Consider the following 56,856-nt stretch of genomic DNA (forward strand, 5'->3'; position numbering starts at 1 on the left):
CTGCCGTTCCTGATCGCCTCGCCCGCGTTGTTCCTTCTGGGGGCGGCGTTTGCCCATTTCGTGGTGATCCCGCTGGCGATGGCCTTTTTCCTGGGTTTTTCCGATTTTCCCTCTTTCGTTTCGGCGCTGCTGAGCGGTGAAGAGGCGACGCAAAGCGCCGATCACGGCATCGACATCGTGTTCAACGGCAAGGTCAATGAAACGCTCGACATCACGCTGAAGATGATCGTGGCCTTTGGCCTGTGTTTCCAATTGCCGGTACTGCTGACCCTGATGGGCAAGGCCGGACTGGCGACCGCTGCCGGGCTGCGCAATACCCGCAAATACGCCGTTGTCGGCATTCTGGTCGTGGCCGCTCTGGTCACGCCGCCGGATGTGACCACGCAGATCATCCTGTTCACCGTGGTTTACGGGCTTTACGAGATTTCGATTTTCCTGGTCGCCCGGGTGGAAACCAAACGCGAAGAGACGCTGCGCGCAGAGGGCTATTACGACGACGAGGATGAGGCCGAGGAAGACGATCCGCTGATGGCCGAATTCGACGAAGACGAGGATAGCGACGAGGGCAAGGCGTGAAAAAACGGCTGAAGCGGATTGCCGAGGCGCTGGAGCGGATCGCCCCTGCCCCACTGGCCGCCCCCGATTTCGATGGTGCCGACGCCTTTGTCTGGCATGTCGATCCGGACCGTTTGGAACCGGTGGACAAGGTCAACCGAATCGCACTGGACCTGCTGATCGGGGTTGACCGGACCCGCGACACGTTGCTGGCCAACACGCTGCAATTCGCCCAGGGGCTGCCGGCCAATAACGCGCTGCTCTGGGGGTCGCGCGGGATGGGCAAATCGTCAATCGTCAAGGCGATCCATGCCGAGATTCTGAACCAGGGCCATGCCGTCAAGATTGTCGAGCTGCAACGCGAAGACCTGCCATCGGTGTCGCGGCTGATGAACCTGCTGCGCGGCAGCGGACACCGGTTTTTGCTGTTTTGCGACGATCTGAGTTTCAGCCATGACGACCAGCATTACAAATCGCTGAAGGCGGTTCTGGATGGCGGCATCGAAGGACGGCCCGACAACGTGGTGTTCTATGCCACCTCGAACCGCCGTCACCTGATGCCGCGCGACATGATCGAAAATGAACGATCCAGCGCGATCAACCCGTCCGAGGCGGTCGAGGAAAAGGTATCCCTCAGCGACCGCTTCGGGCTGTGGCTGGGCTTCCATCCCTGCAGCCAGGACGAATACCTGGAAATGATCCGCGGCTATTGCGACGCCTACGGCGTGGCGGTGGACGAGGACACGCTGCGCGCCGAGGCCATCGAATGGCAGGCCACGCGCGGGGCCCGGTCGGGCCGGGTGGCGTGGCAGTATTTCACCGATCTGGCCGGGCGCAAGGGCGTGCGGATCTGAACCGGACGGGCGAAGCAACGCCTAGGCCGGCGCTTCGACCCCAAAGAACGCAAAAGCCCCCTTCCGAAAGGAAGGGGGCTTTGTTTTACCGCTGTCCGGGCACCCTAGGCGAAGACAGCGACAACTGCAGTAAGGATGGATGTCCAGTAATACAAAATCCCGAAACACTATCGGACTAGCTCATAGGTTACTTCTTTGAGATCCCTTCAAGGACCGATCCGATGTTTGCGACTAGCGCTGCACACGACGCCATGTCATTGGCCCAGAGATCATTGTGAACGATAGTGGAGAGGTTGTTTCCTGTTTCTGCTAGGGTTCGCAGGTACAGAGCAGCGTAGCCATCTCTGTTGTCGACAGCCACGTTGACGGCTTCAGCGTCTGTTTTTCCCTCCTGAACTGTCAGAAATATCACCGCAGTCTTCAGGAGACCGTCTGAATTATCTTCGGCACGCGTACGCAAGTCCTGAAGGCGTGCCATTTCCAGGGGATCATCCGTAAACACAAGCGCTTCTGCAATCACAGACCTCGTCGCTGCGTAGAACGCCGAACATCTTTGTAGCTGATCGCCGATATTATCGACGGTCAGATCGGGGAGTGGTGCCAAACTGTTCTGGGAGATCGCTTGTGTCGCGAAGCCAAATAAAATGAACGCTGAAAGTACTGGCGTGCTCTTCAAAGCGATCTCCTAGATGATCTACCTTTTTCTGATGCTAGCCGACCAGGCGGCTGATCACCACGGTGACCTCGGGCTTTTTGCCAATCTCCGATTGCGTGGTCTGGCGCACCGCCTTTTTCAGCGCTGTTTCCAGCTTGTCGTCATCCATCAGCGTCTTGCGGTCGGCGCGGCCGATGAATTGGCTCAGGTCTTCTTCCAGACAATCGACCAGCGGCGCGTTCGAGGTTCCGGTTTCCGCCAGCCCGCGCAATTCGCACCACGGATCACCCAGGGTTTCGTTATCTTCGTCCAGAATCAGCGTTACCAGAACATGACCGTTCAGCGCCATCCGGATGCGATCACGCACGATCCCGTCCATCGCGCCGATCTTGACCGACCCATCCAGATAGGTACGCCCGGTTTCGACAAAACCGCAGACCTTGGGCGCGTGGCCGGTCAGGTCCAGCATGGTGCCGTTGACCGCGATGGTCGAGGCATAGCCATTGCTTTGCGCCAGCTTGGCATGTTCACGCAGATGCCGGTGTTCGCCATGCATCGGAATGACCATTTCGGCATGGACCAGTTTGTGCATTTCGACCAGATCGGGGCGGTTGGCATGGCCCGACACGTGATAGCGCCCGGCGCTATCATCGACCACATCCACACCCATTTGCGAAAACTGGTTCATGATGCGGATCACACCGCGTTCATTACCGGGAATGGTTTTTGACGAAAACAGGAACAGATCGCCCTCTTTCAGGGTGATGCCGTTATATTTGCCATTGGCCAGCTGGGCGCTGGCGGCGCGGCGTTCGCCCTGCGACCCGGTGACCAGCAGCATCAGGTTTTCGCGCGGGATGTTGCGGGCGTCTTCGACCGGCACCACTTTGGGGAAATCGGACAGCACGCCGGTGGTGATCGAGGCTTCGATCATCCGCCGCATCGCCCGCCCCATCAGGCAGATCGAACGCCCGGCGCGTTCGCCGGCCTCGGCCAGGGTTTTGACCCGCGCCACGTTGGAGGCGAAGGTCGTCGCCACCACCATGCCCGAGGCTTCTTCGACCAGCGCTTCGATTTCGCTGCCGATGCTGGATTCGGACCGGCCCGCCACCGCGGTGAACACGTTGGTGGAATCGCAGATCAGCGCCTTGACCCCATCCTTGGCCACCGATCCCCAAAGTTCGGGATCGTAGGCTTCGCCGACGATCGGGGATTTGTCGAGCTTGAAATCGCCGGTATGGACCACCCGGCCCGCGGGTGTGTCGATGACCAGACCAGAGCTTTCCGGGATCGAATGTGAAATCGGCAGGAACCCGACCCTGAACGGCCCCGCCTGTACCGTTTCGGGCCAGGCCGACGTGGTGCGCACCACCTTGTCGGACAGGCCGTATTCGGCCAGTTTTCCGCGGGCGATATTGGCGGTGAAGGCACGGGCATAGACCGGCGCGCCCAGCCGGTCACACAAATGTCCGACCGCGCCAACATGGTCTTCGTGGGCATGGGTGATGAAAATCGCCTCCAGCCGGTCCTTGCGTTCCTCCAGCCAGGCGATATCGGGCATGATCAGGTCAACCCCGGGCGATCCGTCCATATCCGGGAAGGTCACCCCGAGATCGACCAGAATCAGCCGTTCCTTGTCTTCCGGCCCATAGCCGAAGACGTAACAATTCATTCCGATTTCCCCGGCTCCGCCGAGGGGAAGGTAGATCAGGCGATCAGTGCTCATAAGTTGCCCTGGTCCTTGTTATATTTGTGGATCACGGTCAGGCCGTGCATTGTCAGATCGTCTTCGATGGTGTCGAACAGGTGATCGGCCTTATCGAACAAAGGTGCCAGACCACCGGTCCCGACGACTTTCATCGGTTCGCCGTATTCAGCCTTGATACGGGTAATGATTCCCTCGATCAGGCCGGTATAGCCCCAGAACACCCCGGATTGAATACAGCCCACCGTATTGGTGCCGATCACCTTGTCGGGCTGGCTGATATCCACATGCGGCAGCGCCGCAGCGCCCTGATGCAGCGCCTCCAGGCTCAGGTTCACCCCCGGCGCAATGACACCGCCGACATAGGCCCCGTCATCGGCCACGACGTCGAAATTCGTCGCGGTGCCGAAATCGACCACCACCACATTGCCGCCATGCCGGTCATAGGCGCCGACGGCATTGGCCAGCCGGTCCGGCCCCGGCTGGGTGCCTTCGTCAACGCGCGGCACCACCGGCAGCAGGCAATCGGGCCTGCCCACCACCAGAGGCCGGCATCCGAAGAACCGGTCGCTGAAAACCCTCAGGTTGAAGACCACCCGCGGCACCGTCGAGCTGATGATGACATCGCGGATGTCGGCCTTGATGCCGTAATGGTTCACCAGCGTCGAATACCAGGTGAAATAGGCATCCGCCGTGCGCGCGTGATGCGTCGAGGTGCGCAAGGTACAGAGGAATTTTTCGCCATCCCAGATCGAGAAAACCGTATTGGTGTTGCCACAATCGATTGCCAGAAGCATACCCGCCCCCTTCAGAAAAAAATCTCGGCTGCCGGGATCGCGATGCGGCCCCGGGCCGTGGATAGGACAAGATTGCCTGCCGCGTCCACTGTTTCGAATGTTCCGGTCTCTTGGTGACGCAGGGTCCGGGCTGTGATCACCTCGCCCAGCCGGGCCGCACGGTCCAGCCACAGGCTGCGGATCGGAGCAAAGCCATAGGTGCGGAACTGCGCCTCGTACCCGGCATAGGCCGGGGCCAGCAGATCAAGGAATTCCTCGGGATCAAGCGCTATCCCGGTTTCGCCCAACAATGAAACGGGCGGGAAAGCGCCCGGCTCCACCTCGCCACTACCCGGCGCAGTTCGCAGGTTCACCCCGATGCCGATGGCAATATGGCTGACCCCACCCGAATCGCCGGCGCTTTCCAACAGGATACCGGCAACCTTGCCACCGTTCAGCAACACGTCGTTGGGCCATTTCAAAGACAAGCCGTCGCTGCGCCCGGTGGCGGCTACAAAAGCGTCGTACAAGGCCAGCGAGGCCACGAAGGACCGCAGCGCCACCTGATCGGCGGTCTCTGTCGGGCGCATGACCAGGGTGGCGGCGAAATTGCCCGCCGGATCGGACCAGGCCCGGCCACGGCGGCCGCGCCCGGCGGTTTGCTGCAACGCCAGAATCCATTCCGGTCCGGCCAGATCCGGCGCGACCCGCGCCGCTTCGGCATTGGTGCTGTCGATTTGGGCCAGCACCCGCTTGCCATATCCTGCCGGCCAGTCGCTCATTGCCCGTTCCCGTTTTTCATCTTGTTACAAATACTCCCGCCGGAGGCATCGCGCCCCGTCAGGGGCGCCTCTTAAAAATAAAGCGACGCGCCAGAGGCGCGTCACCATTTGATAGCGCTGCGCGAAAACCGGACGTCAGTTGACCAGCGTTGCCGCTGCCGCTGCCGCGATGCTTTCGATCCCGAACAGGTTCACGATCCCCACGACCATCGCCGCTGCCGAGGCCATCAACACCCCCCACAGGATCGGCGACCGGGTCTTGTCCAGAGGTTCGGCCTCGGTTCCGAAATACATGTAATAGACGATGCGCAGATAGTAGAAGGCACCGATCACCGAGGCGACCACGCCCAGCACCGCCAGCCAGATCAGACCGGCGTCATAGGCCGCTTTCAACACGTAGAATTTCCCGAAGAACCCAACCATCGGCGGCACCCCGGCAAGCGAGAACAGCAGCACCAGCATCGCCAGCGCCTTGCCCGGCTCGGCTTTGGAATACATGTTCAGCGCCTTGATATCGGTGACCGGCGCGCCGTCTTTTTCCAGCGACAGGATAAAGGCGAATGTGCCCAGGTTCATCGTCACGTAGATCGCCATGTAGATCAGCAGCGCCTGAACGCCAAAGGCGGTGCCCGCGGCCAGCCCCATCAGCGCATAGCCCATATGGGCGATCGAGGAATAGGCCATCAGCCGCTTGATATCGGTCTGCCCGATTGCCGCAACGGCGCCAACGACCATCGACAACAGCGACAACAGCGCGATCACCTGGCTCCAATCGGCGATGACCCCGCCAAAGGCGTCGTGCAATACGCGCGCCAGCAGCCCCATCGCCGCCATTTTCGGCGCGGTGGCGAAAAAGGCCGTGACCGGGGTCGGAGAGCCTTCGTAGACGTCCGGCGTCCACATGTGGAACGGCACCGCAGACACTTTGAACGCCAACCCGGAAATCACAAAGACCAGACCGAACAGCATCCCCAGCGAGGCATGACCGTCCGATGCCGCCTCGATGATGCCGGAAAACAGCGTGGTGCCGGCAAAGCCGTAAACCAGCGACGCGCCATAAAGCAGCAGGCCCGAAGACAGCGCACCGAGCACGAAATATTTCAGACCGGCCTCGGTCGACTTGACGCTGTCGCGGCGGATCGCGGCGACGACGTAAAGCGCCAGCGATTGCAGTTCCAGCCCCATGTAAAGCGCCATCAGGTCACCGGCAGAGACCATCACCATCATGCCGACAGCGGCCAGCGACAGCAGGATCGGATATTCGAAACGCTGCATTCCCTTGCGCGCCATGTAATCCTGGCTCATCACCAGAACGACGGCGGCAGACAACAGGATCGTCACCTTGGCGAAACGGGCAAAGCCGTCATCGTTGAACATGCCGCCAAAGGCGACATGATCGCCCTGCCCGGTCAGCCCGATCAAGGCGGCCAGCAGCGCCATCACCAATGCGGTGGTCCATGTCAGCAGCCCGGCCAGCTTGTCCTTGCCGGTATAGACCGCCGCCAGCAGCGCCAGCATCGCGTAGACCGCCAGCAGGATTTCGGGAAGGATAACGTTCAGATCAGCCTGGATCATCTCTCAGGGCTCCCGTTTTAATGCGATGCGGCGACTTGGGTCGCGTGGGACGCGTCCGCAAGAGCCAGGTCATGGTTGTGAATCAGCGCCTCGACCGAGGGACCGATGATATCGGTGACAAGCGACGGATAGACGCCCAAGAGCAGGGTCATCGCCACCAGCGGGGCAAAGATGCCTTTTTCCCGCGGGCTCATGTCCTGAATGGTTTTCAGGCTTTCCTTGATCAGATCGCCGAACACCACCCGGCGATAAAGCCAAAGCGCATAGGACGCCGACAGGATCACGCCAGAGGTCGCAACAGCCGCCACCCAGGTGTTGACCTGGAAAATCCCCATCAGCACCAGGAATTCGCCGATAAACCCAGAAGTCCCCGGCAGGCCGACATTGGCCATGGTAAAGAACATGAAGATCAGCGCATAGGCCGGCATCCGGTTCACCAGACCGCCATAGGCGTCGATGTCGCGGGTATGCATCCGGTCATAGATCACCCCAACGCAGAGGAACAGCGCCCCCGAGATGAAGCCGTGGCTGAGCATCTGGAAGATCGCGCCGTCGATCCCCTGCTGGTTCGCCGCGAAGATCCCCATCGTCACGTACCCCATATGGGCGACCGAAGAATAGGCGATCAGTTTCTTCATATCTTCCTGCACCAGCGCGACGAGCGACGTGTAGACGATGGCGATGGCCGACATCCAGAACACCAGCGGTGTCAGCACGTCCGCCCCCACCGGGAACATCGGCAGGCTGAACCGCAGGAAGCCGTAGCCGCCCATTTTCAACAGGATCGCGGCCAGCACGACCGACCCGGCGGTCGGCGCCTGCACGTGCGCGTCGGGCAGCCAGGTATGCACCGGCCACATCGGCATTTTCACCGCGAAGCTGGCAAAGAAGGCCAGGAACAGCATGGTTTGCAAACCGCCCACCACCTGAATACCCAGAATGCCGAAACTGTCGGAGGCGAATTGATGGTTCATCAGCGTCGGAATGTCGGTGGTACCGGCATCGGCATACATTGCCACCATCGCCACCAGCATCAGCACCGAGCCGAGGAAGGTATAAAGGAAAAACTTGAAGCTGGCATAGATCCGGTTCTTGCCGCCCCAGATGCCGATGATCAGGAACATCGGGATCAGGCCCGCCTCAAAAAACAGGTAGAACAGCACCAGATCCAGCGCCATGAACACGCCCAGCATCAGCGTTTCCAGAAGCAGGAAGGCGATCATGTATTCCTTGACCCGCTTTTCCACGCCCCAGCTGGCCCAGATGGTCAGCGGCATCATGAAAGTCGTCAGCATCACGAACAGAACCGAGATACCGTCGACCCCCATCTTGTATTTCAGGCCCATCAGCCATTCGCGTTCTTCGACATATTGGAAGCCGGTATTGGCCGGATCGAATTCAGCGAGGATGAACAACGACACCAGGAAGGTGACCACGGTGGCGATCAGCGCCAGCCATTTGGCGTTGCGTTGCGCGGCCGCATCTTCGCCGCGCAGGAAGATGGCGAGGATCGCCGCCGCCAGCGCAGGCAGGAAGGTGACCAGAGAGAGCAGACTGTCGTTCATTAGTGCGCTCCTCCGCTGAGCGTCATCCAGGTGATCAGCACCACGATGCCGATCACCATGGCAAAGGCATAAGTGAAGATGTAACCGGATTGCGCCCGGCCCGCGAGGCGGGTGAAGAAGGGAATGATCCCCATCGCCACGCCATTGATGGTGCCGTCGATGACATTGCCGTCACCGCGTTTCCACAGGAAGCGGCCGATCATCTTGGCGGGCTGAACAAAGAGGAAATCGTAGATTTCGTCGAAATACCACTTGTTCAGCAGGAACAGATAAAGCGGACGATTGGTTTCGGCCACTTTGGCGGGCAGAGACGGGTTCCAGATATAGAACCACACGGCAATCAAGAACCCGAGAACCATCGCGATGAACGGGCTGATCTTGACCCAGGTCGGCGAGTGGTGCGCGTCATTCAACACCGTGTTGTCGGGATGCATGAAGATCGCGCCCTGTGGAGCCATGCCGTGATCCATCGCGGCGGCGTGTTCTTGCGCCGCTGCCGGGGCAGCCTCGCCATGTCCGGTATCCGCTGCGGCGTGGGAATCCGCTGCGTCGCCATGACCGGCAGTTTCGCCTTCGGCCATTGCTTCGTGATGCGCCGGGATACCAAAGAAGGCATTGACCTTGTTGTGGTCGCCAAAGAACGACCCGTACCAGATCATCCCCGCGAAGACAGAGCCAAGCGCCAGCACGCCCAGCGGCACCAGCATCACGGTCGGGCTTTCATGCGCATGATCATGGGTATGCTTGTTGCCGCGGGCTTCGCCGTAGAAGGTCAGGAACATCAGCCGCCAGCTGTAGAAGCTGGTGAACAGCGCCGCGATGACCAGCATCCAGAAGGCATAGCCGCCTTGGGTGCCCGCCCAGGCGCTTTCGATGATGGCGTCCTTGGACACGAAGCCGGCAAAGCCGATCCAGCCGGTCAGCGGAATGCCGACCCCGGTGATGGCCAATGTGCCGATCATCATCGCCCAGAAGGTATAGGGCAGCTTTTTGCGCAGATTTCCGTAATTCCGCATGTCCTGTTCGTGATGCATGCCGTGGATCACCGACCCGGCGCCAAGGAACAGCATCGCCTTGAAGAAGGCGTGGGTCAGCAGGTGGAACATGGCGACCGAATAGACGCCAACACCGGCGGCGACGAACATGTAGCCGAGCTGCGACATGGTCGAATAGGCGATCACCCGTTTGATGTCGTTCTGCACCAGACCGATGGTGGCCGCGACGAATGCGGTGGTCGCCCCGAGGAAGGTGATGAAGGCCGTCGCTTCGGGCGCGTATTCCATCAGCGGCGACATCCGGCAGACAAGGAACACACCGGCGGTCACCATGGTCGCGGCGTGGATCAGCGCCGACACCGGGGTCGGGCCTTCCATCGCGTCGGGCAGCCATGTGTGCAGGAACAGTTGTGCCGATTTGCCCATCGCGCCGACGAACAGCAGGAAGGCCAGAAGGTTCGCGGCGTTCCATTCGGACCACAGGAAGCTGATCTGGGTTTCGGCCAGTTGCGAAGCCGAGGCGAAGACATCGTCAAACCGGATACTGTCGGTCAGGTAGAACAGGCCAAAAATGCCCAGAGCGAAACCGAAATCGCCAACCCGGTTGACCACGAAAGCCTTGATCGCGGCGGCGTTGGCGCTGGGTTTCTTGTAATAGAAGCCGATCAGCAGGTAGGACGCGACGCCCACGCCTTCCCAGCCGAAGAACATCTGCACCAGATTGTCGGCAGTCACCAGCATCAGCATGGCGAAGGTGAAGAAGGACAGGTAGGCGAAGAAGCGCGCCTTGTAGCTTTCGCCTTCGCCCCAGTTTTCGTCATGCGCCATGTAGCCGAAGCTGTAGAGATGGACCAGCGCCGACACGGTGGTAACCACGATCAGCATGATCGAGGTCAGCCGGTCGAGCCGGATCGACCATTCGGTGCTGAGGCTGCCCGACTGGATGAAGTCGAGGACATGGATGTGTTTCACCACTGCCGGATCATGGGTGAGGAACACCACCCACGACAGCAGGCAGGCCAGAAACAGCAGGCCGGTGGTGAGATATTGCGCGCCCTTCTCGGAAATGACGCGCCAGCCGAAACCGGCGATCAGCGAGCCGACGAGCGGGGCGAAAAGAATGATCGTTTCCATCTGGCTCAGCCTTTCATCACGTTGACGTCTTCGACGTCGATGGTGCCGCGGTTTCGGAAGAAGCAGACCAGGATCGCCAGCCCGATGGCGGCCTCGGCGGCGGCCACGGTCAGCACGAAGAGCGTAAAGACCTGTCCGACCAGATCGCCGAGAAAGCTGGAAAAGGCGACGAGGTTGATATTCACCGCCAGCAGCATCAGTTCGATCGACATCAGCAGGATGATAATGTTCTTCCGGTTCAGGAAGAGACCGAAGATGCCGATGACGAACAGCGCGGCGGCCACCGTCAGGTAATGTTCAATTCCTATCATGTCTGTCCCTCCGGGCCTGTGCCCGTCTTCTCTCTGGAGCCAGAGCCCCGTTTATTCCAGTTCGCCGTTGCGGCGCGACCGCCACCAGCGCAGCACGACCCAACCGAGCCCCGCCTTTACAATCCAGATCGCAGCGATTGCCGCTGCCCCGACCGACCCGATAGCCGATTTGGCCAGGACGATCAGATCGATCATCATACCGCCAGTCCGATGCCGGCGGAGCGGGCGGGGATCACAACCCCTGCCCCGGTTTCACGTCCTTCAGTTCCATCGCCTTGGCCGGATCGCGCCACATCTGGTGCAGCACGTTCTGGCGCTTGATATTGCTGCGATGGCGCAGGGTCAGCACGATGGCCCCGATCATCGCCACCAGCAGGATCAACCCGGCCAGTTGGAACAGCAGGAAATATTTGTCGTAAAGCAGCATCCCCAGAGCGGCCGTGTTGGTCACCCCGTCCGGCGTCACCGCGGCCCGCGCGTCAACGGCGTGTTCAGCGTAATCCCAGGCACCGTAAGCCATGGCGAATTGCATCAGCAGGATGACCCCGATCAGCAGCGCCAAGGGCAGGTATTTCGCCATTTCCGCCTTCAGTTCGGCGAAATCGACATCCAGCATCATCACCACGAACAGGAACAGCACCATGACTGCCCCCACATAGACAATGATCAGAAGCATGGCGACGAATTCCGCCCCCAACAACACGAACAGCCCCGCCGAAGACAGGAATGCCAGGATCAGCCACAGCACCGAATGCACCGGGTTGCGGCTGATCACGGTGAACAGCCCCCCGGCGATGGCGCAGATCGCGAACAGATAGAATGCCAGCGCTGCAATCGTCATGTTTCTTTATCCTCTTTATCGTCCATGATCTCACGGGCCAGTTCCATGCCCTTGGTCATGGCGGGAATGCCGGCAAACATCGACATCTGCGCGATGGTTTCGGCGATTTCATCCTTGGTGGCCCCGGATTCCAGCGCGTGGCGCACGGTCATCCGGATGCCGGTTTCATTTTGCGCACCCTGCATCACCAGCCCTGCCAGCGTCAGCAGCAGCCGGGTTTTCGCATCCAGCCCGTCCTTGCTGATGCCCTTGCCAAAGGCCATTTCCATCATGTCCTTGGGCATGGTCGGCCACAGCGTTTCGAACCCTTTCGGTGAAAAGGATTCCAGCGCAGGGTTCATGGCTTTCGCCATCGCCTGGGCCTGTTTCATCATCAGTTCGAAAGGGTTGGTGGGATCGCTCATCGGTACGGTGCATCCAGTTCGAGGTTGCGGGCAATCTCGGCTTCCCAGCGGTCGCCGTTTTCCAGCAGTTTTGCCTTGTCGTAGAACAGTTCTTCGCGGGTTTCGGTGGCGAATTCGAAATTCGGACCCTCGACGATGGCATCGACCGGGCAGGCTTCCTGACAGAAGCCGCAATAGATGCATTTGGTCATGTCGATGTCATAGCGCGTGGTGCGGCGGCTGCCATCGTCGCGCGGTTCGGCGTCGATGGTGATCGCCTGCGCCGGGCAGATCGCTTCGCACAGTTTGCAGGCGATGCAGCGCTCTTCCCCGTTGGGATAGCGGCGCAGCGCGTGTTCGCCGCGGAAGCGCGGGCTCAGCGGGCCCTTTTCATGCGGGTAGTTCAGCGTCGCCTTGGGGGCGAAGAAGTATTTCAGCCCCAGCCGGAAGCCTTTGACGAAATCCGCCAGCAGGAAGTATTTGGCCGCGCGGCCGTAATCGATCTGAGTCATCTTGTTTACTCCGCTCCAGACAGGACTTGGAGGCCGTTGGTCCAGTTGTCTAAGTTCGCCAAATCCTCAAGGATTTTATCGTTTACGCCTTCAAGCTTTTTACCTTCTACAGCAACTTTGATGGCATCATCTAAAGTCTCGTGGTGTCCCAGATTTTCATTTTGTTCTGTCAGCAAGAAGCGGCCATCATGTCGCCAAATAGTAAAATCCAGATCATTCCGGGAGTAGGAGTAGAATTTAGTGAATGAGGTCATTTAATCAGCCCCCAATCGCCCAGCGGGCATAGGCGCCGCCGAAGGCTTCGAATTTTGCAAGGAACGCCACGATCACCACCCAGCCCAGCGACATCGGCAGGAACACTTTCCAGCCAATGCGCATCAGCTGGTCATAGCGGTAACGCGGCGTGATCGCCTTGACCATTGAGAAGATGAAGAAGACGAAGCACATCTTGCCCACCATCCACAGGATGCCGTCGGGCAGGCCCGGGATCGGCGACAGCCAGCCGCCGAAGAACAGCAGCGTGGTCAGCGCGCACATCAGCACCACCGCCACCAGTTCGCCGATCATAAACAGCAGGAACGGGGTCGAGCTGTATTCGACCTGATAGCCGGCGACCAGTTCGCTTTCTGCTTCGGGCAGGTCAAACGGCGGACGGTTGGTTTCGGCCAGCGCCGAGATGAAGAACAAAAACAGCATCGGGAAATGCGGCAGCCAGTACCAGCTGAACAGCCCGTAAGAGCCATCCTGTGCCTGCACGATGTCACCGAAATTCATCGAACCGGTCGAGATGATCACGCCAATGATGATCAGACCGATGGAGACTTCGTAGGAAATCATCTGCGCGGCAGAGCGCAGGCTGCCCAGGAACGGGTATTTCGAGTTCGACGCCCAGCCGCCCATGATTACGCCGTAAACTTCCAGCGAAGAGATCGCGAAGACATAGAGGATGGCGACGTTGATATCGCTGATCACCCAACCATCGTTGAACGGGATCACCGCCCAGGCGATCAGAGCCATCACAAGGCTGATCATCGGGGCCAGCAGGAAAACCACCTTGTCGGCCCCGGCGGGAAAGACGACCTCTTTCACGATGTATTTCAGAAAGTCCGCAAAACTTTGCAGCAGACCGAAAACGCCCACCACGTTGGGACCGCGACGCATCTGCACGGCGGCCCAGATTTTACGGTCGGCATACATCAGGAAGGCCAGAGCCACCAAAAGCGGAATGACGAGCAGGAACACCTGTCCGATGATCACCAGCGCCATGCCTAGATATGTGTTCGCAAAGAAATCTGCCATTTGGTCCTCACACCATCGGTATTCCGTTTTCCGCGCAATGCGCGACGACGACTTCGGCGTCTATCGTCTTAGATCCGCGGGGCAGCGCGGGCGAGATGGTATAGATCGCATCTGCGCGCCACAGGCCGCCTGTTTCATCGACATTCGTGCGCAAGTGACGCGCGAAGCCATATCCCCGGATCAGCGTATATTGCGCAGCCGCGCATTGTGCATAATCCGCTACATCTTCGCCCGAACGGGCGCCGGTCATTACCACCACGAAGCCGACAAGATCGCCTTCGAGAAGCCGCGTTTCAACGCCCTTGTAATCCGGGCGGAATGCCATCTGTTCCGGCTGCGCCTCGACGCAACCGGCGATTGGCAGCGCCGCCAGAAGGGATATGAACGCGGCCCGTTTCATCACTCGGCGGCCACCTTGGTTGCGCCACGCGCCTTGCTGTTGGCCGAAAGTTCCGCCATCAGCTGGCTCGCCCGCGCAATCGGGTTGGTCAGGTAGAAATCGGCAATCGCCTCAACGAAGGCGGCCGGTTTCAGTTTGGTCACCTCAAGCGGCTGCCAGTCGTTTTCGATCACCTGGTCGATCTGTTTCAGATGCGGCACCTCAGCGACCAGCGCCTGACGCAATTGGGCCAGGCTGTCATAGGGCAGCGCGGCGCCCAGTTCCGCCGACAGCGCCCGCAGGATCGCCCAGTTTTCCTTGGCCTCGCCCGGGGCGAACCCGGCACGCAGGGCCAGCTGTGGGCGGCCTTCGGTGTTGACGAACAGACCGTTTTCTTCGGTATAGGCGGCACCCGGCAGGATCACGTCGGCACGATGTGCGCCGCGATCGCCATGACTGCCCTGATAGATCACGAAGGGGCCTTCGGCGATATCGATCTCGTCGGCACCAAGGTTATAGACCACTTCGGCGCCGTCCAGCGCTGCGGTCATGCCGCCTTGGGTCACGGCACCCAGATCCATCGCGCCGACGCGGGAAGCAGCGGTGTGCAGCACCATCATCTTGCCGCCCAGTTTTTCGGTCAGTTGCATCGCGCGGCCGAGCACGGCAGCGCCGTCGCCTTCGGTGATCGCGCCCTGACCGACGATGACAAGCGCGCCTTCGGTCGCCGCGACCTTGTCGGCGAGTTCGTTCAGCGGTTTGCGACCGGGACCGTGCCATTCGTAATCATAGGTCAGGTCCATGCCTTCGGTGCCGATGACATGCACGTTGGCACCGTTGATCCACGCCTTGCGAACGCGGGAATTCAGCACCGGCGCCTCAACCCGCGGGTTCGACCCGATCAGGTAGATTTCCCTGGCCGTATCGATGTCTTCGATCGCCGCCGTGCCGACATAGGCCGACCGGTTGCCGGCAGGCAGTACCGCGCCGTTGGTGCGGCATTCGATGCTGCCGTCCAGCCCTTCGACCATCTGTTTCAGCGCGAACACGGCTTCGACCGGGGCCAGATCGCCGACCAGAGCGGCGACTTTCTTGCCCTTCATCGCGGCGGCGGCGGCTGTCAGGGCTTCGCCCCAGCTGGCTTTGCGCAGCTTGCCGTTTTCACGGATATAGGGCGTGTCGAGACGCTGGCGGCGCAGACCGTCCCAGATGAAGCGGGTCTTGTCGGAAATCCATTCTTCGTTCACGCCGTCATGGTTGCGCGGCAGGATGCGCATGACTTCGCGGCCCTTGGTATCGACCCGGATGTTCGAACCAAGCGCATCCATCACGTCGATGGTTTCGGTCTTAGTCAGTTCCCACGGACGGGCGGTAAAAGCATAGGGTTTGCTGACCAGCGCGCCGACCGGGCACAGGTCGATGATGTTGCCCTGCATGTTGCTGTCGAGCGTTTCGCCCAGATAAGAGGTGATTTCGCTGTCTTCGCCGCGCCCGGTCTGGCCCATCTGGGTGATGCCGGCGACTTCGGAAGTGAAGCGCACGCAACGGGTGCAGGAAATGCAGCGGGTCATGTGGGTTTCGACCAGCGGGCCGAGATTCAGATCCTCTGACGCCCGTTTCGGTTCGCGGTAGCGGGAAAAATCGACACCGTAAGCCATCGCCTGATCCTGCAGGTCGCATTCACCGCCCTGATCGCAGATCGGGCAATCCAGCGGATGGTTGATCAGCAGGAATTCCATCACGCCTTCGCGGGCCTTTTTCACCATCGGCGAATTGGTTTTCACCACTGGCGGCTGGCCTTCGGGACCGGGGCGCAGATCGCGCACCTGCATGGCGCAGCTTGCTGCCGGTTTCGGCGGGCCGCCGACCACTTCGACAAGACACATCCGGCAGTTGCCAGCAATCGACAGGCGTTCGTGGTAACAGAAGCGCGGGATTTCCACCCCGGCCTGTTCACAAGCCTGAATCAGGGTCATTGCCCCTTCAACTTCGATCTCCTGGTCATCGATGACGATCTTGCGTAGGTCCGACATCTGGCCTCACTTTGCTTTCAACAGGACACCGACTTGGCTGTTTTGCGCGATTTCGGCATGGCCGAGAGTGCACAGATCGCCAGTATCGGCGGGGTTCAACCCCTTGGATTTCACATAGGCTTCGCCGCGGTCGCGCATGCGGGCCTTTTCTTCATCGCTTTTGACGTATTCTTTGATTTCCGCGTCGCTGTAGCCCATCGCCCTGGCGGTGTTCTTCAGCGAATTGAGGAACAGCAGCCCCTTCAGGGTGCGCGGCTTGATTTGGTCGCATTTGTCGCTGATTTCGATGGCCAGAGCCACCCACAGCATATTGTTATCAATCTTAGGCACATCGCGCAGCGGCAGTTTTGCCTCGGCGCTTGCCGCAGTGGTCAGAACCAGCCCCAAAGCCAGCGCGCTCATCGGGATCATTTTCATATCGCATCTCCTTTGCAGATCGGGACGATCCGCGCCGCTTTGCGGCGCGCGCCCCGGTCAGAGATGCGTTTGCACCCGACTGTTATGCAATAACAGCCCGTGTAACGCGTTGATATGACGGCGAAACCGTTCATCCCAAACACCGCCCCGCCAACTGTAGCGTGTCGTCGGCAATGGTCAGATTTTCGGCTTTTGCATCCGGTCCGGCGGACCAGTCGACTTCGGAATTGCCGAATTCGGAAACGCAATACTTGGTCGCTTCGTAGCGGCCTGCTTCGCGTGCGGGGTCCAAACCCTGAGACACCGGGGCGACCGAGATGGTGAAGGCCATCTTGTCATCCTTGTCGGCGTTCAGACGGGCCTTGAAATACATCCCGTCAAAGGCCACGCGGCTATTGGCGCCCTGGATCTTATCCCGCACACCGCACCCGGCCAGCAACCCTGCCGTCAGAAGAAGGATGAAAGCGCCCCGCATTCCCCGTTACTCCGCCGCCATCGAGCCGGTGCGGCCGGTTTTCTGCGCCTTGATGCGGTCTTCGATTTCCTCGCGGAAGTTGCGGATCAGGCCCTGGATCGGCCAGGCCGCCGCGTCGCCAAGGGCGCAGATCGTGTGGCCTTCGACCTGCTTGGTCACATCCCACAGCATGTCGATTTCTTCCGGTTCGGCTTCGCCTTTGACCAGCCGGTCCATCACCCGCATCATCCAGCCGGTGCCTTCGCGGCAGGGCGTACACTGACCGCAGCTTTCGTGCTTGTAGAATTTCGACAGGCGCCAGATCGCTTTGACGATATCGGTGGATTTATCCATCACGATCACCGCCGCAGTGCCAAGGCCGGAGCCCAGTTCGCCACGCAGGTAATCGAAATCCATGATCGCGTCGCGCATGTTTTCACCGCGCACGCAAGGCACCGAGGATCCGCCGGGGATTACCGCCAACAGGTTGTCCCAGCCGCCGCGAATGCCGCCGCAATGCTTTTCGATCAGTTCCTCGAAGGAGATCGACATCGCCTCTTCGACGACGCAGGGATTGTTGACGTGGCCGGAGATCGCGAACAGCTTGGTGCCCGAATTGTTGGGGCGGCCAAAACCGGCGAACCATTCCGGGCCACGGCGCAGGATGGTCGGCACCACTGCGATGGATTCGACGTTGTTCACCGTGGTCGGGCAACCGTAAAGACCGGCACCGGCGGGGAATGGCGGTTTCATCCGCGGCATGCCCTTCTTGCCTTCAAGGCTTTCCAGAAGCGCGGTTTCTTCGCCGCAGATATAGGCCCCTGCCCCGTGATGCAGGTAGAGGTCGAAATCCCAGCCCGATCCGGCGGCGTTCGGTCCCAGCAGACCGGCGTCGTAGGCTTCGTCGATGGCGGCCTGAAGCGCTTCGCGTTCGCGGATATATTCGCCACGGATATAGATATAGGCGGCATTCGCGTTCATCGCGAAGGACGCGATCAGGCACCCTTCGATCAGCGTGTGCGGATCGTGGCGCATGATTTCGCGGTCTTTGCAGGTGCCCGGTTCGGATTCGTCCGCATTGACCACCAGATAGGACGGGCGGCCGTCGCTTTCTTTCGGCATGAAGGACCATTTCAGGCCGGTGGGGAACCCCGCACCGCCGCGACCGCGCAGGCCCGATGCCTTCATCTGGTCCACGATCCAGTCGCGGCCCTTCTGGATGATGCCGGCGGTGCCATCCCAATGTCCACGTGCCTTTGCCCCCGCCAGATTGCGGTCATGCATCCCGTAGATATTGGTGAAGATACGGTCCTGGTCCTTCAGCATGCGTGCTACCTTTGTGCATCCTGGCGCAGACGCCAGAGTTGATAGATGTTGATGATCGCATAGATCAGCGCGGCCATCGCAGCCAGGTCGAACAGAAGCGCATAGCGCCCGGGCAATCCCATCGCCCGACCCAGCCAGTTGGCGCCAAGCCAAAGCAGCATCGAACCGGCAATCACCAGCGCGATATGGCGGCTTTTGCGGGACACTTGCGCGTCCCGGTCATTCGCAGCCATCGCTTTGTTTTTCTTAGCGCTCATGTTTCATGTGCGGGGGCTTATGCCCCCTGTCCTTGGTATTTCCAGCTGCCCTTGCGGGTCGCCAGTTCCTCGCTGCCGGGCAGCAAGGTGTTCAATTTAACTTTCGCGGCCTTGGCCGGCGCGGCCTTGGGGGCCGCTTTGGGGGCTTCGGAGGCCACGGAGGTGTCTTTGACGACTGCTGACTGTGTCACCGCAGAAGTATCTGCCGCTGTTTTGCGTCCCGCATTCAGCCCGACAATCAGGAAAGCCGCGATGCCGATAATGCCCGCAAGGGTCAGCTTCGCGCCCAGAACCAAGAAAATGCCCCCGGAAATGAGGCCTGCAAGGACCGCGTTGGTCCATCCGCGCGATGCGCGGGTCGTGGTATCGGTTGTCTTGGTCATGGTGTGTTCCCTGTGTCAGTTTTGATTAATCGTAAAGTCCGTCCTTCTTGGCCCGCTTTGCAAATTCGGTCTCCTCACCGCTGGCCAGCGCGCTGGCCTGACCGATCCAGTCGTCCCGGGTGATACGGCCTTTGAACTTCAGCCGGTTATCCACCCAGGCAATTTCTGCCTCGGTCCATTTGGCGATCTGGTCGAAGTGATAGAAGCCCAGCTCATTGAGCGACTGCTCGAGCTTCGGTCCAACCCCTTTGATCATTTTCAGATCGTCCGCACCGCCCGAACGTGCCTCCCCCAGCAATTCGGGCTGTGTTTCTTCAACGTCACCGGCAGCAGCCGCCACGGGGGCGGGTTTTGCCGGGGCCGGGGCTGCTGCCCCGGCCGGTTTTTCGTAGGTCCAGCTGCCTTTGCGGCCTGCCAGTTCCTCTTCGCCCGCCAACTTGGCCGATGGCGTCACCTTGGGCGCGGCGGCCGTTGCGGGCGCAGCAGGTTCGGCAGGCTTGGCTGCGGGCTTCGGTTCGGCTTTCGGGGCGGCAGCCGGCTTGGCTTCGGCGGTCTTGGCCGAGGCTACCTCGGCGGCGTCCTTGCCCTTCATCCACGGGGTCAGGATCGGCACTTCGGTGCCGTCGATCCGCTTGACTGTGTCGCCCAGATCGACCGCCAGTTGCGCGCTGGCGTTATACTGGGTCTTGCCGCTGTCGAAGTCTTTCAGCGAGGTCAGGCCGGATTTCGGTTCCGAGGCAAAACGACCGTTTTGCGGTCCCGGCACCGGCACCTTGCCTGCCGACAATTCGTCTAGGATTTCGGCGAAGCGTTCGGTTGTCAGGTCTTCGTAGTAATCCTTGCCGATCTGCACCATCGGCGCGTTGGCACAGGCGCCCAGACATTCGACCTCTTCCCAGGTGAATTTGCCATCCGCCGACAGGGTGAAAGGCTTGTCCGCGATCTTGTCCTTGCAGACCTCGATCAGCTTTTCCGCGCCGCAGATCATGCACGACGTGGTGCCGCAGACCTGAACATGCGCCACCGACCCGGTCGGGGTCAGTTGGAACATGAAATAGAAGGACGCCACTTCGAAGGCGCGGATATGCGCCATGCCCAGCATGTCAGCGACATATTCGATGGCGGGGCGGGTCAGCCAGCCCTCTTGTTCCTGGGCGCGCCACAAGAGCGGAATGACCGCCGATTGAGCCCGGCCAGCGGGATATTTGGTGATCTGAGCCTCGGCCCATTTCAGGTTTTCGGGCAGGAAAGCGAAGCTTTCGGGCTGATCGTGATAGAGACGGCGTAGCATCAGGCACAGGCTCCGAGTGTCAGTTCAATTCCGGTCATCAGCGGTCGATCTCCCCGAACACAACATCCATGGTGCCGATGATGGCGGCGATGTCGGCCAGTTGGTGGCCGGTGCTGACGTGGTCCATCGCCTGCAGATGCAGGAAGCCCGGGGCGCGCAGCTTGGCGCGGTAGGGTTTGTTGGACCCGTCCGATTTCAGGTAGACGCCGAATTCGCCCTTGGGCGCCTCGACGGCGGCGTAAACTTCGCCTTCGGGCACATGGAAGCCTTCGGTGTACAGTTTGAAGTGATGAATCAGGGCTTCCATCGATTGCTTCATCTCGGCGCGTTTCGGCGGCGTCAGTTTCCCGCGCGCCAGCACGTCACCGGGGGTTTCGCGCAGTTTCGAGATGGCCTGACGGATGATGCTGGTCGATTGCCGCATTTCTTCCATCCGGACCAGATAACGATCATAGCAATCGCCATTCTTGCCGACCGGAATCTGGAAATCGAATTCGTCATAGCATTCGTAAGGCTGCGCCCGGCGCAAATCCCAGGCCAGCCCCGAGCCGCGCACCATCACGCCCGAGAAACCCCATTCGAGGATGTCCTGTTCGGTGACGACGCCGATATCGGCGTTGCGCTGTTTGAAAATGCGGTTTTCGGTCAGAAGCCCGTCGATATCGTCCAGAACAGCCGGGAATTCCAGCGCCCATTCTTCGATATCGTCGAGCAATTCATCGGTCAGGTCCTGATGCACACCGCCGGGACGGAAATAGGCCGCATGCAGACGCGCGCCACAGGCCCGTTCGTAGAAGATCATCAGCTTTTCGCGTTCTTCGAAGCCCCAGAGCGGCGGGGTCAGCGCGCCGACATCCATCGCCTGCGTGGTGACGTTCAGCAGGTGGTTCAACACCCGGCCGATTTCGCTGTACAGAACCCGGATCAGGCTGGCGCGGCGCGGTACTTCTACACCGGTCAGTTTTTCGATTGCCAGACACCACGCATGTTCCTGATTCATCGGCGCCACGTAATCGAGGCGGTCGAGATAGGGCAGGTTTTGCAGGTAGGTGCGGCTTTCCATCAGCTTCTCGGTGCCGCGATGCAGCAGGCCGATATGCGGGTCGCAGCGTTCGACGATTTCGCCGTCCAGTTCCAGCACAAGGCGCAGCACGCCGTGGGCCGCCGGGTGCTGCGGGCCGAAGTTGATGTTGAAATTGCGGATATGCTGTTCGCCCTGCAGCGCGTCGACGCTGCCGTCGTCAAATTTGGAGCCGTCCATTACGCGGTGCCTCCGTCAATGTCGCTCTTGAACGCCATGACCCAAAGCAGGATCAGCGCCACGAGCGGAAAAATGGTGAAGATCGCCACCCAGTTCGGAATGCCGAACCGCGGCAACAACCGCCAGAACGGCACCACGATCAGAGCGCCGATAATCAGGAGCCAGACAAGTCCGCCGCCACCCATGCCGTAACCGCCTATCATCATTTCGCCTCCCCCTTTTCATCGCCGGGCAGGATGTAGTTGGCACCTTCCCAGGGGCTCATGAAATCGAACTGCCGGTATTCCTGAACCAGCTTCACCGGTTCATAGACCACGCGCTTCAATTCTTCATCGTAGCGTACTTCGGTGTAGCCGGTGGTCGGGAAATCCTTGCGCAGCGGGTGACCACGGAAACCGTAATCGGTCAGCAAACGACGCAGGTCCGGATGACCCGAGAAGATGATCCCGAACATGTCGAACACTTCGCGTTCGAACCAGTTGGCCGAAGGGTGCACTTCAATGATCGAGGGCACCATGTCGTTTTCGCGCACCGAGACCCGCAGGCGGATCCGGTGGTTCTGGTACATCGACAGGAAATGATAGACCACGTCGAACCGCTTGGCCCGTTCGGGATAATCGACCGCGGTGATATCCACCAGCGACGAGAATTTGCAATTCGAGTCGGTTTTCAGGAAGTCGACGAAATCGACGATATTGGCCGGGGCCACGTCGATATTCAGCTCGCCATACGCGATATCCCAGCCAATCACGCAATCGGGCCGCTTCAGCTCGATATGGGTGGCCAGTTCGGTCAAGGCTTCGGTCATAATCTCTGTCCCTCCCGCGTCAGCGCACGATCGTGCCGGTGCGGCGGATTTTGCGTTGCAGCTGCATGATGCCATACATCAGCGCCTCGGCGGTCGGCGGGCAGCCGGGCACATAGACGTCGACCGGCACGACGCGGTCGCAGCCACGCACGACCGAATAGCTGTAATGGTAGTAACCGCCGCCATTGGCGCAGGACCCCATCGAGATCACATAGCGCGGTTCGGGCATCTGGTCATAGACCTTGCGCAGTGCCGGTGCCATTTTATTGGTCAGGGTGCCAGCAACGATCATCAGGTCGGATTGACGCGGGGACGCGCGCGGTGCGGTGCCGTAGCGTTCCAGGTCATAGCGCGGCATCGAAGTGTGCATCATCTCGACGGCGCAGCAGGCCAGACCAAAGGTCATCCAGTGCAGCGACCCGGTACGGCCCCAGTTGACGATGTCTTCGACCGTGGTCAGCAGGAAACCTTTGTCCTGCAGTTCGCGGTTGAGTTCCTGCGTGGCGACCTCGCGGTCGATCCCGGCAGTATTGGACCCGGCCATCACTCCCATTCCAGCGCCCCTTTCTTCCACTCGTAGGCAAAGCCCGCGGTCAGCACGCCGAGGAATACCATCATCGACCAGAACCCGACCATCGAGAGATCCTTGAACGCGACGGCCCAGGGAAACAGCATGGCAATTTCGAGATCGAAAATGATGAACAGGATCGACACCAGATAGAACCGGACATCGAATTTCATCCGCGCGTCGTCAAAGGCGTTGAAGCCACATTCATAAGCCGACACCTTTTCAGGGTCCGGGTTGCGAACGGCAATAACAATGGCGGCGAGGATCAGGACAAGGCCAAGTACAATCGCAATGGCCAGAAAGACGAGGATGGGAAGGTATTCCCTCAGCATCTCTTCCACGGTGGCTCCTTTCATGCGCGGATGGGCGCAGGCAGTAGGCTGCTTTAGCTAGGCAGGGTTTACTCCCGCCCCTTGGCAGGGTCAACCGAACCGGAGACACATTCAAATAAATGAAGATGTTGCATTTTTCCCGGTATACAATGGCACACGCGGCATTTCCCATGCTGTCGCGCAGCAAAGATAATCAGTTTTTTTGACGGTCCCACAAATTTCCGTCTGCCGACATGGCAAAGTCACCAACCGGGGCGGCAGCGATTCTTTTTCAATGGCGGTGCGGATGTAGGCATTCAAGGGATGAAAGAACAGGCAAACGGCGCCCGCTTGGGGGCGCCGCCGATGATTTCAACAGGACAGATTCGCGGACCAGGAACGGCGATGCCGGTCCCGCCTGTCAGCCCTGCCTGTCAGCCCTGCCAGGCCGGTTTGCGTTTATCGAAAAAGGCGCCGATCCCTTCGGGCGCTTCCGCCCCTTCCCAGCAGGCGGCCAGTTCGGAGGCGGTGTGTTCGATGACAGCCTCGTCGATGCGCGGCCCCAAGGTGCGCAGCAGCGCCTTTGCCCGCGCCACGGCACCCGGAGCGCAGTCCAGATAGGGGACGATTTCCGCCTCCACGGCGGCGTCCAGATCTTCGACTGGAACGGATTTGGCCAGCAGCCCAAGTTCGACCGCTTCGGGGCCTTTGAACCGTCGTCCGGACATGAACACCCGGCGCGCCCGCGCTTCGCCCATCCGGGCACAGACATAAGGCCCGATGGTGGCCGGGATCAGACCCAGCCGGGTTTCGGTCAGCGCCATTGTGACGCTATCGGCCCCGATGGCGATATCACAAACGCTGGCCATGCCGACGCCGCCGCCAAACGCATTGCCATGCACCTTGCCGATCAGAGGCTTCGGCAGGGTGTTGAGCGCCTGAAGCATCCGGGCGAGTTTCGTCGCCTCGGCCATGCGGGTGGCGCGGTCGGCTTCGAACTGGCTCCGCATCCAGCCCAGATCACCCCCGGCGCAGAAGGTTTTGCCCCTGGCGGCCAGAACCACCACGCGCACCGTGTCATCCGCTGCCAGTTCATCGGCTGCGGCGTGAATGTCCGCAATCATCTGCGCCGACATTGCATTATGCTTGTCTGCCCGGTCCAGCCACAAGGTGGCAACGCCACGCCCGTCCCGGTCCACGCTTACTGTGTCGCTCATCCTGTTTCTCCTCCGCTTGGCGGTGCCCCGCCCGTTTCCTGCCTTAGCCGTTCCGCATGGCGCGGGCCATTTCGGCGGCGCGGTCCAGCACCCCGATATCAAGACCGGTTTCATACCCCAGTTCGGTCAACCGCGCCTGCACCGCCTCGGTGGCCACATTGCCAGCCGCACCCGGCGCGTAAGGGCAACCGCCCAAGCCCCCAACGGCAGCGTCGAACACCCGCAGGCCCTTTTCCAGCGACACCTCTATATTGGCCAGCGCCCGGCCCGCCGTGTCGTGGTAATGCCCGGCCAGGCGATCCGCCGGGATCACGCTCAGCACCGCGTCGAGCATCGCCGCGATGGTTTCCGGTGTCCCCTGCCCGATCGTGTCGCCCAGACTGATTTCATAGCAGCCCATCGCATCCAGTGCCTCGGCCACGCGGGCCACCTGCGCCGGGTCGGTCGACCCGTCATAGGGGCAATCGGTGACGCAGGAAATATAGCCGCGCACCCGGATTCCGGCCTCTTTCGCGGCATGGACGACCGGTTCGAACCGGTCCAGGCTTTCGGCGATGGTGGCGTTGATATTGGCCTTGGAAAAGCCTTCCGAGGCCGATCCGAAAATCGCCACCTCGTCGGCCTTGGCCGCCAGAGCGCGCTCCAGCCCCTTCATGTTGGGGGTCAGCGCAGCATAGGACACGCCCGGTTTGCGGGTGATCCCCGCCAGCACCTCGGCGCTGTCGGCCATTTGTGGCACCCATTTGGGACTGACGAAGCTGGCCACCTCGATACGCTTGAACCCGGCTTCGGACAGGCAATCGACCAGCGCGATCTTTTCCGAGGTCGGGATCATCCGCTTTTCGTTCTGCAACCCGTCGCGCGGACCCATTTCAAATATTTCGACGTATTCGCTCATCGCTTACTCCCCGGGCATTTCATAGAAATCGCGGTCGTAGAATTCCTGCGGCCCTTCGGCGTCCTGCGCGGAACGATAGGCCGGACGGGCCGCGATCCGGTCGCGATAGGCGGACAGCTTCGGGAAGCGATCGAACCGGACGTAGTGCGAGGCGCTTTCCAGCGTGAATCCCATCATGATGTCGACGGCGGAAAAGCCGGATGGCAACAGGTAATCGTGACCCTGCAAGGCCTGTTCGACCCCCTGGAGCGTGATCGCCAAACGCTTGGTTTCCAATCCCATTACCGTCACCGACCGCGACGACGGATCGGGCAAGAACAGGTGCTGCATGTTGAGGTTCTGGATATGGCAGGCAAGCGTTTCCGAATAATGCAGCCACATCAGCCAATCGGCGCGCTCCGGATCGCCGAGGGCCGGCATCAATCCGTGACCGTCGCGCGTTTCGCACAGGTACTGCACGATGGCGCCGCTTTCAAAAAGCACCCGGCCGTCGATTTCCAGCGCTGGGGCCCGGCGGGCGGGCGAAATCGCCCTGAACTCTTCTGTATGCAGAGACCCGTTGATGATACCGTAACGGATCACCTCGGGATCTTCGCCCAGTTCGTGCAGCAGCCACAGCACCCGGAAGGACCGGCTGCCTGCGATGGAATGCAGACGGATCATTCCTCTTCTGCCTCCAGCCGGATCAGCGCCGCACCCGCTTCGACCTGAGCGCCCGTTTCGGTCAGCACCTCGGCCACGATACCGTCGCGCGCAGCCAGGAGCGCATGTTCCATCTTCATCGCTTCGAGGATCGCCAGCCGGTCGCCGGCCTGAACCTGTTGACCGGCTTCGGCAAAGACCGCCTTGACCAGACCGGGCATCGGCGCCTCGATCAGATTGCCGTCGCCGGTGGCGCTGGTGGCGACATCAAGCGGGTCGATCCGGGTGAAGCCCAGCCCGGCCTCCGCGAAGACTGTGATCAGGTTGCCATTCACCGCGACATCGGGGGCGGGAACGCCATCAAGCATCCAGCGCCCGGCGATGCTGCTGGCGTCGACCGTGGCGTCGTCGATGGTCACGCTGTGACGATCCGGCCCAAAGCTGCGGATATCGGCATCGCAAACCGCGCCGTCGAATTCCAGCGCGACATGATGCACCATCGGGTCCCACAGGGTGAAACCGGTGTCGGCCCCGTTGTCGAGCAGCCCCAGCGCTGCCAAAGCGGCAAGCGCGAGGTGCTGCGGTGTCGGCACCGCCTGCTGCACCAGATCGTCAAGGTCACGCCCGATCAGGCCGGTATCGACCTGCCCCGCCGCAAAGCCCGGATGGGCGCAAAGCGCCGACAGGAACCGCAGATTGGTAACGGTCCCGGCCACCTGACAATCCGCCAGAGCCGATTTCATCCGCGACAGGGCGACAGCCCGGGTCGGGCCGGACGTGATGATCTTGGCAATCATCGGATCGTAGAACGGGCTGATCGCATCGCCGGCACGCACACCGCTATCGGACCGGGCACCCGCCGGGAAGGACAGATGCGCCAGCGTGCCGGTGGCGGGCAGGAACCCCTTGGGCACGTCTTCGGCGTAAAGCCGGGCTTCGAAACTGTGGCCGGTCAGCGGGATTTCATCCTGTGTGAGCGGCATCGCTTCACCTGCGGCGACGCGCAATTGCCATTCGACCAGATCAATGCCGGTCACCGCTTCGGTCACGGGGTGTTCGACTTGCAACCGGGTGTTCATTTCCATGAACCAGAACCCGTCGGGGCGCAGCCCGTGCGAGCCGTCGACGATAAATTCGATGGTGCCCGCGCCCTTGTATTGGATCGCCTGCGCGGCCCGCACCGCCGCCTGCCCCATCGCAGCGCGCATTTCCGCTGTCATGCCCGGTGCCGGGGCTTCTTCGATCACTTTCTGATGGCGGCGCTGCAGCGAACAATCGCGTTCATACAAATGAACGGCCGTTTGCCCGTCGCCAAAAACCTGCACCTCGATATGGCGCGGTTTCTGGATGCATTTTTCGATCAGCACATCGGGGTTGCCGAAAGAGGTCTGCGCTTCGCTTTGGGCGCTTTTCAGCGCCTCGGCGAACTCTTTGGGGTCCTCGACCAGCCGCATGCCCTTGCCGCCACCGCCCGCGACCGCCTTGATCAGCACCGGGTAACCGATGGTATCGGCAGCTCCGGAGAGATGTTCGGGGTCCTGATTGGAGCCGTGATAGCCCGGCACCACCGGCACGCCGGCGGCTTCCATCAGCACCTTGGCGGCGTCCTTCAGACCCATTTTGCGGATCGCATCCGCCGACGGGCCGATGAAGGTCAGCCCGGCGGCTTCGACCGCGTCGACGAAATCGGGATTTTCGGACAGGAAGCCGTAGCCGGGATGGATCGCCTGCGCGCCGGTTTTCAGTGCGGCCTCGATGATGCGGTCGCCCTTGAGGTAGCTTTCCGCCGGGGCGGATCCGCCGATATGGACGGCTTCGTCGGCAGCGGCGACATGGGCGGCGGAGGCATCGGCGTCGGAATAGACGGCAACGACTTTGACCCCGAGGTCACGGGCGCTGCGCGCCACCCGGCAGGCGATTTCACCACGATTGGCGATCAGGATCTTGTCAAACATCGGTCTGGTCCTTTGTCTTGGGTCCGGACCGGGGGCTGCCTGCCCCCGGACCCCCGGGGATATTTCTGAACAGAAGAAAGATTACATCCGGAACACGCCGAAACGGGTGTCTTCGATCGGCGCGTTGAGCGAGGCGCTGAGGCTGAGCGCCAGCACGTCGCGGGTTTTCCGCGGGTCGATGATGCCGTCGTCCCACAGCCGCGCAGAGGCGTAGAGCGGGTGGGATTGTTCCTCGAACATCTCGATGGTGGGGCGCTTGAAGTCGGCCTCTTCCTCGGCCGACCAGGTGCCGCCCGCACGTTCGATTCCGTCGCGTTTGACGGTGGCCAGAACGCCCGCCGCCTGTTCGCCGCCCATCACCGAGATGCGGCTGTTGGGCCAGGTCCACAGGAAGCGGGGCGAATAGGCGCGTCCGGCCATGCCGTAATTGCCCGCCCCGAAGGAGCCACCGACCAGCATGGTGATTTTCGGCACCTTGGTGGAGGCGACGGCGGTGACCATCTTGGCGCCGTGACGCGCGATGCCTTCGTTTTCGTATTTGCGCCCGACCATGAAGCCGGTGATGTTTTGCAGGAAAACCAGCGGGATCTTGCGCTGACTGCACAGTTCGACGAAATGCGCGCCTTTCTGGGCGGCCTCGGAAAACAGCACGCCGTTATTGGCGACGATACCTACGGGGCAGCCTTTGACATGGGCGAAACCGGTGACCAGGGTTTCGCCGAAACGCGGTTTGAATTCGTCGAAGCGCGATCCGTCGACCACCCGCGCGATCACTTCGCGGATATCGTAAGGGGTGCGCAGATCGGCGGGCACGACGCCGAAGATTTCGTCGGGGTCATAGGCCGGGTCCTCGCTGGCCTGCCATTGCACCGTCTGCGGCTTGGCGCGGTTCAGGTGGCTGACCGCACGGCGGGCCAGCGCCAGCGCGTGCGCGTCGTCTTCGGCCAGATAATCGGCCACGCCGGACAGGCGGGTATGCACGTCACCGCCGCCCAGATCCTCGGCGCTGACCACCTCACCCGTCGCGGCCTTTACCAGCGGCGGACCGGCGAGGAAGATGGTGCCCTGATCCTTGACGATGATGGTGACATCGGACATCGCGGGCACATAGGCGCCGCCAGCGGTACAGGACCCCATGACGACGGCAATCTGCGGGATGCCCTTGGCCGACATATTGGCCTGATTATAAAAGATGCGGCCAAAATGGTCACGGTCGGGGAACACTTCGTCCTGTTGCGGCAGGTTGGCGCCACCAGAATCCACAAGGTAGATACAGGGCAGATGGTTCTGTTCCGCGATTTCCTGCGCCCGCAGGTGTTTTTTCACCGTCATCGGGAAATAGGTGCCGCCCTTCACGGTCGCATCGTTGCACACAACCATGACTTCCTGACCGTGCACCCGGCCGATCCCGGTGATGACACCGGCGGCGGGGGCGGCATTGCCATACATGTCATGCGCTGCGGTGGCCCCGATTTCGAGGAAGGGCGAACCTGCGTCGAGCAGGTTGGCGACCCGGCGGCGCGGCAGCATCTTGCCGCGTTCCTCGTGCCGTTGGCGCGATCGTTCGCCGCCGCCCAGCCGGGCGGCCTCGGCCGCCTGCGCCACGGTTTCAAGCGCTTCGAGATGGCCGCGCAGATTGGTCTGGAAGGTTTCCGAAGACGGGATGGCCTGGGATTTCAGTTTCATGTTTCGCCCTCTGTTTCACGCGCAGAGCGTGCTTTCAATTCTTTCCGGATCACCTTGCCGGTCACAGTCATCGGCAAGGCATCGAGAAACGCGATTTCGCGCGGGTAGGAATGCTTGGCGACCCGGTCCTTGGCGAACTCCTGCAGTTCCCTGGCCAGCGCCTCGTCTGGTGTGTAGCCCTGTTTGAGCACCACATAGGCCTTGACGATCTCGGTGCGCAGTTCATCGGGTTTGCCGATCACGCCGACGGTGGCGACGGCGGGGTGTTTCAGCAGACCGTCCTCGATCTCGCTCGGCCCGATGCGGTAGCCGGCCGAGGTGATCACGTCGTCTTCGCGCCCAACGAAGCGCAGGAAATCGCCCTGCCAGATGCCCCGGTCGCCGGTCAGCATCCAGTCGCCGAAGAATTTCCCGGCCGTTTCTTCGGGCCGGTTCCAATAGCCCAGCATCATGCTGGCCGCGCCCTTGCGGATGGCGATATCGCCCTCGCCGTCAAAGGGTGTGCCGTTGTCGTCCAGCACCGCGATGTCAAACCCCGGCGCCGGTTTACCAAGGCAGCCCGGTTGCGGGCTGAACAGGGCGCCGCAGGAGGACGCCACCATGTTACATTCGGTCTGGCCGTAGAATTCATTGATGCTGACGCCAAAGGCGCGGCGCCCCCAGTCGAGCATTTCCGCGCCCAGAGGTTCGCCGCCCGAGGCGACCGAGCGCAGGCCGGGAATGGCCGCGTCTTCGGCCTTCAGCATCCGCAAAGCGGTGGGCGGGAAGAAGATGTTCTTCACCCCGGCCCCGTCGATGATGCGCAGGCAGTCCGCGACCGTGAACTTGTCCATCCGTGCGGCCACGACCGGCACGCCCAGCGCCAGTCCCGGCATCAGCACATCGAACAACCCGCCGATCCAGGCCCAGTCGGCCGGGGTCCACAGGCAATCGCCCGGCTGGCCCAGCAAATCATGGCTGATCTCGACCCCGGGCAGATGGCCGGTCAGGACCCTGTGCCCGTGCAAGGCACCTTTGGGCGCGCCCGTCGTGCCGCTGGTATAGATCAACACGGCCGGATCTTCGGGGCCGGTTTCGGCGGTGTCGAACGGGGCATCGTCCAAATCACAGCTTTCAGGCACCAGAGCCACGCGCCCGCCGCCCTTCAGCCATTCGGTCAACCCGTCGGTGCCCTGCGGGTCGGCGATGACCAGTGCGACACCGGCATCCTCCAGCCGGGTGATCAGCGCCTCGACCCCGAACAGCTTGAACAGCGGGATCGAAATCGCACCGAGTTTCCAGCAGGCGATATGCGCCGCCGCCGTCCACGGCGATTGCGACCGCAACACGCCAACGCGGTCGCCACGTTTCACCCCACGCCGGACCATATCATGCGCCAACCCGTCGGCCATCCGCCGAAGCTGCGCATATGTCAGATCGCGGCGCGTGCCCCCGGTCATGTCGATGATCGCGACACGGTCGGGTTCATGCGCGGCCCAGTCATCACAGACCTGAACCGCCATGTTCAGCCGCCCCGGGATATCCCAGCGGAAATCCCGGATCAGCGCGTCATAGGTTTCAGCACGCGGCAACATGGCTCAGCGCATCGCCGCCATCAGTTCGCGGCCCACCAGCATACGGCGGATTTCCGAAGTGCCGGCACCGATTTCCATCAGCTTGGCATCGCGGAAAATCCGGCTGACGGCGCTGTCGGACAGGAACCCGGCCCCGCCCAACGCCTGCACCGCCTGATGCGATACCTTCATCGCCTCTTCGCTGGCATAAAGCACGCAGGCGGCGGCGTCCTGACGGGTCACTTCGCCCCGGTCGCAGGACTTGGCCACCTCGTAAACATAAGCGCGGGAAGAATTCATCGACGTGTACATGTCGGCAATCTTGCCCTGCATCAGCTGGAAATCCCCGATCGACTGGCCAAACTGCTTGCGCTCGACCATGTAGGGCATGACTTCGTCAAGACAGGCCGCCATGATGCCTGTGCCGATCCCCGACAGGACCACGCGTTCGTAATCCAGCCCCGACATCAGAACGCGTACGCCCTTGCCTTCTTCGCCCAGCACGTTTTCGAACGGCACTTCGACATCCTCGAACACCAGTTCGGCGGTGTTCGAGCCGCGCATGCCCAGCTTGTCGAAATGGTTCGAGGTGGAAAACCCGGTCATCGACTTTTCGATGATGAAGGCGGTGATGCCTTTTGAGCCGGCCTCGGGGTCGGTCTTGGCATAGACCACCAGCGTGTCGGCATCCGGCCCGTTGGTGATCCAGTACTTGTTGCCGTTCAGCACATAGTACCCGTTGCGCTTCTCTGCCTTCAGCTTCATCGACACCACGTCGGACCCGGCCGAGGGTTCCGACATCGCCAGCGCGCCGACATGTTCGCCCGAAATCAGCCCCGGCAGGTATTTCTGCTTCTGTTCCTCGTTGCCGTTCAGCTTGATCTGGTTGACGCAGAGATTGGAATGCGCGCCATAGCTCAGCGACACGGAGGCCGAGGCGCGGGCGATTTCCTCCACCGCGATCACATGCGCCAGATAGGACATGCCGGCACCGCCATATTCCTCCGAGGTGGTGATGCCCAGCAGGCCCAGCTCGCCCATTTCTTTCCACAGTTCGTTGGGGAAGGCGTTGGAGCGGTCGATTTCGGCCGCCATCGGCTTTACACGCTCCTGCGCCCAGCGATGCACCATCTCGCGCAGCGCATTCACATCTTCACCCAGATCGAAATTCATCACGGCGTTGAACATGGTCCGGCTCCTCCATCCCGGTTAATGAACACTTGTTCAATAAACTGTCACAGCCCCCGAGTCGCGTCAAGCGTGCTGTTGCCTAAACAAGTTGCGCCGCGCATCGCGGCCTTGGCGCGCCGCGGGCCCGCTTCTTCTTTTCGAAAACATCCCGGGGTGAATGCGTTGATAATCCAGCAGATTTTCAAAGCAGAGGGGCGGCGCCCCTTATCCCGCCTGCCAGACCGCGCCGACCTCGGATTTGATGATCCGGGCCAGCAGCGCGCAATCTTCCAGGCTGAAAGTCAGCGGCAGCCGCATATCGACGATCCCCTTCAGCACCCGGTCTGTTCCCGGCATCGGGGCGCTTGGCGCATAGCGCCAACTGTCATAGCGGCTGGTAAAGCCCGACGGCTCTGCCCCGCCGAACCATTTCAGTTCGACCCCGCGCGCGCTGCAGCGGGTCAGCACCTCGGCAATCTGGTCCTCGGACCAGTCCAGCAACAGAAACTGGATCGACGACCCGACATAATCCTCTGCCTCGGGCCGCTCGATCACCGTCAGGCCCGGGGTATGGCGCAGCCCTTCCTCGACCACGCGGTAGCGGTCGTTCCAGCGGTCGCATTGCCGTCCCAGATCACGCAGTTGCACCCGCAGGATCGCGGCGCGCAGATGATCCATTCGGCCCGAAATATTGGGCGTGTCATATTTGACTGCCTCGAAAAGGGCGGGATCGGGCGCAGCCAAATGACGGTCATACAGCATATAGGACCCCGACAGCATGACCGCGCGCGCCATGATGTCGGGATCATTGGAAATCATCAGCCCACCCTCGCCGGAATTCAGGTGTTTGTAGGTCTGGGTCGAATAACAGCCGATCACCCCGTCGGTGCCCGACAACCGCCCCCGCCAGCGTGCCCCCATCGTATGGGCGCAGTCCTCGATCACCCGTATCCCGGCTGCGTCGCAAATCGCCATCAGCCGGTCCATATCGCACAGATGGCCGCGCATGTGGCTGAGCATCAGCACATCGGCCTGCCCGGATTTTGCGGCCAGATCGTCCAGGTCGATCACCAGGTCTTCGGTCACGCCGACAAATACCGGCACTGCGCCGACGGATGCGATCGCGCCGGGCACCGGGGCCAGCGTGAAGGCGTTGGTCAGCACCTTGTCGCCGGGTTTCACCCCGACAGCGCGCAGCGCACAGGCCAGCGCATAACCGCCCGAGGCCACCGCCAACGCGTATTTCGATCCCATCGCGGCGGCGAATTCCTGCTCCAGAAGCGCGACCTCTCCGGGGTCGCCCGCTGCCACATTGTAGCGGTGCAGGCGGCCGCTTTTCAGCACCGCGACAGCGGCCTCGATCGCCGCGTCGGGGATCGGTTCCTGCTGGGTGAAATTACCGGTGAATCTTTCGCTCATCTGTCTTTTGTGCGGCTTTGATCAAAGGCCGTCAATCCGAAGGCGTCCCGATCAGCCGCGCCACCTCGGCTGGCAGGGCGTCGAAATGGTCTATCATGCCTTCGGGGTTTAGCTTTGCCACCTCGCGCCCGGCCGGGCCGAAGGTCACCAGGATGCAGGGCACACCCAATGCTTCGGCGGTTTTGCGGTCGGTGACGGTGTCGCCGACGATCAGCGATTGCGCCGGATCGCCCCCGGCGCGCAAGGCCGCTTCGCGCAATGGCAACGGGTCGGGTTTGCGCACCGGCAGGGTATCAGCCCCGATCAGCGAAGCGAATGCTGCACGGATGCCGAGCCGCGCCAACAATATCTCGGCCAGCTTTTCCGGCTTGTTGGTGCAGATACCGATTTTATAGCCTGCTTCGCTGAGCAGGCCCACTGCCTGCATCGCGCCGGGATAGATCGTGGTGTAGCGATCGATCTGATCCTCATAGGCGCGCAGCAATTGTGGGTACCAATTTTCCACTTCTCCCAGCACATTTTCGTGGGCGATCCGTTCCAGCCCCTTGGTCAGCATCGCCCGGCCACCGCGAAACGCGGTCGCGGCATCGCCCGCAGGATCAAGCACATCGCCCTGCCCCATGGCCCGGAAACAGGCATTGGCCGCCGCGATAAGATCGCCGCTGGTATCGGCCAAAGTTCCGTCCAGATCGAAGATCACTGTTTGCATTGCTGCCCTCCGGGGAAGTTGTTGGCGCTTTTCCGCCAGACTGTATTGCAAGCCGCAATCACAAGTGAAGCAATCCGACCTTGCACCCTTGTGCCAAGCAGATAAAACGGGCGCAACGCAAATAGGAAGAGTTACGGCATGAACACGGCACTTGTCATCCTCGCCGCAGGCATGGGGACACGGATGAATTCGGACCTGCCCAAGGTCCTGCATGAAATCGCAGGTGCCCCGCTGCTGATCCACGCGATGAAATCGGGTGCCGCGCTCGATCCGGAAAAACAGGTGATCGTGACCGGGCACGGGGCCGATCTAGTAACTCGCGCCGCCCAAGGCTGGGACGACCGGGCCGAAGTGGTGTTGCAGGAGGAACAACTGGGCACCGCTCATGCGGTGCTGCAGGCGCGCGCAGCGCTGGCGGATTTTGACGGCGACGTGATCGTGCTGTATGGCGATACCCCGTTCATTCAGCCAGAGACCATCGCACATATGGTCGAAGCCCGGCAGCATCACGATGTCGTCGTTCTGGGCTTCGAAGCGGCTGATCCGGGCCGGTATGGCCGTTTGATCCTTCAGGGCGACCGGTTGGAAAAGATCGTTGAGTTCAAGGATACCACTGATCAGGAACGCGCCATAACCCTCTGTAATTCCGGGGTTGTAGCCGCGAATTCCAAGATCCTGTTTGCTCTGCTGGACAAGGTTGGAAATGACAATTCTGCGGGGGAATATTACCTGACCGATATCATCGGGCTGGCCCGCAGCGAAGGCTTGTCGGCCACGGCCGTCACCTGTGACGAGGCCGAAACGCTGGGCGTTAATTCGCGCGCCGAGCTGGCCGCTGCGGAAGCCGCGTTTCAGGCCCGCGCCCGGGCAGACGCCTTGGCGAACGGGGTCACCCTGACCGCACCCGAAACGGTCTTTTTTGCCCATGACACAGTGATTGGCCGCGATACCGTGATTGAACCCAACGTGATGTTCGGCCCCGATGCGACGGTGGAATCCGGCGCCCGCATCCGCGCCTTTTCCCATCTTGAAGGCTGCCACGTATCGCGCGGTGCCACGGTCGGCCCGTTTGCACGGCTACGCCCCGGCGCGGAATTGGCCGAAGATGTCCATATCGGCAATTTCGTCGAGATCAAGAACGCGGTGTTGGATGCGGGTGCCAAGGTCAATCATCTAAGCTATATCGGCGATGCGCATATCGGCGAGAAATCAAATATCGGGGCTGGCACCATCACTTGTAATTACGACGGGGTGATGAAGCATAAAACGGAAATTGGCGCGAACGCCTTTATCGGGTCGAACACCATGCTGGTTGCGCCGGTGCGGGTGGGCAACCGCGCGATGACCGGCAGCGGATCGGTGATCACAGCGGATGTCGAGGACGACGCGCTGGCCATCGCCCGTGGCACCCAGGTGAACAAGCCGGGACTGGCGGCGAAGCTGCGAGAGATATTGAAAGCCAAGAAGGCGAAACGGGATAAAGAGGCAGGATAATGTGCGGAATTGTCGGGGTCCTTGGCGACCATGAAGCAGCCCCTATTCTGGTGGATGCGCTGAAACGACTGGAGTATCGCGGCTATGACAGCGCCGGGATCGCCACAGTGAACAACGGCCACCTGTCGCGCCGCCGGGCGGTTGGCAAGCTGGTCAATCTGAGCGATCTTCTGGTTCATGATCCATTGTCGGGCAAAGCCGGGATCGGCCATACCCGCTGGGCCACTCATGGCGCACCCAGTGTCGACAATGCCCATCCGCACAAGGCCGGACCGGTGGCTGTCGTCCACAACGGCATCATCGAGAATTTTCGCGAACTGCGCGCCGAACTGGCGCAGAACGGGATCGGGTTCCGTACCGAAACCGATACCGAAACCGTGGCGTTGCTGGCCCAGTATTACCTTGAACAGGGCAATGCCCCGGTGGAGGCCGCGCGCAAGACCGTGGCGCGGTTGCATGGGGCGTTTGCTTTGGCTTTTCTGTTCGATGGCGAAGACGATCTGCTGGTGGCCGCGCGCAAGGGCAGCCCGCTGGCGATCGGCCATGGCGACGGCGAAATGTTCGTCGGGTCCGACGCGATCGCATTGGCACCGATGACCGACAAGATCACTTATCTGGAAGAAGGTGATTTCGCGGTGATCACCCGCACGAGCCTGGAAATCCAAGACGCCAATGGCGAGCTGGCCAACCGCGAAATGCGCACCATACATATCGACGACGCCCGCATCGACAAAGGCGTACACAAGCATTTCATGGCCAAGGAAATCGCCGAACAGCCATTGGTGATCGGCGAAGCGGTCCGCCATTACCTGTCCGCCGACGGCAATTCAGTCGAGTTGCCCGGTGATCTGGATTTCACACAGGTTGACCGGCTGACCATGGTCGCCTGCGGCACTGCCTTTTATGCCTGCCTGACTGCGAAATACTGGTTCGAACAGCTGGCGCAACTGCCGGTCGAAGTCGATATTGCCAGCGAGTTCCGCTATCGTGAACCGCCCGTGACCAAGCGCACGGTGGCGCTGTTCGTCAGCCAGTCGGGCGAAACCGCCGACACGCTGGCCGCGCTGCGCTATTGCGAAGGCAAGGCCGACAGCATCGTGTCGGTGGTCAATGTCGCAGAGAGTTCGATCGCACGAAGCAGCGACCTGGCGTTGCCGATCCTGGCCGGGGTCGAGGTCGGGGTGGCATCGACCAAAGCGTTTACGTGCCAATTGACCGTGCTGCTGATGCTGGCGATCAAAGCCGCCGAACAGCGCGGCACGCTGAGCCCGGAACGGATCAGCGACCTGCTGAGCCGGTTGCGGGCGACGCCATCGATCCTGAACACCGCACTGGAACAGGACGGTGCCATCGCGGACGCTGCGCAGCAATTGTCGGAATCGTCGGACGTGCTGTTCCTGGGCCGCGGCCTGATGTATCCGATGGCCCTTGAAGGCGCATTAAAGCTGAAAGAAATCAGCTACATACACGCAGAAGCTTATGCGTCTGGCGAATTGAAACACGGGCCGATCGCGCTGATCGACAAGACCATGCCGGTGGTCGTCATGGCGCCATATGACGCGCTGTTCGACAAGACCCGGTCGAACATGCAGGAGGTGCTGGCGCGGGGCGGCAGGGTGGTCATGATTACCGATGAACACGGCGCACATGACACCGCCAACGACGCCTGGTGTACCATTGTGATGCCCGAGATCGACCCGGTCCTGACCCCGATCCTCTATGCGATCCCGGCCCAGTTGCTGGCCTATCATACGGCGGTTGCCAAGGGCACCGATGTCGACCAACCCCGCAACCTTGCTAAATCCGTGACCGTCGAATGACCCTGGATGATGCATTGGCTGCGCTGAAAGCGCATGTGGAAGATGGGCGTGCCGAAGGGGCTGCCGCCTATCACAAGGTGCCACGCACTTACCTGGGCGTGCCCAACCCGGCGCTTAACGATCTGACCAAGGCATGGCGGCAGCAATTGTCGGTCGAGGAGCGCGTCGCGCTGGCCCGCGCCCTGTGGGACACCAATATTTTCGAAGCCCGGCTGGCGGCCGCGAAATTGCTGACCCAGGCGCGGATCAAGCCCGATCAGGCAGTTTGGGACCTGATCAAAAGCTGGTTGCCCGATCTGGATAGCTGGGCGATTGCCGATCACGCGATGATGGCAGGGCAGAAACGGCTGATCGCCGATCCCTCTCGGGTGGCCGAGGTCGAGGACTGGACCCGGTCTGACAGTCACTGGATACGCCGCGCGGCGATGGTGGTAACGCTGCCCTGGACCAAACAGAACCACCCCAAGCCGCAGGATCTGGAGATCCGCGAAAAGGTGCTGGGCTGGGCCGCTGCCTATGTGAACGATCCGGACTGGTTCATCCAGAAATCGGTGGCATGGTGGCTGCGCGATCTGTCGAAACACGATCCCGACCGGGTGATCGCGTTCCTGCGCGAACATGGCAAAGTGATGAAGCCTTTCGCGCGCAAGGAAGCGTCGAAATATCTACCGCCCAAAGCCTGAGAGGGGCGGCGTCCGAGACCGAAAATGCAGGTGAAGTCTGTAACGGATTTCACCGCCGGCGGCTTAGTCGAGATAGACCTCGACCTTGGGCAGCCCGCTCAACGGCGCATCCAACAGCCGCATCGCACCGAGCGACAGCCGACTGCCAGCGGTGACCGGCCCTTCGATCGGGATCAGGTCGACCTTGACCTCGCGACCATTGGCCGGATAACGCACCCGGCCCCGGCCCGGGGCCGAAATCAGCGGCGTTTCGATCCAGAACCCGTCCCGGGCCGAATCGCCGAGCGAGGCAACCGTGCTTCCCAGCAATCCACCGCTGCCCGGCTGCGCCGTTGCGGTATCGGGCAACGCCGCAATCTCGATTTCTTCGGGCGCGGGCAAGGTTTCCTCGGTCGGTTGCACAACAGCCGGTTGCGTCGGCTGGCGTTTCCAAACCGGTGTCCCCAGAAGCGGTACATCGGTACAGGCCGACAGGGCGAAGGCGGGAAGCAGGATCAGGACAAACTTTTTCATACTATCGAGGCTACGACCTTTCGCCGGGCCGATCAATCACATCCGCCCTTGCCGTGGCAGGTTTCCGCCCCTAGGTTCACCCCCATGACAGCACCTCTTATCGACCCGTTTCAGCGCGCCATCACCTATCTGCGTGTTTCCGTCACCGACCGGTGCGATTTCCGCTGTGCCTATTGCATGTCGGAGAATATGACCTTTCTGCCCAAGAAAGAGCTTCTGACGCTGGAAGAGTTGGACCGGATGTGTTCCAGCTTCATCCGGCTGGGGGTGGAAAAGCTGCGCATCACTGGCGGCGAACCTCTGGTCCGGCGCGGTATCATGTCGTTTTTCGATGCAATGTCGCGGCATCTGGACAGCGGCGCGCTGAAGGAACTGACGCTGACCACCAACGGATCGCAGTTGGAAAAATTCGCGGGCGATCTGTGGGCGGCAGGGGTGCGCCGGGTCAATATCTCGCTCGACACGCTGGATGAGACGAAATTCGCCGAAATCACCCGCTGGGGCCGGTTACCGCAGGTGCTGCGCGGTATTGATGCCGCCCAGAAAGCGGGGATGCGGGTCAAGATCAACGCTGTCGCGTTGAAGGGGTTCAACGATGTCGAATTGTTCGATCTGGTGGACTGGTGCCACGGTCGCGACATCGACCTGACCTTTATCGAGGTCATGCCGATGGGCGATATCGGCAACGAGGACCGTCTGGACCAGTATTGGCCGCTCAGCGATCTGCGGGCGCAACTGGCGGACCGGTTCACGCTGACCGATCTGGCCGAACGGTCGGGCGGTCCGGCACGTTATGTCCGGTTGGACGAAACCGGCCAGAAGATCGGGTTCATCACGCCTTTGACCCATAATTTCTGCGAAAGCTGCAACCGGGTGCGGCTGACCTGTACCGGAGAGATTTACACCTGTCTGGGACAAGAAGGGATGCAGGACCTGCGCCCTGCCCTACGCGATCATCCCGGCGACGATGCGCCGCTGGAACAGGCGATCCGGGCGGCCATCGGATTGAAGCCCAAGGGCCATGATTTCGACTATTCGCGTCAGGATGTGGCGGGCAAGATGTCCCGTCACATGAGCCATACCGGCGGATGATTCCGATGGCGCGGCCCAGGGGCGTGACCCTGACCTACCGGCTTTATGCCGCAGTCGCCAATGTGCTTGCGCCGCTGGCTTATCGCAAAGTGGCGCGCAAATTGTTCGAGGCGGGCGTGGCGCAGCAGCGCCTGCGCGAACGGATCGGTCATGCCACCCTGCCCCGCCCCGAAGGATTTCTGGTCTGGTGCCACGCCGCATCGGTGGGCGAAAGCCTGTCGGCGCTGACACTGATCCGGCGACTGGGAGAAGCACGCCCCGACCTGCAATTCCTGCTGACATCGGGCACCGCGACATCCGCCGAAATCGTGTCCAAGCGGCTGCCGCCGCGCTGCCGCCACCAGTTCGCGCCACTGGATGGCCGCCGGATTTTGAATCGCTTCCTGGGCCATTGGCGCCCCGACATGGCGATCTTCGTGGAAAGCGAACTCTGGCCGCAGATGTTGGTCAGGACCCGAGCGACTGGCATCCCGTTGGCGCTGCTGAATGCCCGGCTGTCGCAGGGGTCACTGCGCAGCTGGGGGCGCATTCCCCAAACGGCGCGGTTCATCCTGTCCCGGTTTAGCCTGATCCGGACACAGGACGCAGAAACCCTGCAGGGGTTGCTTGGCCTCGGGGCAGATCCGCACACCACCACGCAGGGCCCGAACCTGAAAGCCGCGGCGGCCCCTCTGCCGGTTGATGACGATGTACTTTCCGGGCTGCGCAGGGCAATCGGGTCCCGCCCGGTCTGGGTCGCGGCATCGACCCATCCCGGCGAGGAAGATATCGTTCTGCAGGCGCATGAGCAGTTGTTGAAGGCGCATCCCGACCTGTTGCTGATCCTGGTGCCGCGCCATCCGGAACGCGTCGGCGAAATCGAGGCCCTGATCCGCGCGCGCGGTCTGTCCCAGACCCGCCGCAGCACAGGCGGCACGGCGCAGGCGGAGATCTATCTGGCCGATACGCTGGGCGAATTGGGGCTGTGGTACGCGCTGGCACCGGTTGTTTTTGTCGGCGGGTCGCTGGTCCCGGTGGGCGGGCACAACCCGTTCGAACCGGCGCAGGCGGGCGCGGTCGTCCTGCATGGGCCGCTTTATGCCAATTTCGCCGAAAGCTACGCCGCCTTCGCGCAGATCGGCGGACAGGCCGAGGTGAAAGATGCAACCGCGCTGGCCAACGCGGTTGGCGGGCTGCTGGACGATCCTGCGCGGCTGTCCGAAGCGGGGCAGCAGGCCAAGACCTTTGCCGAAACCCAGATGCAGGGGCTGGACGCAACCGTTCAGGACCTTTCGGCGCTGGTGCAACCAGTGTAAACCGCCCCCGACCGCCCCCCGTGCCCGAAGGCCAGGAATAGCCAAGATGACAGATGTCAGCCAAGTCGACGTGATCGCCCCGAATTTCAAGAAGCGCCTCTCCGGGGTGACCTCGACCATTTTCCGGCTGGTGCCGCTGCAGGCCGAAAAGATCGCGATCGTCGCCACCGGCCCGGTCATTCCGGCGGACGTGCCCGGCATGCCGCTCGCCGCGTTGCTGACGATGAATCGCCGCCGCCGCGTCTGGCACGCGCGGCGCAACATCGAAATGATCGCCGGAATCGCGCTGAAAACGCTGCTGGGCAAGAACCTGAAACTGATGTTCACCTCGGCCTCGCAACGCCATCATACCGGCCTGACCAAGTGGCTGATCCGGCGGATGGACGAGATCGTGGCGACCTCGGCGAAATCGGCCGCCTATCTGGAACGCCCGGCCCATGTGATCCATCACGGGATCGATGCCGAACGCTTTTCCCCGTCAACGGACAAGGCCGCGCTGCGACGGCAGCTCGGTCTGCCGGAAACCGGAATGCTGATCGGCTGCTATGGCCGGATCAGGGCACAGAAGGGAACCGACGTCTTTGTCGATGCTATGATCCGCGTGCTGCCGCGCCATCCCGGCGCGACCGCGTTGGTGATGGGACGGGCGACGAAAAAGTATCAGGATTTCGAACGGGAGCTGAGGGACCGGGTGGCTGCCGCCGGACTGTCCGACCGCATCCTGTTCCTGCCGGAAGTGCCGGTTCTGGAAATGGCCGGGTTCTATCAGGTTCTGGATCTCTATGTCGCGCCGCAACGCTGGGAAGGGTTCGGCCTGACCCCGCTCGAAGCGATGTCCTGCGGTGCTCCGGTCGTGGCGACACGCGTCGGCGCGTTCGAGGAACTGGTCGCTGAAGGCGAAACCGGCACCCTTGTCGACCCGGGGGATATCGACGCAATGACCGTGGCCGTCGATGCGGCGCTGTCCGACCCCGGGCGGCTGGCTCAATGGTCCACCGCCGCCCGGGATCGTGTTCTGGCCCAGTTCCAGCTACAGCAGGAAGCCGATGCGCTGATCGCGATCTATCGCCGGCTTCTGTCTGATTAAGCCGCAGGCATCCGTTTTTCGACCACTTCGGCCCACCACGAACAGCCCGCAGGGATTGCATCGTCGTTGAAGTTATATTCGGGGTGATGCACCATCGCGGTGTCGCCATTGCCAACCAGAATATAAGCACCGGGGCGTTCTTCCAGCATGAAGGCGAAATCTTCGCCACCCATCACCAAGGGGGCGTCATCGCAGGTACCGCTGATCGAGCGGGCAACTTCGGCGGCGAAATCGGTCTGTTCCTCGGCATTCACCATCACCGGGTAATTGCGATGATAGTTCAGTTTGGCGGTGCCGCCAAAGGTTGCCGCCACGCCCTGACAAATCTCGCCAATCCGCTTTTCGGCCAGATCGCGCATTTCCGCGCTCATCGTGCGCACTGTGCCCTTCAGCGTCACCCGCTGCGGGATCACGTTGAACGCCTTGGACGAGGTTTCGAACGAGGTGACAGAGACCACGACCTGATCGACCGGATCGGCGTTGCGGCTGGCAATGGTTTGCAAAGACAAAACCGCCTGCGATGCCATTACCGTAGTATCGACGGTTTCATGCGGTTTGGCGGCGTGGCCACCGACGCCTTCGAATTCGATATCGAACACATCGGTGGCGGCAAAAAATGCACCGGGGCGGATGGCAAAGCTGCCCACCGGACGGCCCGGCCAGTTATGCATGCCGTAGACTTCCTGAATGCCCCAGCGGTCCATCAACCCGTCGTCGCACATCGCCTTGCCGCCGGCGCCGCCTTCTTCGGCGGGCTGGAAAATCACCACCACGGTGCCGTCAAAATTGCGTGTTTCGGACAGGTATTTCGCCGCCCCGAGCAACATCGCGGTATGGCCGTCATGGCCGCAGGCATGCATCGCGCCGGGGGTTTTGGAGGCATAATCCAGCCCCGTCTGTTCATGAATCGGCAGCGCATCCATATCGGCGCGCAGACCGATCACCTTGCCCGATCCTGAGGCCTTGCCCTTGATTACGCCGACGACGCCGGTCTGACCGATGCCAGTGACGACCTCGTCACAGCCGAATTCCTTCAGCTTATCGGCGACGATGGCGCTGGTGCGGTGGGTGTCGTAAAGGATTTCCGGGTTTTCGTGCAAATCACGACGCCAAACGGTGATTTCATCCTGCAATTCTGCAAATCGGTTCTTAACGGGCATAGGTCTGGTCCTTCTTAGTCGCGCGGCAATCGTCGTTCGATCAGTTCTGCAAAGAAACTGCATCCCAGCGGGATTGCCGCATCGTTGAAATCGTAAGCGGGGTGGTGGCACATTGGCGTGTCGCCATTGCCAAGGAAGATATAGGCGCCGGGACGGGATTCCAGCATGTAGGAAAAATCTTCGGCGGGCATGATCGGCGGGGTGTCGGTATCGACCTTGCCGCTGACCGCCTGCGCGGCGTCGATGGCGTGGCGGGTCTGTTCGTCGGCGTTTACCGTGGGTGGATAGCCGCGTTTGTAGGTCACTTTCGCGGTCGCGCCATAGGCATCGGCGGTCGCAGTGGCGACGGCTGTCAGACGGTCTTCGATCAGATCGCGCACGTCATTGTCGAAACAGCGCACGGTGCCGCGAAGTTTCGCGGTTTGCGGGATCACGTTCTGGGTGTCGCTTTCGGTCAGGAAGGTCGCAACGGTCAGCACCGCGTGTTTCACCGGGTCGACATTGCGCGACACGATGGAATTCAGCGCCACCACCACATGGCTGGCCGCCAGCGTGGTATCGACCGCTTCGTGCGGCATGGCAGCATGGCCGCCCTTGCCGGTCACGATGATTTCGAATTCGTCCGCCGAGGCCATCATCGGACCCGAGCGGATGGCGAATTCGCCCACCGGCACACCGGGCATGTTGTGCAGCCCGTAGACTTCCTGCACGTTCCAGCGGTCCATCGCGCCATCTTCGACCATTTTCAGGCCGCCACCGCCGCCTTCTTCGGCGGGTTGGAACAGCAGCACCACGGTGCCATCGAAATTGCGCGTCTCGGTCAGGTATTTCGCGGCGCCCAGCAGCATCGCGGTATGACCGTCATGGCCACAGGCATGGGCCGCGCCGGGGATCTTGGAGGCGTATTCGACGCCGCTGGCCTCTTGCATCGGCAGCGCGTCCATATCGGCGCGCAGCGCGATGACGCGGTCGGACTTGCCCGCCTTGATGACGCCGACAACGCCGGTGATCCCGATGCCTTCGACCACCTCGTCGCAGCCGAATTCGCGCAGCTTGTCGGCCACAACCCCGGCGGTGCGATGCACATCGAACAGGATTTCGGGATGTTCGTGAAAATCATGCCGCCAGGCGGTGATTTCCCCCTGCATTTCGGCAAAACTGTTCTTGATCGGCATTGTCGCCCCCTTACAGCCTGTCGAGCAGGCGTTTCATGAAATCATGACCAGCGTTGAATTGCGCCACGGTGATATATTCGTCCGGCTGATGCGCCTGTTCGATGTTGCCCGGCCCACAGACCACCGCGGAATAGCCGCCGGTCTGGAAATGCCCGGCTTCGGTGCCATAGCTGACCACGTGGTTTTCATTGTCGCCGGTGATCGCCCGAACCAAGGATTCGGCTTCGCCCTGATGTTCCGGGGCCAGCCCCGGCAGGCCGAATTTTTCGGTGATTTCGATCCGGGTTTCGGGCACGACCGCCTGCATTTCGGCTTCGACCTCGGCGACCTTGGCCAAAAACAATTCACGCCACATTTCGGGGTCTTCATCCGGCAGGATGCGGAAATCGAGACCGAATTCGCAATCCTTGGCAGTGATATTATGGGCGGTGCCGCCGGAAATCTGGCCGACATGGACGGTGGTCCAGGGTGGTTCAAACAAGGCGCCGACCCCGGACGGGTCGCGCGCCATATTGTCGGCATTGATCTTGTTCGCCCAGTCGATCAGCTTGGCACCGTACATGATCGCATTGACCCCGGTGTGCATCAGCGAACTGTGGACTTCAAAGCCGTGCATATGGACCCAGAATGCGCGTCCGCCCTTATGGGCGTTGACCGCTTTCATCATCGAGGGTTCCCCGACGATCACAGCAGAGGCTTTGGGCAGCGTTTCAAGGATCCGTTCGATCATCGGCGGCGCACCGGTGCAACCGATTTCTTCGTCAAAGCTGAGCGCCAGTTGCAGCGGCCGTGACACACCGCGATGATGCGCCTCGACCAGCGCCCAGATCGACAGCGCGTCGAAGCCTTTCATGTCGCAGCAGCCGCGGCCGTAATATTTGCCGTCGCGTTCGATAACGGTAAATGGATCGGCGGCCCAGGGTTGGCCATCCACCGGCACCACGTCGGTATGGCCGGACAGCACAATGCCGCCTTCCACCTCGGGGCCGACATGGGCGAAGATCGCGGCCTTGTCGTTGGTTTCGTTATAGTAGCGATGGGATGTGATGCCGTGGCTGTTCAGGTAGTCATCGACCCAATCGACAAGTGGCAGGTTGGTGTCGCGGCTGACTGTTGGGAACGCCACAAGGCGTTCCATGATTTCGTAAGGCGATAATCGCGCTGGCATTTGGACCTCAATATCCGCTGTCGGTGGTCAGGATGAAATGACCGGGGGTGACTTCACGATATTCCGACGGTGCGGCTTCGTAACCGATCGGGTGGATCGGCGACGGGATCGGTTTGAAGTTCAGGTCGCGTTCGGATTTTCGGCGGCGCGGATCGGCAACCGGGACCGCCTTCATCAGCGCCTGAGTGTAGGGGTGTTGCGGGTTTTCGAACACGGCCTGACGCGGCCCCATTTCGACGATCCGGCCCAGATACATCACGCCGACATCGTGGCTGACCCGTTCGACCACCGCCATGTCATGGCTGATGAACAGGAAGCTGAGGCCAAGATCGGCCTGCAATTCCATCATCAGGTTCAGCACCTGTGCCTGTACCGACACGTCGAGCGCCGACACCGCTTCGTCCGCGATGATCAGCTTCGGGTTCAGCGCCAGCGCCCGGGCGATGGCGACACGCTGCCGCTGACCACCCGACAATTCATGCGGATAGCGGCGCATGTAACTGCGCGGCAGTTCGACCCGGTCGAACAGCATCGCAACGCGGTCATCGCGTTCAGACCCTGAATGGGTGCCGAAATTCTTCATCGGTTCGGCCACTGCCGCACCCAGCTGCATCTGTGGATTGAGCGAAGCGAAGGGATCCTGGAAAATCATCTGCATGTCGCGCCGCGCATCGCGCAGCTGACCGTGGTCCAGCGCCATGATATCGGTGCCGTCGAGGTCGATTTGCCCCGACAGAGGTTCGACCAACCGCAGGATCGACCGGCCGGCGGTGGATTTACCGCATCCCGATTCGCCCACCAGCGACAGGGTGCGGCCCTTGTTGAGGGTGAAGGACAGGTCTTCGACCGCATGCACGTTGGCGATGGTGCGGCGGAAAAATCCGCCCTTGACCGGGAATCGGGTGATCAGGTTTTTGACCTTGAGCAAGGGTTCGTCAGTGCCGGGGATCGGTTTGACTTCGCCCAGTTCGCTGCCCAGCAGTTTCATCGGTTCGGGCAATGGCCTACCGGTCATTTCGCCCAGTTTCGGCACTGCGGCCAGCAGCGCCTTGGTATAATCATGCTGCGGGTTTTCGAAAATCTGTTCGACCGTGCCTTCTTCGACCTTGTTGCCGCGGAACATGACAACGACGCGATCAGCCATTTGCGCCACCACCGCCATGTCATGGGTGATGAACATTACCGCCGTGCCGGTTTCACGCTTCAACCGGTCCATCAGCGCCAGAATTTCCGCCTGAATAGTCACGTCGAGCGCGGTGGTTGGTTCGTCGGCAATCAACAGCCGGGGTTCGCAGGCCAGCGCCATGGCGATCACAACCCGCTGCCGCATACCGCCCGACAATTCGTGCGGATATTGTTTCAGCCGCCGTTCCGGTTCCGGGATACGCACCTGCGTCATCAGTTCCAGCGCCCGCGCTTCGGCCTGATCGCGGGACAAGCCCATATGCAGCCGCAGACCTTCGGTCAACTGGCGCCCGACGGTGAAGACCGGATTGAGCGCGGTCATCGGTTCCTGAAAGATCATGCCGATTTCATTGCCGCGAATGGTGCGCATCAGGTCCTGATCGGTTTTGGCCAGATCGACCTCTTCGCCATCCTTGCGATCAAAAATGAGGCGCCCGCCTGCAATTTCACCACCACCGAATTCTACCAGCCGCATCAAAGACAGGCTCGACACCGATTTTCCTGATCCCGATTCGCCAACAATGCACACCGTCTCTCCGGGATTCACGCTGAACGAGACATCCTCGACTCCGACGACGGGGCCATCTTTTGTTTGGAATTCAACACGCAGATTTTCGATTCTGGCGATCGGTTGATCCAGCATTGGGTCCATCCTGTTCTTATGCGGCAGCCATCCGCAGACGCTACAGACAGGTCGGACCCAGTGTCAAACCCGTAACATTACTGCCCTCGGGTCAGCGCGAAGGCCCCCTTGCTTTTTTTTACCAATCGGTTTGAGATGCCATCAGTCGCGAACAGGCTGGACGCATAATTCCCAATAAAAACCTAAGGGAGGCAGGCATTCAGACGATATTCGCAGACAGAATCAAAAAGTCCTTCGAGGCGGGTCTTCCCGCCACAACGGAGGAAAACGAGGCACATTTTCTGTGTCCAACAAGGAGAGAAGTATGAAACTTAAATCCGTATTGCTAGGCGCTGTCGCTGCGACGGCACTGGCACCTGCTGCCTTTGCAGAGCGCGGATCGGACGGCCATGTCAATGTCATCTACTGGCAGGCCCCGTCGATCCTGAACCCTTATCTGTCGAGCGGAACCAAGGATATCGAAGCCTCGTCGCTGGTCATCGAACCGCTGGGCCGCTACGATCCCGATGGCGCATTGGTCCCCTATCTGGCCGCCGAAATCCCCACCGTTGAAAACGGCGGCGTGTCGGCCGATCTGACCTCGATCACTTGGAAGATTAAGGACGGGCTGAAATGGTCGGACGGGACCGCCCTGACATCGGCCGACGTGAAATTCACCGCCGACTACTGCATGGACCCCGAAGGCGGCTGTGCTCAGCTGGCGAAATTCGAAGGCGTCAGCAGCATCGACGTGATCGACGATCTGACCGTTAAGGTCACGTTCTCGGAACCCAAGCCGAACCCCTATGGCCCGTTCATGGGCGGCCAGTCTCCGATCCTGCAAAAAGCACAGTTCGAAAACTGCACGGGTGCCAAGGCACCGGAATGCACCGATGCCAATTTCGGCCCGATCGGCACCGGTCCGTTCGTCGTCACCGATTTCCGTCCCAATGACGTGATTTCGATGAAAGCCAACGAAAATTACCGTGACCCGGCCAAGCCTGCCTTTGCCACACTGACCTTCAAGGGTGGCGGCGATGCTACTGCGGCGGGTCGTGCGGTGCTGGAAACCGGCGAATTCGATTACGCCTGGAACCTGCAGCTGGCCCCCGATGTCATCGCCAACATGGAAAAAGGCGGCAAGGGCAAGGTTGTAGCAGCGTTCGGATCGCTGGTGGAACGGATCGAAATGAACATGACCGATCCGTCGCCGTCGCTGCCCGAAGGTGAACGTTCGACCGCCAAGCATCCGCACCCGGCGTTGTCGGAACTGGCGGTTCGCAAGGCGCTGTCGATGGCCATCGACCGCGAACTGCTGGTCGAAGTCGGCTATGGCAAGGCGGGTCGTGCGACCTGTAACCTGGTCCCGGCCCCGGCGATCTATGCGTCGGACAACACCGACTGCATGACGCAGGACATCGAGGGCGCCAAGGCGCTGCTGGAAGAAGCGGGCTGGAAAGTCGGCGCCGACGGCATCCGTGAAAAGAACGGCGTCAAGCTGAGCCTGCTCTATCAGACCTCGACCAATGCCGTGCGTCAGGATTTCCAGGCGCTGATCAAACAGTGGTGGAGCGAAATCGGTGTCGAAACCGAGCTGCGCAACATCTCGGCATCGGTGTTCTTCGGCGGTGACCCGGGTTCGCCCGACACCTTCCAGCGCTTCTATGCCGACGTGGAAATGTACGCCAACAACTTCGATGGCACCGATCCGGAAAGCTATCTGGCGCAGCATACCTGTGAAAAGGCTCCGAAGCCCGAAAGCCAGTGGCAGGGTGAGAACATCAACCGTTTCTGCGACCCGGAATATGACAAGCTGGTTGCCGAAATGGGCAAAACCGGTGTCCTGTCCGAGCGCGGCGCACTTGGTAAGAAGCTGAACGAGATGCTGACCAAGGAAAGCTATGTGGTGGTACCGCTGGTTGACCGTGGCCGTGTTTCGGCACATTCCAATACACTGGGCGGTGTTCAGCTGAATACTTGGGACTCAGAGCTGTGGAATGCAGCAGATTGGTACCGGATCAAGTAATTTGATCCTTTTTACCCCGGCCTGAGCAAGGCCGGGGTTTTTCTGGCCCGATTTTCGGTATTAACCTTGGGCAGACAATAAGACCAAGCCGCAAAGGCCTCCGTATATGCTGACCTTTACCGTCCGACGACTGGTGTTGGCCGTTCCGACGCTGCTCTTCATCAGTCTAGTTATTTTCCTGTTGCTGGAACTCGCCCCCGGCGATCCGATGGCACAGGTTCCCCTGACCGTCCCGCCTGAAGTCAAAGAAAAGATGCGCGAAGCGCTTGGCCTCGGCCAGCCGATGCACATCCGTTTCCTCAAATGGCTGGTGCAGTTTTTCTGGATCGAACCGCAAATCCTGATCGACAATATTTTCGGCACCGGATTGGCCGAGGGCAAGCTGCGCGTGCTGAGCTGGCAAACCCGCAGCCCGGTGATGGATATCGTGGTGCAACGCATTCCGCAGACCCTCTGGGTGGTTGGCACCGCCTATCTGGTCGGCGTTCTGATCGCGCTGCCGATCGGGATCTATTCCGCTTATCGGCAATATTCGTTCTTCGATCAGGCCGGGACTTTCGTGTCGATGATCGGCTTTTCGGTGCCGCCGTTCTTTTCCGGGGTATTGGTCATCGTGATCTTTTCGGTGAACCTAGGGTGGTTCCCATCGATTTACGACACCACGCTCAAGGTGCACGATTGGGACAGTTTCATGCTGCAACTGCGGCAGATGGTGATGCCGGTGATGGTGCTGGCGTTGCAGATCACCGCGCAGATCAGCCGGTTCATGCGGGCCTCGATGCTGGACAACCTCAATCAGGATTACGTCCGCACCGCCCGCGCCAAGGGGTTGAGCGAATATATCGTGGTGATGGTGCATGTTCTGCGCAATTCGATGATCCCCGTCGTCACCGTGATCGCGCTTGGTGTTCCGGCGATTTTCGGGGGGGCCATTATCACTGAACAGGTGTTCAAGGTGAACGGGATTGGCCAGCTTCTGATCGGTGCGATTCAGGCCAATGATTTGCCGATGGTGCAGACACTGACCTTTATCTTTGCGCTGCTGATCGTGCTGTTCAACATCATCGCAGATGTTCTTTACGGCATCCTAGATCCGAGGATCCGCTATGACTGACGACAAAAGCTTCATACCCGATGAAGGGCTTGCGCCGGCGTCTTCGGCGCTGCCCGGCGCGGCCGGACCGTTGCAGGAAATCGCCCAGCCGCCGCGCAACAAGTGGCTGGATGTCTGGGAACAGTTCAAGCACCACAAGGGTGCGCTCTATGGCGGCATCCTGTTTTTCACCATCGTTCTGGTGGTGTTTCTGGGACCGCTGGTCTGGCCCTATGACGCCACCTATATCGACATCCGCGCACGCAATCAGGGGCCCGGTCTGGCCCATCCTCTGGGCACCGATCAATTGGGCCGAGATACGCTGGCACGGATGATGGCGGGTGGTCAGACATCGGTTTCGGTGGGCATCACCGCGATGTTGCTGGCGCTGTTTCTGGGCAGTCTGGTTGGTGTCGTAGCCGGTTATTTCAAACGGCTGGACGGGATTTTGATGCGGATGACCGACCTGTTCCTGGCGTTGCCACTGCTGCCGCTGCTGCTGGTGATGGTGCTTTTGTTCCGCGATCCGCTTAACGCCGCCTTCGGGCCGGAGACCGGGATTTTCATCCTGATCGTCTGCGCCATCGGCGTGACCAGCTGGATGCCCACCGCGCGGATCGTGCGCGGCGATGTACTGGCGCTTAAGGAACGTGAATTCGTACTGGCGGCGCGGTCGATCGGCACCCGCAACACGATGATGATCATGCGCCATATTCTGCCCAATGTGTTGAGCCCGATCATGGTATCGGCCACCTTGGGCATCGCCAACGCAATCATCACCGAAAGCGCGCTTTCATTCCTCGGGCTTGGGTTTCCGCCGGATTTCCCGACATGGGGACGGCTGTTGTTCGATGCGACCGATTATTTGCAGCAATATCCCGAACGGGTGTTCTGGCCCGGTCTGGCGATTTCTCTGACCGTGCTGAGCGTGAATTACCTTGGCGACGGGCTACGCGATGCGCTGGATCCGCGCATTCGCGGACGGTGAGCAAGAACGGTAACAGGACCGCAAATAAGAACAGACAAAGGGCCCGCGATTTTCATCGCGGGCCCTTTGTCATGGATGACCCCGCAAACCGAAACCCGGTTCTTTGGAATAGCACCGCACAAGAACATTATCCCTGAAACTCCCCTTCTTGCCCCGGTCCGGAGGATTGATTTCCCAAAGGGATATTGCCATCGATGCATTTGTTCCAATTCTTTTCGGGGAATCTCATGTTCGAAACCTTCGGCTTTGAAAATCTGACAGCACCGCAAGCCGCCGTATATACCGGCCTGATCCTTGGCGCCGTTTTCGGCGTTCTGGCACAGATCACCCGGTTCTGTTTCCGCCGTGCCATCACCGGCGATGACCGCAAACAGGCTGCTGGTGTCTGGCTGACCGCGCTGGCATTGGCGATTTTGGCGACCCAATTCGCCGCACTGAACGGTTTGATCGGGTTTGAGGATCACCGGTTCATGGCGACCGACCTGCCGGTTGCCGCCATCGTGTTTGGCGGGTTGATTTTCGGGGCTGGCATGGTGTTGACCCGGGGCTGCGTGTCGCGGCTCAGCGTGCTGACCGGAAGCGGCAACCTGCGTGCGGCCATGGTTCTGGTCGTTTTCGCGGTGGTGGCACATGCAACGCTGAAAGGTGTTCTGGCCCCGATACGCACAACACTCGGGGGCTATACCATTGCGCTGGACAGCGCCGCCCTGCCCTTTGCCGGGCCAGTTCTGGCGGTGGTGCTGGCGGCGGTGTTGCTGGGCTTTGCCGCCCGGTCAGGGGCGCGGGTCACGCATTTGGGCCTGGCTTCGCTGATCGGGCTGGTCGCTGCGGCGGGCTGGGTGGCTACCGGGTTCGTATTGTTTGACGATTTCGATCCGGTCGCGCTTGAAAGTCTCAGCTTCACCTCGCCTGCCGCTGAAACCCTGTTCTGGGGTGTCGCGTCGAGTTCGATTTCGCCCACGTTCGGCACCGGGTTGCTGGGCGGTGTGATCGCAGGCGCGGCGGTTTCGGCTCTGATCCGGGGCGAATTCGAATGGCAGAGCTTTGACAGTCCACGCCAGACCGGCCGTTATCTGGCCGGGGCTGCACTGATGGGTGTCGGCGGCGTGTTGGCGGGCGGCTGCACCGTGGGGGCTGGCCTGTCGGGGGTTCCGACCCTGTCCGTCGCTGCGGTTCTCGCCCTGCTCAGCATCGCGGCGGGAGGGTTGGCCACGGCGCGGCTGCTTAGTGCATCTTCTTCTGAATCCGCCGGATCATCCACCACACAACCGCTACAACCGGCAGAGTAAGCGCTGCGGTCAATTCCCCCTTGCTGACCCCCAGAAGGTCGGTGAGGGGATAGGCCGCGTAAGAGGCCAGAGACACGCCGTAATAGCTGATCGCCACCACTGACAGACCTTCGACGGTTTTTTGCAGTTTGAGTTGCTGATCGGCGCGGCGGTTCATGCTTTCGAGCAATTTCTGGTTCTGCGCAGACCGTTCCACATCCACCCGTGTCCGCAACAATTCCCCGGCCCGCATCGCCCGGTCGGCCATGGCTGCCAGACGTTCCTGGGTCGATTGCACCGTGCGCATGGCGGGCGCGTAGCGCCGCATCATGAATTCGTTGAAGGTCTGGCGCCCTTCGAAGCGTTGTTCGCGCAAAACGCCAATCCGTTGATGCACGATATTGCGATAGGCTTCGGTCGCCCCGAAGCGGAACGCGTTATGCGCCACCATCCGTTCCATTTCCGCCGATGTGCTGAGCAGCCCGGCCAAGGTAACGTCGGCGGCGGTGGTATCGTCGCCCATATGGTCCATCAGCCCGGTCAGTTTCATATCCATTTCGCCCAACTGCGCCGACAGTTGTTTGACGCGGGCGAAACCAAGCATCGACAGGCTTTTGTAAATCTCGATTTCCGCCAGACGCTGCACGATCCGTCCGACCCGCCGCCGACCGGTGCCGGGATTGACGAATACGGCCAGGCGAGTATTGCCCGCCGTGTCCAGGCTGAAATCCGCAGCAATCGTGGCCGCATCATCAAGGGCCCGGCTGACCGCGACGCTGTCCGCGACGAACCAGTCATTGAGATGTTGTTCGATCTGGTCACGTTCCGGGGCCTGCTGTACCCGGATATGAACCGCTGCGACCCGCACGCCCGGTGCCGTTGCCAGCCATTCCTCGGGGAACACTTCGAAATCGGCAGGATCAAAGGCGCGTTCACTGAGCGTGTTGGCAAAGGCCGAATAGGTCACGAATTCGGTATGGCTTTCCCATCTCAGGATATGCCGCCCGATCTGACCGGAATAATGCGTAGCCCCCGGTTGCGGATGCGGAGCACCATAGCGGTCCAGCAGCGCAATCAGGTGATCCATATCGGCCTGACGGTCCCGGCTAACCGCCTGATCGGCCTTTTTGACGGCCAGATAGACCGCAGTACAGGGCACATCCAGCGCCGGGAAAGGCCGCGCATGCAATTCGTTGGCCAGTTCATAGCGAAGCGGGTGATCGGCAAGCATTCAAGGGACCTTCTGAGCAATTCGAATGCTGTTGTAGATCGCACAAAACTTCAAAAAGATAAAGCATTTTCAATAACTTGCAGGAATACAACGGTATACCATGCAGAAAAGTGCCTGCTTTCGGGGGCTTGATCGATGTGAGCGCCCTCAAAGATCCGACCGGCCAGCGTCAAATCCATACAGAAAAGGGCGGCCCGAAGGCCGCCCTTTGCATATCCGTAGTGACCGCGATCAGCTGATCTTGGTCAGCAATTCGTCCAGCGACTTTTTGGCGTCGCCATAGAACATGCGGGTATTTTCTTTGTAGAACAGCGGGTTTTCGATGCCCGAATAACCGGTCCCCTGACCACGCTTGGACACGAAGACCTGTTTCGCTTTCCAGCATTCCAGAACCGGCATACCGGCGATGGGCGAATTCGGGTCTTCCTGTGCCGCGGGGTTCACGATGTCGTTGGAGCCAATCACGATCGCCACGTCGGTCGACGGGAAATCATCATTGATTTCGTCCATTTCCATCACGATGTCATAGGGCACCTTGGCTTCGGCCAGAAGCACGTTCATGTGCCCCGGCAGACGACCGGCAACGGGGTGAATTGCGAAACGCACCTCTTTGCCCTTGGCGCGCAGACGCTTGGTCAGTTCGGACACCGATTGCTGTGCCTGCGCCACCGCCATGCCGTAACCCGGGATGATGATGATGCTGTCGGCTTCGTCCAGAGCTGCAGCGACGCCGTCGGCGTCGATGGCAACCTGTTCGCCCTCGACTTCCATCGCCGGACCTGTGGTGCCGCCGAAGCCGCCCAGGATCACGCTGATGAAGGACCGGTTCATCGCCTTACACATGATGTAAGACAGGATCGCACCCGAGGACCCGACCAAAGCACCGGTCACGATCAGCAGGTCATTGCCCAGCGTGAAGCCGATGGCCGACGCGGCCCAGCCCGAATAGGAGTTCAGCATCGACACCACCACAGGCATGTCGGCGCCGCCGATACCCATGATCAGGTGATAACCGATGAAGAAGGCCAGAAGCGTCATCAGGATCAACGACCACAGACCCGCCCCATTCATGAACATGATCAGCAGGATGAAGCTGCCGAGAGCCGCGCCTGCGTTCAGCATATGACCGCCGGGCAGTTTCTTGGCCTTGCCATCCACCTTGCCGGCCAGTTTGCCAAAGGCAACGATAGACCCGGTGAAGGTGACAGCCCCGATGAACACGCCGAGGAAAACCTCGACCTTCAGGATGCTGATTTCAACCGGCGTTTTATGCGCCAGTTTCTCAGCAAAGCCCGCGATGCCCATGTCATGCAGCATGGCCATGCGGCCTGCTTCGTTCAGGGTCGAGGACAGGCCCTCTTTCATGGCCAGCACGTTTTGCAGTTCAAGTTCAGCGTTGAAACCGATGAAGACGGCGGCAAGACCAACGAAGCTGTGCAGCGCCGCCACCAGCTGAGGCATTTCGGTCATTTCGACCTTTTTTGCCACCATCTGACCCAGGAAGGCGCCTGCGGCGACCATCACCAGAACGATCAGATAATTGCCCATGCCGGGGCCGAATATGGTGGCGAAAGCCGCCAGACCCATGCCGACGATGCCATACCAGACAGCGCGTTTCGCGCTTTCCTGACCGGACAGACCGCCCAAGCTGAGGATGAAGAGAACAGTTGCCGCGATATAGGCGGCAGAGACGATACCAATGCTCATTTATCCGCTCCCTTTCCTTAAGACTTCTGGAACATCGCCAACATGCGGCGGGTGACCATAAAGCCCCCAACGATGTTGATCGACGCGATCAGGACAGAAATGGCCGACAGGATCACGACCAGCCAATTGCCGGACCCGATCTGCAACAGCGCACCAAGGATCACGATGCCCGAGATCGCGTTGGTCACTGCCATCAGCGGCGTGTGCAGCGAATGCGACACCCCCCAGATCACCTGGAAGCCGACGAAACAGGCCAGAGCGAAGACGATGAAATGGCTCATGAAGCTGGCCGGGGCAAACGCCCCCACCACCAGCATCAGCACCGCACCGACGGCCAGAAGAGTGACCTGGAACTTGGTCTGGGCCTTGAAGGCCGCCACTTCCTTAGCCCGCTTTTCTTCGGCGGTCAGTTCCTTGGGGGTCTCTTTCTTCTTGGCTGCGATCGCCTGAACTTTCGGCGGCGGCGGCGGGAAGGTGATATCGCCCTGGAACGTCACGGTCGCGCCGCGGATCACGTCGTCTTCCATGTTGTGATTGATCTGACCGTCCTTTTCGGGGGTCAGGTCGGTC

At 60.9% G+C, this 56,856-nt stretch carries 56 protein-coding genes (2 of these 56 running past the window's edge); 12 read left to right on the forward strand and 44 right to left on the reverse strand.

All coding sequences use genetic code 11. The features are described 5' to 3' along the window. On the forward strand, positions 1–576 hold the 3' portion of the coding sequence (tatC, locus tag VOI23_RS06970; protein WP_323783472.1) for a twin-arginine translocase subunit TatC. 348 nt of this gene lie to the left of the window's left edge; the window shows 576 of its 924 coding nt (coding positions 349–924); the start codon falls outside the window, past its left edge; the stop codon is at positions 574–576. Next, entirely contained in the window at positions 573–1,409 is an 837-nt protein-coding gene (locus VOI23_RS06975) for an ATP-binding protein (protein WP_323783474.1), read from the forward strand. The genes tatC and VOI23_RS06975 overlap by 4 nt, the downstream gene beginning before the upstream one ends. Before the next feature lie 187 nt (positions 1,410–1,596). On the opposite strand, the gene VOI23_RS06980 is transcribed toward VOI23_RS06975, so the two are convergent. The 36 genes from VOI23_RS06980 to VOI23_RS07155 form a co-directional block, all read right to left on the reverse strand. Further along, the gene (locus VOI23_RS06980; RefSeq protein WP_323783476.1) at positions 1,597–2,085 is read right to left on the reverse strand and encodes a hypothetical protein; all 489 of its coding nucleotides are present in this window, start codon (positions 2,083–2,085) and stop codon (positions 1,597–1,599) included. 34 nt (positions 2,086–2,119) lie between these two features. Beyond that, positions 2,120–3,790: a ribonuclease J gene (locus tag VOI23_RS06985; RefSeq protein WP_323783478.1), complete on the reverse strand. Its 1,671-nt coding sequence runs from the start codon at positions 3,788–3,790 to the stop codon at positions 2,120–2,122. Further along, complete coding sequence (locus VOI23_RS06990) at positions 3,787–4,566, reverse strand: type III pantothenate kinase (RefSeq protein ID WP_323783480.1); 780 nt, start codon at positions 4,564–4,566, stop codon at positions 3,787–3,789. Before VOI23_RS06990 ends, VOI23_RS06985 begins: the two co-directional genes overlap by 4 nt. 11 nt (positions 4,567–4,577) lie before the next feature. Next, entirely contained in the window at positions 4,578–5,327 is a 750-nt protein-coding gene (locus VOI23_RS06995; protein ID WP_323783482.1) for a biotin--[acetyl-CoA-carboxylase] ligase, read from the reverse strand. Between the two features lie 135 nt (positions 5,328–5,462). After that, positions 5,463–6,902 (reverse strand): NADH-quinone oxidoreductase subunit NuoN, encoded by a 1,440-nt coding sequence (gene nuoN / locus VOI23_RS07000; RefSeq protein WP_323783484.1) that lies wholly within the window; start codon positions 6,900–6,902, stop codon positions 5,463–5,465. A gap of 17 nt (positions 6,903–6,919) precedes the next feature. Next, positions 6,920–8,467 (reverse strand): NADH-quinone oxidoreductase subunit M, encoded by a 1,548-nt coding sequence (locus tag VOI23_RS07005; protein WP_323783486.1) that lies wholly within the window; start codon positions 8,465–8,467, stop codon positions 6,920–6,922. Then, entirely contained in the window at positions 8,467–10,596 is a 2,130-nt protein-coding gene (nuoL, locus tag VOI23_RS07010) for an NADH-quinone oxidoreductase subunit L (protein WP_323783488.1), read from the reverse strand. Before nuoL ends, VOI23_RS07005 begins: the two co-directional genes overlap by 1 nt. A gap of 5 nt (positions 10,597–10,601) precedes the next feature. Then, on the reverse strand, positions 10,602–10,907 hold the full coding sequence (gene nuoK, locus VOI23_RS07015) for an NADH-quinone oxidoreductase subunit NuoK (protein ID WP_058263414.1): 306 nt from the start codon (positions 10,905–10,907) through the stop codon (positions 10,602–10,604). Between the two features lie 51 nt (positions 10,908–10,958). Beyond that, the gene (locus VOI23_RS07020; protein WP_323783489.1) at positions 10,959–11,105 is read right to left on the reverse strand and encodes a hypothetical protein; all 147 of its coding nucleotides are present in this window, start codon (positions 11,103–11,105) and stop codon (positions 10,959–10,961) included. Positions 11,106–11,139: 34 nt separating this feature from the next. Next, entirely contained in the window at positions 11,140–11,748 is a 609-nt protein-coding gene (locus VOI23_RS07025) for an NADH-quinone oxidoreductase subunit J (RefSeq protein ID WP_323783491.1), read from the reverse strand. Further along, positions 11,745–12,152 carry a carboxymuconolactone decarboxylase family protein gene (locus VOI23_RS07030; RefSeq protein ID WP_323783493.1) on the reverse strand — a complete coding sequence of 136 codons (408 nt, stop codon included), beginning with the start codon at positions 12,150–12,152 and terminating at the stop codon, positions 11,745–11,747. The genes VOI23_RS07025 and VOI23_RS07030 overlap by 4 nt, the downstream gene beginning before the upstream one ends. After that, positions 12,149–12,643 (reverse strand): NADH-quinone oxidoreductase subunit NuoI, encoded by a 495-nt coding sequence (gene nuoI, locus VOI23_RS07035; protein WP_323783495.1) that lies wholly within the window; start codon positions 12,641–12,643, stop codon positions 12,149–12,151. Before nuoI ends, VOI23_RS07030 begins: the two co-directional genes overlap by 4 nt. Before the next feature lie 5 nt (positions 12,644–12,648). Beyond that, positions 12,649–12,897: a hypothetical protein gene (locus tag VOI23_RS07040; protein ID WP_323783497.1), complete on the reverse strand. Its 249-nt coding sequence runs from the start codon at positions 12,895–12,897 to the stop codon at positions 12,649–12,651. Positions 12,898–12,901: 4 nt separating this feature from the next. After that, on the reverse strand, positions 12,902–13,942 hold the full coding sequence (gene nuoH, locus VOI23_RS07045; protein ID WP_323783499.1) for an NADH-quinone oxidoreductase subunit NuoH: 1,041 nt from the start codon (positions 13,940–13,942) through the stop codon (positions 12,902–12,904). Between the two features lie 7 nt (positions 13,943–13,949). Further along, positions 13,950–14,342: a hypothetical protein gene (locus VOI23_RS07050; protein WP_323783501.1), complete on the reverse strand. Its 393-nt coding sequence runs from the start codon at positions 14,340–14,342 to the stop codon at positions 13,950–13,952. Beyond that, entirely contained in the window at positions 14,342–16,354 is a 2,013-nt protein-coding gene (gene nuoG, locus VOI23_RS07055) for an NADH-quinone oxidoreductase subunit NuoG (protein ID WP_323783503.1), read from the reverse strand. The genes VOI23_RS07050 and nuoG overlap by 1 nt, the downstream gene beginning before the upstream one ends. A 6-nt stretch (positions 16,355–16,360) precedes the next feature. Beyond that, positions 16,361–16,771, reverse strand: a complete 411-nt coding sequence (locus tag VOI23_RS07060) for a DUF5333 domain-containing protein (protein WP_323783505.1) — start codon at positions 16,769–16,771, stop codon at positions 16,361–16,363. A 130-nt stretch (positions 16,772–16,901) separates the two neighbouring features. After that, positions 16,902–17,246, reverse strand: coding sequence for a hypothetical protein (locus VOI23_RS07065; RefSeq protein WP_323783506.1), 345 nt, complete (start codon positions 17,244–17,246; stop codon positions 16,902–16,904). A 6-nt stretch (positions 17,247–17,252) separates the two neighbouring features. Continuing rightward, complete coding sequence (gene nuoF, locus VOI23_RS07070) at positions 17,253–18,551, reverse strand: NADH-quinone oxidoreductase subunit NuoF (RefSeq protein ID WP_323783507.1); 1,299 nt, start codon at positions 18,549–18,551, stop codon at positions 17,253–17,255. Positions 18,552–18,556: 5 nt separating this feature from the next. Further along, the gene (locus VOI23_RS07075) at positions 18,557–18,808 is read right to left on the reverse strand and encodes a DUF5337 domain-containing protein (RefSeq protein WP_323783508.1); all 252 of its coding nucleotides are present in this window, start codon (positions 18,806–18,808) and stop codon (positions 18,557–18,559) included. Between the two features lie 17 nt (positions 18,809–18,825). Then, positions 18,826–19,191, reverse strand: coding sequence for a hypothetical protein (locus VOI23_RS07080; RefSeq protein WP_323783509.1), 366 nt, complete (start codon positions 19,189–19,191; stop codon positions 18,826–18,828). Positions 19,192–19,216: 25 nt separating this feature from the next. Continuing rightward, the gene (locus VOI23_RS07085; protein ID WP_323783510.1) at positions 19,217–20,482 is read right to left on the reverse strand and encodes an NADH-quinone oxidoreductase subunit E; all 1,266 of its coding nucleotides are present in this window, start codon (positions 20,480–20,482) and stop codon (positions 19,217–19,219) included. A gap of 37 nt (positions 20,483–20,519) precedes the next feature. Then, entirely contained in the window at positions 20,520–21,743 is a 1,224-nt protein-coding gene (locus tag VOI23_RS07090; RefSeq protein WP_323783512.1) for an NADH-quinone oxidoreductase subunit D, read from the reverse strand. After that, the gene (locus tag VOI23_RS07095; protein WP_323783514.1) at positions 21,743–21,949 is read right to left on the reverse strand and encodes a hypothetical protein; all 207 of its coding nucleotides are present in this window, start codon (positions 21,947–21,949) and stop codon (positions 21,743–21,745) included. Before VOI23_RS07095 ends, VOI23_RS07090 begins: the two co-directional genes overlap by 1 nt. Further along, complete coding sequence (locus VOI23_RS07100) at positions 21,946–22,551, reverse strand: NADH-quinone oxidoreductase subunit C (protein ID WP_323783516.1); 606 nt, start codon at positions 22,549–22,551, stop codon at positions 21,946–21,948. The genes VOI23_RS07095 and VOI23_RS07100 overlap by 4 nt, the downstream gene beginning before the upstream one ends. Before the next feature lie 19 nt (positions 22,552–22,570). Further along, the gene (locus VOI23_RS07105) at positions 22,571–23,104 is read right to left on the reverse strand and encodes an NADH-quinone oxidoreductase subunit B family protein (protein ID WP_323783518.1); all 534 of its coding nucleotides are present in this window, start codon (positions 23,102–23,104) and stop codon (positions 22,571–22,573) included. Beyond that, entirely contained in the window at positions 23,095–23,460 is a 366-nt protein-coding gene (locus VOI23_RS07110; protein WP_323783520.1) for an NADH-quinone oxidoreductase subunit A, read from the reverse strand. The genes VOI23_RS07105 and VOI23_RS07110 overlap by 10 nt, the downstream gene beginning before the upstream one ends. A gap of 404 nt (positions 23,461–23,864) precedes the next feature. Beyond that, a complete protein-coding gene (locus tag VOI23_RS07115; protein ID WP_323783522.1) occupies positions 23,865–24,647 on the reverse strand; it encodes a crotonase/enoyl-CoA hydratase family protein in 783 nt (260 codons plus the stop codon). A gap of 43 nt (positions 24,648–24,690) precedes the next feature. Continuing rightward, positions 24,691–25,545 carry a hydroxymethylglutaryl-CoA lyase gene (locus VOI23_RS07120; RefSeq protein ID WP_323783525.1) on the reverse strand — a complete coding sequence of 285 codons (855 nt, stop codon included), beginning with the start codon at positions 25,543–25,545 and terminating at the stop codon, positions 24,691–24,693. A 3-nt stretch (positions 25,546–25,548) separates the two neighbouring features. Next, positions 25,549–26,208, reverse strand: a complete 660-nt coding sequence (locus VOI23_RS07125) for a glutathione S-transferase family protein (protein ID WP_323783527.1) — start codon at positions 26,206–26,208, stop codon at positions 25,549–25,551. Further along, entirely contained in the window at positions 26,205–28,142 is a 1,938-nt protein-coding gene (locus tag VOI23_RS07130; protein WP_323783529.1) for a biotin carboxylase N-terminal domain-containing protein, read from the reverse strand. The genes VOI23_RS07125 and VOI23_RS07130 overlap by 4 nt, the downstream gene beginning before the upstream one ends. A gap of 81 nt (positions 28,143–28,223) precedes the next feature. Beyond that, on the reverse strand, positions 28,224–29,828 hold the full coding sequence (locus tag VOI23_RS07135; RefSeq protein ID WP_323783531.1) for a carboxyl transferase domain-containing protein: 1,605 nt from the start codon (positions 29,826–29,828) through the stop codon (positions 28,224–28,226). Further along, entirely contained in the window at positions 29,825–31,402 is a 1,578-nt protein-coding gene (locus tag VOI23_RS07140) for an AMP-binding protein (protein WP_323783533.1), read from the reverse strand. Before VOI23_RS07140 ends, VOI23_RS07135 begins: the two co-directional genes overlap by 4 nt. A gap of 3 nt (positions 31,403–31,405) precedes the next feature. Continuing rightward, entirely contained in the window at positions 31,406–32,569 is a 1,164-nt protein-coding gene (locus VOI23_RS07145) for an isovaleryl-CoA dehydrogenase (protein ID WP_323783536.1), read from the reverse strand. 207 nt (positions 32,570–32,776) lie between these two features. Continuing rightward, positions 32,777–33,970: a DegT/DnrJ/EryC1/StrS family aminotransferase gene (locus VOI23_RS07150; RefSeq protein ID WP_323783537.1), complete on the reverse strand. Its 1,194-nt coding sequence runs from the start codon at positions 33,968–33,970 to the stop codon at positions 32,777–32,779. A 31-nt stretch (positions 33,971–34,001) separates the two neighbouring features. Continuing rightward, positions 34,002–34,679, reverse strand: a complete 678-nt coding sequence (locus tag VOI23_RS07155) for an HAD-IA family hydrolase (protein ID WP_323783539.1) — start codon at positions 34,677–34,679, stop codon at positions 34,002–34,004. A gap of 138 nt (positions 34,680–34,817) precedes the next feature. Here VOI23_RS07155 and glmU point away from each other — a divergent pair, with 138 nt between their 5' ends. The 3 genes from glmU to VOI23_RS07170 are packed head-to-tail and all read left to right on the forward strand — an operon-like array spanning position 34,818 to position 38,676. Continuing rightward, positions 34,818–36,173 (forward strand): bifunctional UDP-N-acetylglucosamine diphosphorylase/glucosamine-1-phosphate N-acetyltransferase GlmU, encoded by a 1,356-nt coding sequence (gene glmU / locus VOI23_RS07160; RefSeq protein WP_323783541.1) that lies wholly within the window; start codon positions 34,818–34,820, stop codon positions 36,171–36,173. Further along, complete coding sequence (glmS, locus tag VOI23_RS07165; protein ID WP_323783543.1) at positions 36,173–37,993, forward strand: glutamine--fructose-6-phosphate transaminase (isomerizing); 1,821 nt, start codon at positions 36,173–36,175, stop codon at positions 37,991–37,993. Before glmU ends, glmS begins: the two co-directional genes overlap by 1 nt. Then, positions 37,990–38,676 carry a DNA alkylation repair protein gene (locus VOI23_RS07170; protein WP_323783545.1) on the forward strand — a complete coding sequence of 229 codons (687 nt, stop codon included), beginning with the start codon at positions 37,990–37,992 and terminating at the stop codon, positions 38,674–38,676. Before glmS ends, VOI23_RS07170 begins: the two co-directional genes overlap by 4 nt. 63 nt (positions 38,677–38,739) lie before the next feature. Here VOI23_RS07170 and VOI23_RS07175 read toward each other — a convergent pair whose 3' ends face one another. Then, positions 38,740–39,189, reverse strand: coding sequence for a hypothetical protein (locus tag VOI23_RS07175; RefSeq protein WP_323783547.1), 450 nt, complete (start codon positions 39,187–39,189; stop codon positions 38,740–38,742). Positions 39,190–39,273: 84 nt separating this feature from the next. On the opposite strand from VOI23_RS07175, the gene moaA reads away from it, so the two are divergent. The 3 genes from moaA to VOI23_RS07190 are packed head-to-tail and all read left to right on the forward strand — an operon-like array spanning position 39,274 to position 42,663. After that, positions 39,274–40,281 (forward strand): GTP 3',8-cyclase MoaA, encoded by a 1,008-nt coding sequence (gene moaA / locus VOI23_RS07180; RefSeq protein ID WP_323783549.1) that lies wholly within the window; start codon positions 39,274–39,276, stop codon positions 40,279–40,281. Positions 40,282–40,286: 5 nt separating this feature from the next. After that, positions 40,287–41,576, forward strand: coding sequence for a 3-deoxy-D-manno-octulosonic acid transferase (locus tag VOI23_RS07185; RefSeq protein WP_323783551.1), 1,290 nt, complete (start codon positions 40,287–40,289; stop codon positions 41,574–41,576). A 46-nt stretch (positions 41,577–41,622) separates the two neighbouring features. Then, positions 41,623–42,663, forward strand: coding sequence for a glycosyltransferase family 4 protein (locus tag VOI23_RS07190; protein WP_323783553.1), 1,041 nt, complete (start codon positions 41,623–41,625; stop codon positions 42,661–42,663). Here VOI23_RS07190 and VOI23_RS07195 read toward each other — a convergent pair. From VOI23_RS07195 to VOI23_RS07210, 4 genes are read right to left on the reverse strand one after another with little or no spacing between them, the layout of a single operon-like run. After that, entirely contained in the window at positions 42,660–43,823 is a 1,164-nt protein-coding gene (locus tag VOI23_RS07195; RefSeq protein WP_323783555.1) for a M20 aminoacylase family protein, read from the reverse strand. The genes VOI23_RS07190 and VOI23_RS07195 overlap by 4 nt on opposite strands. A 14-nt stretch (positions 43,824–43,837) precedes the next feature. Further along, on the reverse strand, positions 43,838–44,998 hold the full coding sequence (locus VOI23_RS07200; protein WP_323783557.1) for a M20 aminoacylase family protein: 1,161 nt from the start codon (positions 44,996–44,998) through the stop codon (positions 43,838–43,840). Between the two features lie 10 nt (positions 44,999–45,008). Continuing rightward, positions 45,009–46,166: an acetylornithine deacetylase gene (gene argE / locus VOI23_RS07205; protein WP_323783559.1), complete on the reverse strand. Its 1,158-nt coding sequence runs from the start codon at positions 46,164–46,166 to the stop codon at positions 45,009–45,011. Positions 46,167–46,173: 7 nt separating this feature from the next. Further along, positions 46,174–47,994, reverse strand: a complete 1,821-nt coding sequence (locus VOI23_RS07210) for an ABC transporter ATP-binding protein (protein WP_323783561.1) — start codon at positions 47,992–47,994, stop codon at positions 46,174–46,176. 304 nt (positions 47,995–48,298) lie between these two features. On the opposite strand from VOI23_RS07210, the gene VOI23_RS07215 reads away from it, so the two are divergent. From VOI23_RS07215 to VOI23_RS07230, 4 genes are all read left to right on the forward strand, one after another. After that, entirely contained in the window at positions 48,299–49,999 is a 1,701-nt protein-coding gene (locus tag VOI23_RS07215; protein WP_323783563.1) for a peptide ABC transporter substrate-binding protein, read from the forward strand. A gap of 106 nt (positions 50,000–50,105) precedes the next feature. Beyond that, entirely contained in the window at positions 50,106–51,113 is a 1,008-nt protein-coding gene (locus tag VOI23_RS07220; protein WP_323783565.1) for an ABC transporter permease, read from the forward strand. Beyond that, a complete protein-coding gene (locus tag VOI23_RS07225; protein WP_323783567.1) occupies positions 51,106–52,080 on the forward strand; it encodes an ABC transporter permease in 975 nt (324 codons plus the stop codon). Before VOI23_RS07220 ends, VOI23_RS07225 begins: the two co-directional genes overlap by 8 nt. Positions 52,081–52,307: 227 nt before the next feature. Then, complete coding sequence (locus VOI23_RS07230; protein ID WP_323783569.1) at positions 52,308–53,369, forward strand: YeeE/YedE family protein; 1,062 nt, start codon at positions 52,308–52,310, stop codon at positions 53,367–53,369. Here the strand turns inward: VOI23_RS07230 and VOI23_RS07235 are convergent. From VOI23_RS07235 to VOI23_RS07245, 3 genes are all read right to left on the reverse strand, one after another. Further along, complete coding sequence (locus VOI23_RS07235; protein ID WP_323783571.1) at positions 53,305–54,579, reverse strand: DUF3422 domain-containing protein; 1,275 nt, start codon at positions 54,577–54,579, stop codon at positions 53,305–53,307. The two genes, VOI23_RS07230 and VOI23_RS07235, sit on opposite strands and share 65 nt — an antisense overlap. Before the next feature lie 231 nt (positions 54,580–54,810). Then, positions 54,811–56,286, reverse strand: coding sequence for an NAD(P)(+) transhydrogenase (Re/Si-specific) subunit beta (locus tag VOI23_RS07240; RefSeq protein WP_323783573.1), 1,476 nt, complete (start codon positions 56,284–56,286; stop codon positions 54,811–54,813). Positions 56,287–56,303: 17 nt separating this feature from the next. Next, positions 56,304–56,856: the 3' end of a Re/Si-specific NAD(P)(+) transhydrogenase subunit alpha gene (locus VOI23_RS07245; RefSeq protein WP_323783575.1), read on the reverse strand. 1,019 nt of this gene lie beyond the right edge of the window; the window shows 553 of its 1,572 coding nt (coding positions 1,020–1,572); its start codon lies off the right edge, out of view — the gene reads right to left on this strand; its stop codon occupies positions 56,304–56,306.

It is taken from the genome of Thalassovita sp. (assembly GCF_034670005.1).
Classification (GTDB): Bacteria; Pseudomonadota; Alphaproteobacteria; order Rhodobacterales; family Rhodobacteraceae; genus Thalassobius.

Excerpts from the sequence above, each read along its gene's own strand:
- VOI23_RS07050 (WP_323783501.1), bottom strand. The coding sequence starts at position 14,342 with ATGAAACGGGCCGCGTTCATATCCCTTCTGGCGGCGCTGCCAATCGCC.
- VOI23_RS07005 (WP_323783486.1), bottom strand. The coding sequence starts at position 8,467 with ATGAACGACAGTCTGCTCTCTCTGGTCACCTTCCTGCCTGCGCTGGCG.
- VOI23_RS07020 (WP_323783489.1), bottom strand. The coding sequence starts at position 11,105 with ATGATGATCGATCTGATCGTCCTGGCCAAATCGGCTATCGGGTCGGTC.
- VOI23_RS07040 (WP_323783497.1), bottom strand. The coding sequence starts at position 12,897 with ATGACCTCATTCACTAAATTCTACTCCTACTCCCGGAATGATCTGGAT.
- nuoG (WP_323783503.1), bottom strand. The coding sequence starts at position 16,354 with ATGTCGGACCTACGCAAGATCGTCATCGATGACCAGGAGATCGAAGTT.
- VOI23_RS07065 (WP_323783506.1), bottom strand. The coding sequence starts at position 17,246 with ATGCGGGGCGCTTTCATCCTTCTTCTGACGGCAGGGTTGCTGGCCGGG.
- argE (WP_323783559.1), bottom strand. The coding sequence starts at position 46,166 with ATGCCAGCGCGATTATCGCCTTACGAAATCATGGAACGCCTTGTGGCG.
- VOI23_RS07090 (WP_323783512.1), bottom strand. The coding sequence starts at position 21,743 with ATGGACGGCTCCAAATTTGACGACGGCAGCGTCGACGCGCTGCAGGGC.
- VOI23_RS07150 (WP_323783537.1), bottom strand. The coding sequence starts at position 33,970 with ATGAGCGAAAGATTCACCGGTAATTTCACCCAGCAGGAACCGATCCCC.
- nuoF (WP_323783507.1), bottom strand. The coding sequence starts at position 18,551 with ATGCTGAAGGACCAGGACCGTATCTTCACCAATATCTACGGGATGCAT.
- VOI23_RS07075 (WP_323783508.1), bottom strand. The coding sequence starts at position 18,808 with ATGAGCGCTAAGAAAAACAAAGCGATGGCTGCGAATGACCGGGACGCG.
- VOI23_RS07130 (WP_323783529.1), bottom strand. The coding sequence starts at position 28,142 with ATGTTTGACAAGATCCTGATCGCCAATCGTGGTGAAATCGCCTGCCGG.
- VOI23_RS07095 (WP_323783514.1), bottom strand. The coding sequence starts at position 21,949 with ATGATGATAGGCGGTTACGGCATGGGTGGCGGCGGACTTGTCTGGCTC.
- VOI23_RS07210 (WP_323783561.1), bottom strand. The coding sequence starts at position 47,994 with ATGCTGGATCAACCGATCGCCAGAATCGAAAATCTGCGTGTTGAATTC.
- nuoK (WP_058263414.1), bottom strand. The coding sequence starts at position 10,907 with ATGATAGGAATTGAACATTACCTGACGGTGGCCGCCGCGCTGTTCGTC.
- VOI23_RS07230 (WP_323783569.1), top strand. The coding sequence starts at position 52,308 with ATGTTCGAAACCTTCGGCTTTGAAAATCTGACAGCACCGCAAGCCGCC.
- VOI23_RS07030 (WP_323783493.1), bottom strand. The coding sequence starts at position 12,152 with ATGAGCGATCCCACCAACCCTTTCGAACTGATGATGAAACAGGCCCAG.
- VOI23_RS07145 (WP_323783536.1), bottom strand. The coding sequence starts at position 32,569 with ATGTTCAACGCCGTGATGAATTTCGATCTGGGTGAAGATGTGAATGCG.
- VOI23_RS07120 (WP_323783525.1), bottom strand. The coding sequence starts at position 25,545 with ATGAGCGAATACGTCGAAATATTTGAAATGGGTCCGCGCGACGGGTTG.
- moaA (WP_323783549.1), top strand. The coding sequence starts at position 39,274 with ATGACAGCACCTCTTATCGACCCGTTTCAGCGCGCCATCACCTATCTG.
- glmS (WP_323783543.1), top strand. The coding sequence starts at position 36,173 with ATGTGCGGAATTGTCGGGGTCCTTGGCGACCATGAAGCAGCCCCTATT.
- VOI23_RS07225 (WP_323783567.1), top strand. The coding sequence starts at position 51,106 with ATGACTGACGACAAAAGCTTCATACCCGATGAAGGGCTTGCGCCGGCG.
- VOI23_RS07080 (WP_323783509.1), bottom strand. The coding sequence starts at position 19,191 with ATGACCAAGACAACCGATACCACGACCCGCGCATCGCGCGGATGGACC.
- VOI23_RS06985 (WP_323783478.1), bottom strand. The coding sequence starts at position 3,790 with ATGAGCACTGATCGCCTGATCTACCTTCCCCTCGGCGGAGCCGGGGAA.
- VOI23_RS07170 (WP_323783545.1), top strand. The coding sequence starts at position 37,990 with ATGACCCTGGATGATGCATTGGCTGCGCTGAAAGCGCATGTGGAAGAT.
- VOI23_RS07140 (WP_323783533.1), bottom strand. The coding sequence starts at position 31,402 with ATGTTGCCGCGTGCTGAAACCTATGACGCGCTGATCCGGGATTTCCGC.
- VOI23_RS06990 (WP_323783480.1), bottom strand. The coding sequence starts at position 4,566 with ATGCTTCTGGCAATCGATTGTGGCAACACCAATACGGTTTTCTCGATC.
- VOI23_RS07200 (WP_323783557.1), bottom strand. The coding sequence starts at position 44,998 with ATGCCGATCAAGAACAGTTTTGCCGAAATGCAGGGGGAAATCACCGCC.
- VOI23_RS07060 (WP_323783505.1), bottom strand. The coding sequence starts at position 16,771 with ATGAAAATGATCCCGATGAGCGCGCTGGCTTTGGGGCTGGTTCTGACC.
- VOI23_RS07100 (WP_323783516.1), bottom strand. The coding sequence starts at position 22,551 with ATGACCGAAGCCTTGACCGAACTGGCCACCCATATCGAGCTGAAGCGG.
- VOI23_RS06995 (WP_323783482.1), bottom strand. The coding sequence starts at position 5,327 with ATGAGCGACTGGCCGGCAGGATATGGCAAGCGGGTGCTGGCCCAAATC.
- glmU (WP_323783541.1), top strand. The coding sequence starts at position 34,818 with ATGAACACGGCACTTGTCATCCTCGCCGCAGGCATGGGGACACGGATG.
- nuoH (WP_323783499.1), bottom strand. The coding sequence starts at position 13,942 with ATGGCAGATTTCTTTGCGAACACATATCTAGGCATGGCGCTGGTGATC.
- VOI23_RS07135 (WP_323783531.1), bottom strand. The coding sequence starts at position 29,828 with ATGAAACTGAAATCCCAGGCCATCCCGTCTTCGGAAACCTTCCAGACC.
- VOI23_RS07215 (WP_323783563.1), top strand. The coding sequence starts at position 48,299 with ATGAAACTTAAATCCGTATTGCTAGGCGCTGTCGCTGCGACGGCACTG.
- nuoN (WP_323783484.1), bottom strand. The coding sequence starts at position 6,902 with ATGATCCAGGCTGATCTGAACGTTATCCTTCCCGAAATCCTGCTGGCG.
- VOI23_RS07175 (WP_323783547.1), bottom strand. The coding sequence starts at position 39,189 with ATGAAAAAGTTTGTCCTGATCCTGCTTCCCGCCTTCGCCCTGTCGGCC.
- VOI23_RS07190 (WP_323783553.1), top strand. The coding sequence starts at position 41,623 with ATGACAGATGTCAGCCAAGTCGACGTGATCGCCCCGAATTTCAAGAAG.
- VOI23_RS07235 (WP_323783571.1), bottom strand. The coding sequence starts at position 54,579 with ATGCTTGCCGATCACCCGCTTCGCTATGAACTGGCCAACGAATTGCAT.
- VOI23_RS07195 (WP_323783555.1), bottom strand. The coding sequence starts at position 43,823 with ATGCCCGTTAAGAACCGATTTGCAGAATTGCAGGATGAAATCACCGTT.
- VOI23_RS07085 (WP_323783510.1), bottom strand. The coding sequence starts at position 20,482 with ATGCTACGCCGTCTCTATCACGATCAGCCCGAAAGCTTCGCTTTCCTG.
- VOI23_RS07115 (WP_323783522.1), bottom strand. The coding sequence starts at position 24,647 with ATGAGCGACACAGTAAGCGTGGACCGGGACGGGCGTGGCGTTGCCACC.
- VOI23_RS07155 (WP_323783539.1), bottom strand. The coding sequence starts at position 34,679 with ATGCAAACAGTGATCTTCGATCTGGACGGAACTTTGGCCGATACCAGC.
- VOI23_RS07240 (WP_323783573.1), bottom strand. The coding sequence starts at position 56,286 with ATGAGCATTGGTATCGTCTCTGCCGCCTATATCGCGGCAACTGTTCTC.
- VOI23_RS07105 (WP_323783518.1), bottom strand. The coding sequence starts at position 23,104 with ATGGGAGTGATGGCCGGGTCCAATACTGCCGGGATCGACCGCGAGGTC.
- VOI23_RS07025 (WP_323783491.1), bottom strand. The coding sequence starts at position 11,748 with ATGACGATTGCAGCGCTGGCATTCTATCTGTTCGCGATCTGCGCCATC.
- VOI23_RS07185 (WP_323783551.1), top strand. The coding sequence starts at position 40,287 with ATGGCGCGGCCCAGGGGCGTGACCCTGACCTACCGGCTTTATGCCGCA.
- VOI23_RS07125 (WP_323783527.1), bottom strand. The coding sequence starts at position 26,208 with ATGATCCGTCTGCATTCCATCGCAGGCAGCCGGTCCTTCCGGGTGCTG.
- nuoI (WP_323783495.1), bottom strand. The coding sequence starts at position 12,643 with ATGACTCAGATCGATTACGGCCGCGCGGCCAAATACTTCCTGCTGGCG.
- VOI23_RS07220 (WP_323783565.1), top strand. The coding sequence starts at position 50,106 with ATGCTGACCTTTACCGTCCGACGACTGGTGTTGGCCGTTCCGACGCTG.
- nuoL (WP_323783488.1), bottom strand. The coding sequence starts at position 10,596 with ATGGAAACGATCATTCTTTTCGCCCCGCTCGTCGGCTCGCTGATCGCC.